We start from the raw sequence: 57,169 nt of genomic DNA, 5'->3' as shown, positions 1-57,169 counted from the left end.
CCAGGGTAATCAGGACAAAGGCCAGGAAGGGACTGCTGATGGTTTTCAGGGTCAACAGGATCGGCACCGTACACAGCGTACCCAGCGCACCAAACCAGAGCATGTTGTTACGCCGGCCGATCTTGTCCGCCAGCATGCCGAACAGCGGCTGCATGCACATATAAAGGAACAGCGCCCCGGTCATGATGTAACTGGCGGTCTTGGCGTGCATACCGGCGGTGTTGACCAGGTATTTCTGCATGTAGGTGGTAAAGGTGTAGAAAATCAGCGAGCCGCCTGCGGTGTAACCCAGCACGGTAATAAACGCCGCTTTATGGTCACGGAACAACGCCCTAACACTACCGGCGTCCTTGTCCTGGCGGGTTTCGGCGCTGGTGGTTTCTTTCAGGGTGCGACGCAGCAACAACGAAATCAGCGCCGCAATGGCACCGATCACAAAGGGGATGCGCCAGCCCCAGGCCCGCAGTTCGTCTTCTGACAGAAACTGCTGAAGAATCACCACCACCAGCACCGCCAGCAGTTGCCCGCCGATCAGCGTTACATACTGGAAGGAAGCAAAGAAGCCGCGCTGGCCCTTGAGTGCCACTTCACTCATATAGGTCGCAGTGGTGCCGTATTCACCCCCTACCGACAGGCCCTGGAACAGCCGTGCCATCAGCAACAAGGCCGGGGCCCAGGCGCCGATCGAGGCATAGGTCGGCAAGAAGGCAATAACCAGTGAGCCGGCGCACATCATCAGCACCGAGATCATCATGGAATTCTTTCGCCCGTGCTTGTCAGCCACCCGGCCAAACAGCCAGCCACCTATGGGGCGCATCAAAAAACCCGCCGCAAACACACCGGCCGTGTTCAGCAACTGCACCGTAGGGTCATCGGAGGGGAAGAAAGCGGGAGCGAAGTAGATCGCACAGAAGGCGTAAACGTAAAAGTCGAACCATTCGACCAGGTTGCCGGAGGATGCACCGACAATCGCAAAAATCCTTTTTTTGCGCTCCTCTCCTGTGTAGTGAGTTGCTGTTGTCATCTTTATTTACTCATCAGGTTTTAGTTGCAATCAGACACACATTGCAACATCTCGCGCCATCACCGCAATAAGCCGAACGACTGAGGCCGTGGGAGCGAGCGGGCTCGCTCCCACAGAGGCAGTATTGAGCGCTATCAGACCCGTTCAATAGCCAATGCCAGACCCTGCCCAACGCCCACGCACATGGTCGCCAGGCCTTTCTTGCCACCGGTTTTTTCCAGCTGATGCAAGGCGGTCATGACGATGCGAGCACCGCTCATGCCCAGGGGGTGACCCAGGGCAATTGCCCCGCCATTGGGGTTTACCTGCGGCGCATCGTCAGCCAGGCCCAGCTCGCGTAAAACGGCCAGGCCCTGGCTGGCGAAGGCTTCGTTGAGTTCGATCACGTCAAAATCACTCACCGCCAACCCCAGGCGCTCCACCAGCTTACGCACCGCCGGTACCGGGCCAATGCCCATTACACGGGGCGCAACACCGGCGCTGGCCATGCCCAGAACCCGACCGCGAGCGGTCAGGCCATGGCGTTTGACCGCCTCGGCCGATGCCAGGATCATCGCCGCGGCGCCATCGTTGACCCCCGAGGCATTGCCCGCAGTGACGGTCTTGTCCGGGCCGTTGACCGGCTTGAGTTTGCCCAGGGTTTCCAGGCTGGTATCGGCACGCGGATGCTCGTCGTGCTCAACCACCGTCTCACCTTTTTTATGGGCAATACGCACCGGCACGATTTCTTCGGCAAAGTAGCCTGCGGCCTGGGCAGCAGCAGTCCGTTGCTGGCTGCGCAGGGCGAAAGCGTCCTGATCGGCACGGGAAATCTTGTACTCGTCGGCCACGTTGTCCGCCGTCTGTGGCATCGGGTCGACACCGTATTGGGCTTTCATCAGCGGGTTGATAAAGCGCCAGCCAATGGTGGTGTCCTCCAGTTTCATGTTGCGCGAGAACGCGGCATCGGCCTTGCCCATCACAAACGGCGCCCGCGACATGGACTCGACGCCCCCGGCAATCGCCAGCTCCATCTCGCCGCTGGCAATGGCGCGGAACGCCGTGCCGATGGCATCCATACCCGAGGCACACAGGCGGTTGAGGGTCACGCCTGGAATGCTGTCCGACAGCCCGGCCAGCAACGCGGCCATGCGCGCCACGTTGCGGTTGTCTTCACCGGCCTGGTTGGCGCAGCCGAAAAATACTTCGTCGACTTCGTTCCAGTTCACATTCGGGTTGCGTTCGATCAGCGCCTTGATCGGCGCTGCCGCCAGATCATCGGCGCGCATGCCTGCCAGGCCACCGCCAAAACGGCCGATAGGGGTACGAATCGCGTCACAGATAAAGACTTCGCGCATCATGCTTCTCCCGGAGCCTGACCGTGGGCCAGTGCGGTGCGCGCTTCCAGGTCACGCAAGGCGCTGAGTTCGACGTCGGTCGGGGCCGCTGTTTGCGCCACATTATCGGCAAAGCGAATGGCCCAGCCGGTGGCAGCAATGACTTGCTCGCGGGTCACGCCCGGATGCAGGGCAGTGACTACAAATTCGTTGGTCTGTTCTTCAGGTTCCATGGTGCACAGATCGGTAATGATGCCCACCGGCCCGGCACCCGGAAGGCCCAGACGCTTGCGCGAGTCGCCGCCTTCACCGTGGCCCACCGAGGTGATGAAGTCCAGTTTGTCGACAAAAGAGCGGGCCGACTGCTTGAGGATGATCAGCACGCTTTTCGCCGAACCGGCGATTTCCGGCGCGCCACCGGCACCTGGCAGGCGCACTTTTGGCTGGTGGTAGTCACCGACCACTGTGGTGTTGATATTGCCGAAACGGTCGACCTGGGCTGCGCCCAAAAAGCCGACATCGACCCGACCGCCCTGCAGCCAGTAACGGAAGATTTCACTGGTGGAGACTACGGTGTCAGCCGTTTCGGCCAGTTCACCGTCACCAATCGACAGCGGCAACACATCAGGCTTGGCCCCAATCGGGCCGGACTCGTAGATCAGCACCACATCCGGAGACGAGGTCAGACGCGCCAGGTTAGCCGCCTTGGAAGGCAAGCCAATGCCGACAAAACACACCGAACCGTTTTTCAAACGGCGGGCCGCCGCAACGGTCATCATTTCATTGGTGGTGTAGGTCATTATTTAGCCTCCGAAGCGCGGGCCAGCTTGGCCTGGAACTCACTGAAATTCGCAGTGCCGTGGATGTATTCATTGATCCAGGCAGTAAAGGTCTCACGGTCGCGGGCAATCGGGTCCCACGCCTGATAGAAACGGTTATCGCGCTCGGTATAACCATGAGCGTAGGAAGGGTGCGCCCCACCCGGCACATGACACACTGCGCTCAAGGCCCAGGTTGGCAGGACGCAGGCATTCATTGGCGCTTGCAGGTCGTCGACGATTTCTTCAACGGTGACGATGCAGCGCTTGGCCGCCAGGGCCGCTTCTTTCTGCACCCCCAGGATGCCCCACAGCAGCACGTTGCCCTTGCGGTCGGCCTTTTGCGCGTGAATCACCGTGACATCCGGGCGCACCGCCGGTACTGCGGCCAGTACTTCGCCAGTAAACGGGCAAGTGACGGTCTTGATCAGCGGGTTGACCTTGGGTAAATCAGACCCTGCGTATGCACGCAGCACCGCAAATGGCAGGCCCGAGGCACCCGCAACGTAGGCATTGGCCAGGTCGGCGTGGCTGTGCTCTTCGATTTCCAGCGGCTGTGGCCACTGTTTCTCGACGGCATCGCGCAAACGGTGCAGGGAACCAACGCCAGGGTTGCCACCCCAGGAAAAGATCAACTTTCGTGCACAACCGGCACCGATCAACTGGTCGTACACCAGATCAGGCGTCATCCGCACCAGAGTCAGGTCTTTCTTGCCCTGACGGATGATTTCATGACCCGCTGCAGTCGGGATCAGGTGGGTGAAACCTTCAAGGGCAACGGTGTCACCATCGCTCACAAATTGTTTCACCGCGTCGTGTAACGAAATGATGTCTGCCATCTGGGGTAGCTCCCGTTTTTTGTAGGCCACTGCGGTTGAAGAAGGTGCGCCAGGGCGACACCGGATGCTCAGCAGATTAAGCCGCGGCTTTGGCCCAAACAATCCGATAATCGACTATGTGTTCGCTAATCGAACACATAGTTAGCAGGCTGCCTATCAGGTTGCATCAGCGTGGCTGACCATGCCTTTGATAAGCACTGCCGTGGTTGCCAGGGCAGCCGGAATCACCAGCGCGGTCAGCACCTGCTCGAAGTTCCAGCCCAGACCCAGCAGGGTCGCGCCCATCCACGCCCCCAGAATGGCGCCGAAGCGGCCGATGCCGAGCATCCATGACACACCGGTGGCCCGCCCCTGGGTCGGATAAAAACGTGCGGCCAGCGACGGCATCGCCGATTGCGCACCGTTGACGCACATACCGGCCACCAGCACCAGAGTTGCCAGCACGGTGATATTGCCCAGGCTCTGACCAACCGCGTAGGCAAACACCCCGGCCAGCAGGTAGAAAATGCCGATCACTTTGTGCGGGTTGAACCGGTCCATCGCCCAACCCACCCCCACTGCACTCAACACTCCGCCGAACTGGAACAGAGCGCCAATAAATGCCGCCTGTTCCATGCTTGCGCCGCTGTCACGCATCAGCGTCGGCAGCCAACTGGTCAACAGATAAACGATCACCAGCCCCATAAAGTAGGTGAGCCACAGCAACAGGGTGCCGGTGCTGTAAGTACCGGAAAAGATCACTGCAAAGACGTTGCGCGCCTTGACGGTATTCTGCTCCGGCACGCTGAAGCTTGACGCCTGGGCCACCTGGGCAGGGTCGATCGGGGCAAGGGTCTTGCGAATACGCTCAACACTGCGGTTGCGCACCACCAGGTAGCGCGCCGACTCCGGTAACCAGAACAGCAATACCACGGCAAGAATCAGCGGCAGCACGCCGCCAATCAACAACAGGCTGTGCCAGCCATACATCGGGATCAACTTGGCAGAGACAAACCCGCCGCCCGCCATGCCAAGGTTAAAGCCGCAAAACATGCTGGTTACCAGCAAAGACTTGTGGCGTTCGGGGGTGTATTCCGAAAGCAAGGTGGTGGCATTAGGCATGCCGGCCCCCAGGCCAAGCCCGGTTAAAAAGCGCAGTACCAGCAGTTGGTCAACGTTGCTGGCGTAGGCCGAGGCCAGACTGAAGCCACCAAACACCAGCACCGCCGACACCAGCACCACCTTGCGGCCAAAGCGGTCCGCCAAGGGTCCAGAGCCCAGGGCACCAAACACCATACCGATCAGCGCGGCGCTCATCACGGGACCAAGGCTGGCGCGGTCAATCCCCCAGTCCTGGGACAGGGCAGGCGCAATAAAGCCCATGGCCGCTGTGTCCAGGCCATCCAGGAAGACAATCAGAAAACACAGGATCACCACGCGCCACTGGTAGCGCGACAGGGGTTGGGCGTTGATAAAGGACTGCACATCGAGGCAGTTGCCGACAGAAGACTGGGGTGAATTCATTATTTTTATACCGGTCAAAAACCAGGGCGAACGAAAACCGGCCAGGGGCCAGCGGCTCACATTAATAGTTATCGGGGGATCAGAAGGGCAGCGGGCGACTGCGCAGTGGCAGCGTAAGGGGGAGTGTCATGGCGTTTGGCCTCTTCTCATTATTATTTAGCCTGCCCGGCAAGGCAGTGCTGAGCCGACATTAATCAGCCCACTGCCGCCATGCAATTCGATAAACGCTTAACTGTGCGTTTATCGAACGCTTAGTTTTCACCCATCAACTAAACAACTGGGTGCTCAGCTCGCGGCTGGCGTTGAGCATGATCGGCAAAAAGCGCTGCTCCAGCTCCGTGCGTGTGACCCTTCCTGCGTGGGTGCTGACATTCAGGGCGGCAAGCACTTGCCCGGAAGCGTCGTAGACCGGCACGGCAATCGAACGCAGGCCTTGCTCCAGTTCCTGATCGACCACACACCAGCCCTGCTCACGCACCAGTTGCAAACACTCCAGCAGTGCTTCGCGGGTGTGCAGGGTACGGCTGGTCTTGGCCTGGAACTCACCGTGGGCCAGGTATTCGTGCAGGGTCACGTCGTCCAGCGCCGCCAACAGAATGCGCCCCATCGAAGTGCAGTAGGCGGGCAGGCGGCCGCCAACCGACAGATCAACCGAAATCAGCCGCTGCGTAGTAGCCGAACGGGCGATGTAGAGGATGTCATCGCCTTCGAGCGTCGCCATGTTGCACGCCTCGTGCAATTGCTCGCTCATGCGGTCCAGATAAGGCTGAGCCGACACGGCCAGCGGCGTGGACGACAGATAGGCATGGCCCAGCGTCAACACTTTGGGCAACAGGGAGTAGGTACGCCCGTCAGTGGTCGCATAGCCCAGCTTGATCAGGGTGTACAAACAACGGCGCACCGCCGCCCGGGGAATTTCCGTGCGGTGGCTGATCTGCGCGATGGTCAGATGCCGCTTGCGTTCCTGAAACGCCTGCACCACCGCCAGGCCACGGGCCAACGACGACATGAAGTCAGGATCACCGGTAAACGCCTGAATACGCTTGGCCGGCGACGCCACAATCGGTGGCGCGATACTGGCAACGGCATTGTGCAGTCGATCATTCATTCCCAACCCCCAGCTTCAGCTATTTATAGTTATGACATGCCGGGCGATTATCGAACCGCTAGTCGATAATCGCAATCAGTGCTGCAGCGAGGTAATGTTCACATGATTTTGTACGATCTTGAATCATTTTAGTTGGATGACATTTTTTTAACCTGGGCTTTATTACAATCAGGCGCATCCGCTCAATGATAGAAAACGTCTGATTAATATGTATTCAGGTCAAGTTCAGCTCTGGCCTTAAACAACTTGATGGCCAACTACCCGGCAGCGAATCAAATAGAGTCACGCGTGCAAAGCGCAGGCTAATTCACAAATATTCATAACACATGTCACGACAGGAAGTTGACGCGCAGGAAGTTATTCAGCGATAGTAGAGGCACTTCTCAGCTATTGAGAACGCGCAAGTTATTGAGAGTACAAGGTCAAGCCCGTACAGCCGATTGGATCCAACCAGAGCGTTGCGTTCGATTGCTACGCGCAGCTTGCCGGCAATTGCATCGTGTGTAGTTTCACCCGGGGGTGAACACTTGAGACGGCGACGCTCATGTTTCTGTAAATGACGTGGCCGAGTGCATAGCGTGGTGTATGTAAGCATGACGTTATTTATAGGCCTTTGTCTTATTGCCTGTCATTCGTCATATGAATCAACCTCCCTGCACGGTGATTCACCAGGTTCAAACTCAACTCAATTAGGTAAGACAGTGACAAAAGACGAACTGCGCGCAGAACTTGAGCGACAGGAACAACGATTCAAGGATCTTTACGGTGGTGAAGTGACCACCTACGCGGCCAAACCCGAGCCCGGACGCAAACCCTGGCGCAAACGGGCCAGCCTGCTCGACCAGGCGTTCACTCAAGAAATCCAGAAGATCGAAAAAGAGCTCAAGGCCGAAGAGCCCTGACCCGCACCTGAAAACGTACCAGAACAGCCCCTGCTGCCTCTTGCGTGCTCGCCATTTGCATGAGCGGGTATGGCTGTTTGCTATATCAGAACCTGAACCAGCAGCGTCGGCCCCTCTGATTTAAGAAATTTCATCTATCCAAATCAGACCTGCGCCACAGCGTGCGTATGCCCCTGGAAAAGCCCTATAGCCTTTGGTATCAGTGGCTTGAAGGGAATTGCCTACGCCAGCTCGCGATGGATTCTTACAGGTTTTTTCATTTATAGATGTTACCAACGGGCAGCTAGTGCATTGATTAGCGGGGTTTTCTGGCATAATCCGCCCCCCTTTATGACCGTGTCAGAAAACCTTCATGATCGATCTATTAAGCGGATTGGACGCCTGGGTTCTTATCAGCCTCTTCTTCGCCCTAGCCTTTGTTCTCGCGTTTGAGTTCATCAACGGCTTTCATGACACCGCAAACGCGGTAGCGACTGTCATCTACACCAAAGCCATGCCGCCTCACCTGGCGGTGTTCTTTTCCGGTGTGTTCAATTTCCTCGGCGTGTTGCTGGGCGGGGTTGGCGTGGCCTATGCCATCGTCCACCTGCTGCCGGTTGAGCTGCTGGTCAACGTAAACACCGGACATGGCCTGGCCATGGTGTTCTCGTTGCTCGCTGCGGCCATCACCTGGAACCTTGGCACCTGGTATTTCGGCATTCCTGCCTCAAGCTCACACACCCTGATCGGTTCGATCCTCGGTGTCGGCCTGGCCAACGCCCTGATCAGCGGCATCCCGGTGAGTGACGGGGTTAACTGGCAGAAGGCTATCGATATTGGTGCCTCGCTGGTGTTCTCGCCAATCGCCGGTTTCGTGGTAGCGGGCCTGGTACTGGTCGGCCTGAAGTGGTGGCGTCCGGGGTCCAAGATGCACAAGACCCCTGAGCAGCGCCGCAAGCTGGATGACAAGAAGCACCCGCCGTTCTGGAACCGACTGGTGCTGGTGATTTCGGCCATGGCAGTCAGTTTCGTGCACGGCTCCAACGATGGCCAGAAAGGCATCGGCCTGATCATGCTGGTATTGATCGGCATCGTGCCAAGCGCTTTCGTTCTGGATCTGAACAGCACCACCTATCAGATCGAACGCACCCGCGACGCCACCTTGCACCTGAGCCAGTTCTACGAGCGCAACAACGCTTCGCTGACCGAATTCCTGGCCCTGGGCAAAAGCGTCAAGGGCGACCTGCCGGATCAGTTCAGCTGCAATCCGCAGCAGACCGAACCGACCATCGCAGCCCTGTTGAGCTCGCTCAAAGGTGTAGCGGACTACCACTCGATCCCGGCTGAAAAGCGTATCGAGATCCGCCGCTACCTGCTTTGCCTGGATGACACCGCGAAGAAAGTCAGCAAATTGCCAGTGCTTGATTCCCGCGAAAAAGCGGACCTCGAGAAACTGCGCAAAGACCTGACCGCCACCACCGAATACGCACCGTTCTGGGTGATCCTGGCTGTAGCCCTGGCCCTGGGCCTGGGCACCATGGTTGGCTGGAAGCGTGTGGTTAAAACCATCGGCGAGAAGATCGGCAAGCAGGGCATGACCTATGCTCAGGGCATGGCCGCTCAAATCACCACGGCTTTCGCCATCGGCATGGCCAATATCTTCTCCCTCCCGGTATCGACGACGCACATTCTGTCGTCGGGCGTGGCAGGTACCATGGTCGCCAACAAAAGCGGCCTGCAGGGCGGTACGATCAAAACCATCCTGATGGCCTGGGTGCTGACCTTGCCGGCTACCATTGCACTGTCTGCAACGCTGTTCTGGCTGGCTTCCAAAGTCCTCGCCTGATAGCGCGCCGCACAAAAAAGGTACGACCCGCACGGGTCGTACCTTTTTTTATGCCCGGTCATTATGCAGACCCTGTGGGAGCGGGCTTGCCCGCGATGGCATCGACTCAGTTTGCCTGACAGACCGCGTTGCCTGCATCGCGAGCAAGCCCGCTCCCACCGCATTCGGGCAAGTCCCATTTATTACAGGCAAAAAAATAGGCGACCGAAGTCGCCCAAAATGCCTTGCGTGCTCATGCCATGGAAAGACCCGGCGCTATTTGCGCTTCTGCGAGTCTTTCCAGATAAAAATGCCCAGACCGGCGAAAAACAAAACCATGAGGCCGACAGTAAGTACTCCGGCGATAACCACATTATCGAGAAACATGACGGCCTCCTGCGCTCTGTTTGTGTGTCTGTTGAAGCTAGATTAACCAGACATGCAGGCGCACAACTTGACCGGGATCAATAGTGACCCACGGCCAGCCGGCAGTTGAGGGGGTTAGTTGACGCAGATCATCGAAAACGCGGCAGTTCAGCGCTTTTTCGGTTTTTTCTTCGGCTTTTTCGCCGTTTTAGCCAACGGCATTGCCTGTTCGAACGCCTTGCGCACCTCGTTCAGGCGCTTTTCATTGAGGTCATGTACCCGTTTGGCGCGCTCGGCGCCCAGGTCAACCAGCTTGGTGTCTTGGCTCATAAGCAAATCAGACCACTGTCAGTATGTTTCAGTACGCCAATAATGCGATGCACATTCGGCCCTGACCAGAAAAAACCACCTAGACCTTGATATCAACCCACACACCCTGGCGCTGCATGCCATCGGCCAAGGGTTCAACCGGCACCTCGTCAACCACCTGCGGGAGCGTACTCCCCTGCTCCCGGGATTCGCGGCGGCGCTGTTCCTGCTGACGCCGTTGCTCCTCACGCAACAATAAAGTGGCCTGGTCGGCATCGCTGTGCTTGAGGTCAATGGCACTTTCGCTGGAGCTGGCCTGGGCCGGCACCACAGGCGGAATGTCCGGGCGCGGGCGAACCGGATCCTGCCCGGAGGTAACCGGTACTGCGCCAAGGGGCAAAATGGACGGCAGCATGGTGATTGTTCTCCTGTCTTCTGGCTATTTGCGCGAACCGGCAATCGTGAACCATTGGTCGATAACCGGGCTGACACCCTGGCAAACCGGACAGCTTTTTTTGAGAGTCCTTTGGACTGAGGCCCTTGATCCGTTAATATACTCGGCTTTTTCAAAGCGGGAGTCAGGCAGCATGGCGCAGCAGTATCAACCGGGGCAACGCTGGATTAGTGACAGCGAAGCAGAGCTAGGTTTGGGCACCGTTCTGGCACAGGACGGTCGCTTGCTGACCGTGCTCTATCCGGCCACTGGCGAAACCCGCCAATATTCGCTGCGCAACGCACCGCTCACGCGCGTACGGTTCTCGCCGGGTGACACCATCATCCACTTCGAAGGCTGGAAGATGACCGTGCGCGAAGTTGAGGACGTTGACGGCCTGATGGTCTACCACGGCCTCAACGAGCGAAACGAAGCCGTCACCCTGCCAGAGACCCAACTGTCGAACTTTATCCAGTTCCGTCTGGCCAGTGACCGTCTGTTTGCCGGGCAAATCGACCCGCTGTCCTGGTTCTCCCTGCGCTACCACACCCTCGAACACACCAGCCGCCAGCTGCAATCGCCGCTGTGGGGCCTGGGTGGCGTACGTGCGCAACCTATTGCGCACCAACTGCATATCGCCCGCGAAGTCGCTGACCGCATCGCCCCTCGGGTTTTGCTGGCCGACGAAGTGGGCCTGGGCAAAACCATCGAAGCCGGTCTGGTGATCCACCGCCAGCTGCTCAGTGGCCGCGCCAACCGTGTATTGATCGTAGTCCCGGAAAACCTGCAGCACCAATGGCTGGTCGAGATGCGTCGACGCTTCAATCTTGAAGTGGCGTTGTTCGACGAAGAGCGCTTTATCGAAAGCGACGCCAGCAACCCGTTCGAAGACTGCCAGCTGGCCCTGGTTGCCCTGGAATGGCTGGTGGACGATCCCAAGGCCCAGGCAGCGCTGTTTGATGCCGACTGGGACCTGCTGGTAGTCGACGAAGCTCACCACCTGGTGTGGCACGAAGACAACGTCAGCCCCGAGTACGGCCTGGTTGAACAACTCGCCGGCGTAATCCCGGGCGTGCTGCTGCTCACTGCAACCCCGGAACAACTGGGCCAGGACAGCCACTTTGCGCGCTTGCGCCTGCTGGACCCGAACCGCTTCCACGACCTGGCCGCCTTCCGCGCCGAAAGCGAAAACTACCGCCCGGTGGCTCAGGCCGTACAGGAACTGCTGGATAAAGGCAGCCTGTCCCCTGAAGCCCATAAAACCATCCACGGTTTCCTCGGCGCCGAAGGCGATACCCTGCTGGCCGCCGTCAATGCTGGCGATGCCGAGGCCAGCGCCCGCCTGGTGCGCGAACTGCTTGACCGCCACGGCACCGGCCGCGTGCTGTTCCGTAATACCCGCGCCGCGATCCAGGGCTTCCCGGAGCGCAAACTGCATGCCTACCCGCTGCCGTGCCCGGCCGAATACCTTGAGCTGCCGTTGGGCGAACACGCCGAGCTGTACCCTGAAGTCAGCTTCCAGGCCCAGCCGGACGCCAGCGATGAAGAGCGTTGGTGGAACTTCGACCCGCGGGTCGAATGGCTGATCGACACCCTGAAAATGCTCAAGCGCACCAAGGTGCTGGTGATCTGCGCCCACGCCGAAACCGCGATGGATCTGGAAGACGCCCTGCGCGTGCGTTCCGGTATTCCTGCAACGGTCTTCCACGAAGGCATGAACATTCTTGAGCGTGACCGCGCTGCGGCCTACTTCGCTGACGAAGAGTTCGGCGCTCAGGTGTTGATCTGTTCCGAAATCGGCAGTGAAGGCCGTAACTTCCAGTTTGCCCACCACCTGGTGCTGTTCGACCTGCCATCCCACCCGGATTTGCTGGAGCAGCGGATTGGCCGTCTGGACCGGATCGGCCAGAAGCACGTGATCGAGCTGCACGTACCGTACCTTGAGACCAGCCCGCAACAGCGCCTGTTCCAGTGGTACCACGAAGCGCTGAACGCGTTCCTCAACACCTGCCCGACCGGTAACGCCCTGCAACACCAGTTCGGTCCTCGTTTGCTGCCATTGCTGGAAGCTGCGGACGACCAAGAGTGGCAAGCACTGATCGACGAAGCCCGGGTTGAACGTGAGCGTCTGGAGCAAGAGCTGCACACCGGCCGCGACCGTTTGCTGGAGCTTAACTCCGGTGGTTCGGGTGAAGGTGAAGCACTGGTTGAGGCGATCCTTGAGCAAGACGATCAGTTCACCCTGCCGATCTACATGGAAACCCTGTTCAACGCCTTTGGCATCGACAGCGAAGACCACTCGGAAAACGCGCTGATCCTCAAGCCCAGCGAAAAAATGCTCGACGCCAGCTTCCCCCTGGGTGACGACGAAGGCGTGACCATCACCTACGATCGCGAGCAGGCCCTGTCGCGCGAAGACATGCAGTTCATCACCTGGGAGCACCCGATGGTGCAAGGCGGCATGGACCTGGTGCTGTCGGGTTCGATGGGCAACACCGCCGTCGCCCTGATCAAGAACAAGGCCCTCAAGCCCGGTACCGTACTGCTCGAGCTGATTTACGTCAGTGAAGTGGTTGCCCCCCGCTCCCTGCAACTGGGCCGCTACCTGCCGCCGGCCGCCCTGCGCTGCCTGCTCGATGCCAATGGCAACGACCTGTCGTCGCGCGTGGCCTTCGACACCTTGAACGAACAGCTGGAAAGCGTTCCCCGCGCCAGCGCCAACAAGTTCGTTCAGGCCCAGCGCGACCAACTGACGCCTAAAATCAACGCAGGCGAAGCCAAAATCGCGCCACGTCATGCGGAACGCGTGGCCGAAGCCCAGCGCCGTCTGGCAGCCGACACGGAAGAAGAACTGGCCCGCCTGACTGCCCTGCAGGCTGTCAACCCGAGCGTGCGCGAGAGCGAACTGATTGCCCTGCGCAAGCAGCGCGAACAAAGCCTGGCCATGCTTGAGAAAGCCGCCCTGCGCCTTGAAGCCATTCGGGTTCTGGTAGCGGGTTAAAACCCATGAGCTGTGGGAGCGGGCTTGCTCGCGATAGGATCAATGAGGTGAAACTGAATCACCGCGTTAATCCTATCGCGAGCAAGCCCGCTCCCACATTTCTGACAGTCCCGATCTAACTTAACTAACTATAAACCCCCGCCCTAATAACAAAATGATAACCATCATTTTGCCATCACCCCTGTCACAGCCAATCCAGCTTCTATACTCGATCTCAAGCTAGCACCCAACGACTAGCGCATCTGGATCGCCGAGGCGTGCAATGGAAAGTCCGGGGTTGCAACTTTTGGCCGAATCCGCAGAAAACGGGCAACTGCTGTTGATCGGCGGCTATAACCCCTATCTGCTGTTTCTCGCCTGGCTCGTTGCCTGTACTGCCTGCGTGGCCACGCTGAATCTGCTCGACCGCGCAGCCAATGCCGAAAAAACTGCGGCAAGAACCATTTGGCGATGGATAGCTGTCGCTTGCCTGACCATCGGCATCTGGGCGATGCACAGCATCTGCATCCTGGCCTTTGACTCCCCGCTCGAAGCTCGCTACGGCGTTGTTATCGCGCTTGGCTCATTGCTGATTGCCCTGATTATTGTGCAAACCCTCGACAACACTACAGCCTGGCGCCCAAACAGCCGCCTGCTCCATCAGTTATTCAAATATGCCCTGTGCATGCTTGCTGCTGGCGGCCTGCTCAGCACTCACTTGCTCATTGGCAATACACTGGCTGGCAATTCGGATGCAGGCAGCAATAACTGGCAGCCGGCCCTTGTGCTGGCCGTGATCACCCTGTTGCTGATTGGCAGTTGCATCAGCGCCACGATTGTCGACAAGAAACTGCAACTCAAGGAGCACGACCTGCGCCGCGTCAATGCCCTGCTCAGCCAGCTCGACCAGGCGCGCGCATCCTTGCAGCAAGTGGCCCACTACGACCCGCTGACCAATCTGATCAACCGTCGCGGCTTCAATCAGCTGTTTGCTGAAAAACTCATCGACTGCGCCACCAGGAACACCAGGCTTGCGGTAATGTTTCTCGACATTGACCACTTCAAACGCATCAACGACAGCCTGGGTCACGATGCCGGGGACGAATTGCTCAAGACAATCGCCACCCGCATCAAGCACGCTACCCGCAGCCACGATGACGTTGTTGCACGCTTTGGCGGAGACGAGTTCTGCATCCTGTTCAGCCTGAGCCAGCGCGATGAAGCACAAGGCATGGCCCAGCGCATCATGCTCAAGCTCAAAGAGCCCATTGAGCTGTCAGGTCGCCAAATGGTCATGACCACCAGTATTGGCATCAGCGTGTACCCGGATGATGGCACCACCAGTGCCGAATTGCTCAAGCATGCCGACCTGGCGCTCTACCAGTCCAAGGGCAGCGGGCGTAACAACCTCAATTTTTTCAGCCCGAGCCTGAAAACCCGAGCCTCGCTGGAGCTGCAAATCGAAGAGGAACTGCGCAACGCGCTTAACGAGGACAAGGGGCTGTCCCTGCATTACCAGCCCATCTTCGACCTCAAGAGTGGCCGGGTCGCCAAACTGGAGGCGCTGATACGCTGGCAGCATCCCGAACACGGGCTGCTCGGCCCTGATCGTTTTATCAGCATCGCCGAGGCCAACGGGCTGATCGCCAGGCTCGACCATTGGGTGTTGCGCAAAGCCTGTCATGACCTCGCCGCCCTCTCCCGCCTGGGCTGGCAGCACCTGGGCATAGCCGTTAACTGTTCGGCGCTGAATCTGGTACGGGTTGAGTTGGCCGACGAAATCGAAAACGCCCTGCGCACATCAGGCGTTGCTGCACACCGGCTGGAGCTGGAAGTCACAGAAAACGCCCTGATGTGCAACCTGAGCAGCACCTCGCAATTGTTACGACAGATCCGTGCACTGGGTGTATCCCTGTCCATTGACGATTTCGGTACCGGATATTCGTCCCTGGCCTACCTAAAGCGTCTGCCGCTTAACACCCTGAAAATTGATCGCACTTTTATTCAAGACATCCCGGCCTCCAGCCAGGACATGGAGATCGTTCAGGCCATTATCCTCATGGCCCATACCCTGCACCTGCAAGTAGTCACCGAGGGGGTTGAAACCATCCAACAGTTCGAATTTCTCAACCAGTTCGGCTGCGACTTTATCCAGGGCTATCTGCTCAGCCGGCCTGTGCCCTTTGAGGCGCTGCCAGAGATTCTTCAACAACTCGACAAGCGCCCTGTGCCCGCTCCCGATCACGCCACCTTCGTACTTACCAACCAATAGCGGTACAGCCAGATCCCAGGCACAAAAAAACGCCACAGTGGCGACTGTGGCGTTTCTCTACGGCATATTGCCACTACGTGAAGACGGGTTACTGAGCTACACACTCCGGGCTCTTCACAGCGGTGCAAATAAATGCGCCGGCTTGGTGCGCAGGTTTAATTTTGCGCCCTTTCCTGGACCATCACCCAAGGTGAAACCACCACTGCCCATAGCTGAGGGTCGCGCTCAAGAACGTCTAGCGCCTGCGCCTCAGTCATCCTGCCAAGCAGCCCGGATGCCATCCAGGCCGCGACTTTCTCTGCATCATCCTGAGTCACGGCCTGCGCCGCCTCGATCAAGTCCAGAGCGGGTTCGACCCACAGCAAATCCCCTTTGGCGAAGAAGGGTTGCAACGCTTTCCATTCAATTGTTGAGGTCTCGCCAAGCAGCTTGGCATAGAGGGTGCTAGGTTCTTGATTCATGGGTTTCACCGGGAAAAAAAATCGGCGTCATGATAACGCCGCATACCCGGTAGAAAAACCCGGCTTTACTGGTAATAAAACGTGGCAAGAGCTGAGGGCCAAGGTCAAACCGGTTGATATGGCAACATTCAGATAACTATCAACCGATGAATCCGCCGCCATTTTGTCTTTTTCTTACGTTTAAGCGACATTCTCTGTTTTTTCCCTCGCCAGCACGCTATTCAAGCGCTGAAGCGGCGCTCTACACTGTACCGGTACAGTTGCAAGGGGAATTGACCGGGAATTTCGCTACAAGAAGACCCGGTCCGGCTGCCTTGGCTTCCAGGACTATAAAAATTACAACAGAAGAGTGGAGCACCAATAAAGATGGCTACGAAGCAGATTACTAAACTGTTTGCCGCTATGGTTTTGGCCGGGTTCGCCAGCCATTCATTTGCCGCAGACACCATCAAGATCGGTATTGCCGGCCCTAAAACCGGGCCTCTGACTCAGTACGGCGACATGCAGTTTGCTGGTGCAAAAATGGCCATCGAACAAATCAACGCCAAGGGCGGCGTTGATGGCAAAAAACTAGAAGCGGTTGACTACGATGACGCCTGCGACCCGAAACAAGCGGTTGCCGTTGCCAACAAAGTGGTCAATGACGGTATCAAGTACGTAGTCGGTCACCTGTGCTCCAGCTCCACCCAGCCTGCTTCGGACATTTACGAAGACGAAGGCATCATCATGATTACCCCGGCCGCCACCGGCCCGGAAATCACCGCTCGTGGCTACAAGATGATCTTCCGCACCATCGGTCTGGACAGCGCCCAGGGCCCTGCCGCCGGTAACTACATCGCGGATCACGTCAAGCCCAAGGTCGTTGCGGTATTGCACGACAAACAACAATACGGTGAAGGCATCGCCAGCGCCGTTAAAAAGACCCTCGAAGACAAAGGCATCAAGGTTGCTGTCTTTGAAGGCGTCAACGCCGGTGAAAAAGACTATTCCTCGGTCATCGCCAAGCTCAAGCAAGCCAACGTCGACTTCGTCTACTACGGCGGCTACCACCCTGAGTTGGGTCTGATCCTGCGCCAGGCCAAAGAAAAAGGCCTGAACGCCAAGTTCATGGGCCCTGAAGGTGTGGGCAACGAGTCCATCTCGCAAATCGCCCAGGGCGCTTCCGAAGGCCTGCTGGTCACCCTGCCAAAAGCGTTCGACGCCGATCCGGAAAACAAGGCACTGGTTGATGCTTTCGCTGCCAAGAAGCAGGACCCAACCGGTCCATTCGTGTTCCCGGCCTACGCCGCAGTTGAAGTGATTGCCGGCGGTATCGAGCAGGCGAAAAGCGAAGATCCGGCCAAAGTCGCTGAAGCCATCCACAAAGGTACGTTCAAAACGCCTACCGGTAACCTGAAGTTTGACGCCAAGGGTGACGTGGAAGACTTCAAGTTCGTGGTCTACGAATGGCACTTCGGCAAGCCAAAAACTGAAGTAAGCCCTCAGTAAGGGTCGGTTCCTGACCTGAAAACCAAGCCCACTGCTCAAGCGGTGGGTTTTGTTTTACAGGCCCGCGGTTCATGGAAATGGGGCCGCGCTTTCGTGATCCGAAAGCCTGCCCACCTGAAAATCTTTAAAACCGTCACCAGCGGTTCGCTGGCAGAAGACCTGTGCTCCAAGTGGGTGAAAACCCATACGGCCCGGGCCGGAAAATGACTCCACCAGTGAAATGCGTCTCAGGTTTTTAGGAGCTTTGTAATGCCTGACATCTATCACTTCTTCCAAATGCTGGTTAACGGCCTCAACGTTGGCAGCACCTATGCCCTGATCGCCATCGGCTATACGATGGTTTACGGCATTATTGGAATGATCAACTTCGCCCATGGCGAGGTGTACATGATTGGTTCCTATATTGCGTTTATCGCCATCGCCGGCCTGACCATGATGGGTCTGGACAGCGTACCGCTACTGCTGACTGCCGCGTTTATCGCCAGCATCGTGGTCACCAGCGCCTACGGCTACAGCATTGAACGGGTTGCTTACCGTCCATTGCGTGGCAGTAACCGCCTGATCCCGCTGATTTCGGCCATCGGCATGTCGATCTTCCTGCAAAACACCGTGCTACTGGCACAAGACTCCAAAGACAAATCGATCCCCAACCTGATCCCCGGCGGCTTCACCTTTGGCCCTGGAGGTGCCAGCGAAGTTATCGTCTCCTACATGCAGATCGTGGTTTTCGTTGTCACTTTCCTCGCCATGCTCGGTCTGACCCTGTTTATCTCACGCTCCCGCATGGGTCGTGCCTGCCGCGCCTGCGCCGAAGACATGAAGATGGCCAACCTGTTGGGTATCAACACCAACAACGTTATTGCGCTGACCTTCGTGATCGGTGCTGCCCTGGCCGCTGTTGCTGCGGTGCTGATCAGCGTGCAATACGGCGTGATCAACCCCAACGCGGGTTTCCTGGTAGGTCTCAAAGCCTTTACCGCAGCGGTACTGGGTGGCATTGGCAGCATTCCTGGCGCGATGCTCGGTGGCCTGGTGCTGGGTGTGGCTGAAGCCTTCGGTGCCGATATTTTCGGCGACCAGTACAAAGACGTTGTGGCTTTTGGCTTGCTGGTACTGGTGCTGCTGTTCCGTCCGACCGGCATTCTGGGGCGTCCGGAGATTGAAAAAGTATGACTAGGAATCTTAAGTCGGCGCTCTTCAGCGCCCTGTTGGTCTGGGCCGTCGCCTACCCGGTACTCGGCCTGAAACTGACTATCGTCGGGATCAACATCGAAGTTCACAACACCAGCACCTTTACCCTGAGCGTGATCGCGATCTGCTCCTTGCTGATGTTTGTGCGCGTGTTGTTCAACCAGCAACTGACCACAGCCTGGAGAAACTCCCCCAGCCTGCCGAAAGTGCCCACCAAGGCCACCAACTTCCTGACCCTGCCCAGCACTCAACGCTGGATCATTCTCGGTCTGGTCGTTGTGGCATTGATCTGGCCGTTCTACGGTTCTCGTGGTGCAGTGGATATCGCCACACTGATCCTGATCTATGTGATGCTCGGCCTGGGCCTGAACATCGTGGTAGGCCTGGCTGGCCTGCTTGACCTCGGTTATGTCGGCTTTTATGCCGTAGGCGCCTATACCTATGCCCTGCTCGCGCATTACTTCGGGCTGAGCTTCTGGATCTGCCTGCCTTTGGCCGGATTGATGGCGGCTACCTTTGGCTTCCTGCTGGGTTTCCCGGTGTTGCGCTTGCGCGGTGACTATCTGGCCATCGTGACGCTGGGCTTCGGTGAAATCATCCGCCTGTTCCTGCGTAACCTGACGGACATCACCGGCGGGCCAAACGGTATCAGCAACATCCCGAAACCAACGTTGTTCGGCCTGAGCTTCGACAGAACCGCCGCCGAGGGCATGCAAACCTTTCACGAGTACTTCGGCATCGCCTACAACTCGATCAACAAGGTAATTTTCCTCTACCTGATCGCGCTGGTGCTGGTACTGCTGGTGTTGTTCGTCATTAACCGCCTGCTGCGCATGCCGATCGGCCGCGCTTGGGAAGCTCTGCGTGAAGACGAAATCGCCTGCCGTGCACTGGGCCTGAATCCGACCGTGATCAAGCTGTCGGCCTTCACCCTGGGCGCTACCTTTGCCGGTTTTGCTGGCAGTTTCTTTGCCGCACGTCAGGGCCTGGTAACGCCTGAGTCGTTCACCTTCCTTGAGTCGGCGATCATCCTGGCCATCGTGGTACTGGGCGGCATGGGCTCGCAACTGGGGGTCATCCTGGCCGCCGTGGTCATGATCCTGCTGCCCGAAATGATGCGTGAATTCAGCGAATACCGCATGTTGCTGTTCGGAGCCCTGATGGTGCTGATGATGATCTGGCGTCCACAAGGTCTGCTGCCTATGCAACGTCCTCACCTGGAGCTGCGAAAATGAGCCGCGAGTTACTGAAAGTCAGCGGCCTGAGCATGCGCTTTGGCGGCCTGTTGGCGGTAAACGGCGTAGCCTTGACCGTCAAGGAAAAACAGGTGGTGTCGATGATCGGCCCTAACGGTGCCGGCAAGACCACCGTATTCAACTGCCTGACCGGTTTTTACAAACCGTCTGCGGGCAGCATCGTCCTCGATGGCGAGTCGATCGAAGGCCTGCCGGGTCATGAGATCGCGCGCAAAGGCGTGGTCCGCACTTTCCAGAACGTGCGCCTGTTCAAGGACATGACCGCGGTTGAGAACCTGCTGATTGCCCAGCATCGCCACCTCAACACCAACTTCCTGTCGGGCCTGTTCAAGACCCCGTCATTTCGCAAAAGCGAACGTGATGCCATGGACTACGCCGCGTACTGGCTCGACAAGGTCAACCTGACCGAGTTCGCCAACCGCCCGGCGGGCACCCTGGCCTACGGGCAGCAGCGACGCCTGGAAATCGCCCGTTGCATGATGACGCGCCCGCGCATCCTGATGCTCGACGAACCGGCTGCAGGCCTGAACCCCAAGGAAACCGAAGACCTCAAGGCGCTGATCAGCGTATTGCGCAATGAGCACAACGCCACCGTGCTGTTGATCGAGCACGACATGAAACTGGTCATGAGCATTTCCGACCATATCGTGGTGATCAACCAGGGCACGCCTTTGGCTGACGGGACCCCGGAACAGATCCGCGACAACCCTGAAGTGATCAAAGCCTATTTGGGGGAAGCGTAAAATGCTGCAATTCGAAAACGTTTCGACCTTTTACGGCAAGATCCAGGCCCTGCACAGCGTCAATGTAGAGGTGCGCCAGGGTGAGATTGTGACCCTGATCGGCGCCAACGGTGCCGGCAAGTCGACCCTGATGATGACCCTGTGCGGCTCGCCTCAGGCTCATAGCGGCAGCATTCGCTACCTGGGTGAAGAACTGGTGGGGTTGAGCTCGGCCCAGATCATGCGCAAAAGCATCGCCGTTGTACCTGAAGGGCGTCGGGTGTTTGCTCGTTTGACCGTGGAAGAAAACCTGGCTATGGGCGGGTTCTTTACCGAAAAACGGGAATACGAGGAGCAAATGGACAAGGTTCTGCACCTGTTCCCGCGCTTGAAGGAACGCTTTACCCAACGCGGTGGCACCATGTCCGGTGGCGAACAGCAAATGCTTGCCATTGGCCGTGCGTTGATGAGCAAACCCAAGCTGTTGTTGCTTGATGAGCCATCACTGGGGTTGGCACCGATCATCATTCAGCAGATTTTCGATATCATCGAACAGCTGCGCAATGAGGGTGTAACGGTGTTTCTGGTGGAGCAGAACGCCAACCAGGCACTGAAAATTGCTGACCGTGCCTATGTGCTGGAAAACGGCCGGGTGGTGATGCAAGGCACTGGCGAGCAATTGCTCAACGATCCGAAAGTGCGTGACGCCTACCTGGGCGGCTAAACCTGCCTGCGACACACAACGGCCCTTCGGGGCCGTTTCTTGTTAAACGACGCATAAGCTGTCGAAACTCTGTTGTATATCTAGCCCTATTGTGGGAGCGAGCCTGCTCGCGAAGGTCGTTCGCGAGCAGGCTCGTTCCCACAGGTTTACGTTTTTCCTGTAGCCGCTGACGAGGAGCAAAGGCTGCGATCGGCTACATAAAAATAATTCAGATCAGTTGTAACAACGCCCCCCCTTGCCTCTCTAGTTGGGTAACCCGGCAGCAATCGCTACCGGAATTTCTGGAGAGTCACCATGAAAAACCAAACCACCCGCACCTTGTCTGCCGCAGCCCTGGCTCTTGCTCTGGGGTCGGCTCTGAGTATTGCCGCCCTGCCCGCTCAGGCTGCCGACGACATGGAAAAATGCTTCGGGGTTGCCATGAAAGGGCATAACGATTGCGCCGCCGGCGCTGGCACTACCTGTGCTGGCTCCGCCAAAACCGATCATCAGGCCAATGCCTGGAAACTCGTCCCAAAAGGGACCTGCGAAAAAACCGCCAGCAACACCTCACCAACCGGCTTTGGCCAACTGGCTGCCTACAAAGGCAAGTCCTGATCCGCGCCGCCGAGTGTTGATAATGCACAGCCCGCTTGCTTCGCTTATCGCGCCTCGTGCGCCCCGGCTCCCGCCTCGTGCGGGGCTGGGGCTCAAGGCCGATCACTTTGTGGATGTACTTGCGAGCCGCCCAGACATCGGGTTCTTTGAAGTGCATGCCGAGAACTTCATGGTAGCTGGCGGCCCTTTCCACCATTACCTGGGCTTGATCCGCGAACATTACCCGCTGTCAATTCATGGCGTTGGCCTGTCGATTGGCGGCGAAAGCCCGCTCAATACCGAACACTTGCGCCGCCTGAGCCTATTGCTCGAGCGTTACCAGCCGCAGATGTTTTCCGAACATCTGGCATGGTCCTCCCACGGGCCATTATTCCTCAATGATCTGCTGCCTTTGCGCTATGACACCGCCACGCTGCACCGGGTATGCGCGCATATGGACCAGGCACAGGATGTGTTGAAGCGCCAGATACTGCTGGAAAACCCCGCGACCTATATCGAGTTCGACGAGGCCCAATTCGACGAAGCCGGTTTTATTCAGGAAGTCATAAGCCGTACCGGCTGTGGCCTTTTGCTGGATGTAAACAATGTGTATGTGTCATGCATCAACCACGCCCGCGATCCTGTTGTCTATCTCGATGCCTTGCCCCTTCAGGCCGTAGGTGAGGTTCATCTGGCGGGTTTTGCTGAAGAAGCAGACAGCCTGGGTCAACGCTTGCTGATCGATAACCACGGCGCACCTGTCGATCAAGCGGTATGGGCGCTGTACCAGCAAGTACTGGACCGAATTGGCCCGATGGCCACCCTGATCGAACGCGACAATCATCTGCCCCCTCTCACCGAACTGCTTCAGGAAGCCCGCTTAGCTGACCGCTACCTGTTCAGCGCACAGGTGCAGCCATGAAACTACAAGAAACATTCAGTGCAGCATTGCTCAATCCACACACGCCCGCCCCCACAGGCATTGCCTGCTACAACGGCGACATTGACCGCCGTTTCGCGGTATATCGTAACAATGTGCAAAGCGGACTGATCAACGCGCTGGCCACCAGCTATCCCGTTGTTGCGCAATTGGTGGGTGAGGCCTTTTTTCAGGCCATGGCGCAGATATTTATTCAAAAACACCCACCCGACAGCCCGGTCATGAGCGCCTATGGCAGCCAGTTCGCCGGTTTTATCAATGCCTTTGCACCCGCCAGAAGCGTGCCCTACCTGGCGGACGTGGCTCGCCTTGAGCGTTTGTGTGTGCAGGCCTTTCACGCCGCAGACGTGTGCGCCGTAAACCCCGGGCTGCTGGCTCAGGCGTTCAACAGCCCCGAGGGGCTGCCCCATTTACACCTGCAACTGCACCCCGGTGTCGCATCGCTGCATTCACCCTACGCCATCGCGTCCTTGTGGGCGGCGCACCAACGCCAGGGACAGATACAGGGACTGGACACGCGCCAACCACAAAGCGTCCTGGTAATACGCAATGAATTGCGCGTGGAGGTATTCACGGTCAGCTCAGGGTGCGCAGTATTTGTGCACTTGCTCAAAGCGGGGAATGCCCTGGGGTTGGCCGCGGCCCATGCCCTGGAAGCCGACCCAGACTTTAACCTGGGCCAGGCCCTGGCACTGTTGATTAGCAATAACACCATCACCGGCTTACAACCCGCCCTCGAGGCCTCGCCATGAATACTCAAACAATAAGCCCCGGCCTGCTACAGCGCTGGATCGGAGGCGCAATCGGGCTGTTGCACTGCATACCCGACACACTGATCGCCTTTGTCGCACGCTTTTCCATTGCGGCGGTGTTCTGGAAATCAGGCCAGACCAAGGTTGAAGGTTTGGCAATCGATCTGGTTGAAGGCACCTTTCAACTCGGTATGCCGCATCTGTCTGACTCTGCGCTGTACTTGTTCAGTACGGAATACAAAGTCCCGCTACTCTCCCCCGAGGTGGCTGCTCACGCTGCCGCCTTCAGCGAGCATGTTTTCCCGGTGCTGATCCTGCTGGGCTTGGCCACCCGGTTCTCGGCGCTGGCACTGCTGGCCATGAGCATGACCATCCAGCTGTTCGTATACCCTGATGCCTACCCGACTCACGGCACCTGGATCGCGGTCTTGTTGTACTTGATGGCCAAGGGCCCGGGTGCGCTGTCGATTGATCATCTGATTGCACAGCGTTTTCGTTAAAGCAGGTCAATGGCCTCACCATTACTCTGGAACCAGCCCACCAGGAAATCCGCCAATACCTGAGTACGCCTGGGCAAACCGCCTTGATAAGGGTGAACCAGATACATGGGGTTGCTGCGCGTTTGATAGTCACGCAACAAGCCACGCAGGCGCCCATCAGCCAACTCGCAGCCAAGCATGTACGAGGGCAAGCGGGCGATGCCGGCACCGATCACGGCCGCTTTTTTCAGCAGACTGTAGTGATTGCTGGCAAACGACCCCGAGACCCGCACTCGTTGCAGTTCATGCTGGCGGTGGTAGTGCCACTCCTCACGACCGCTGTAGTGGCTGTTAAGCAGACAGCGGTGCTCGACCAGTTCTTGCGGCGTAACCGGCTCGCCGTATTGCTCAAGATAGGCAGGGCTGGCGCAGGTGATCTCGTGCCAGTTAAGCACCTGCTTGGCCACCAGCCGTTCATGGCTGGCAACCTGCGAGCGTATCGCCAGATCAAACCCTTCCCGCACCATATCGCGATAGCTGTTGTTGAGCTCCAGCTCGATCTGCACCTGCGGGTATTCGCGGGAAAACTCCAGCAACAGCGAATCAAAGAAGGTCTCGCCCAGGGATACGGGCACGGTCATGCGTACCGGGCCTGCAACATCATCCTTTAGCCGGGCAAGTGCCTGACGTGCCCGCTCCACTTGCACCACCAGCGCCTGGGCTTGTGGCAGTAGCGCCGCGCCAGCCGCCGTAAGGCTCAAGCGCCGGGTGGTGCGATGCAGCAACACCACCGAAAACTGCGCCTCAAGCTGGCTGATACGCTTGGACAGCTGCCCCTTGCTGCAGCCCAGTTGCTGGGCGGCCAAGGTAAAACTGCCAGCGTCGATCAAGACCGCGAACGCAGCCAGATCATCCATTTCACTCATGGATTGTTTCCATATGAAAACCAAAGGTTGCCTATTAGTGCGCTTATCCCACTTAAAAAGCACCACTAGACTGAGCACTCACGTCATCCACAAAGGCACACAACATGAAAATCCTCTTGATCGGCGCTCACGGCACCATCGGTTCAGCCATTCGCCGCGAGTTGTCACCGCGCCATGAGATCGTAGAAATTGGTCGAAAAAGCGGGGATTATCAGGTCGATATCAGCGACAGTGAATCAATCCGCCAACTCTTCGCGCAAACCGGGCGCTTCGATGCGCTGATCTGTGCCGCCGGTAACGTCACGTTCGCCGCACTGGCTGACATGAGCGAAAGCGACTTCGCCCTCGGTTTGCAGGACAAGTTGATGGGCCAGGTCAATCTGCTGCTGATTGGCCGCGAGTTTGCCAACGATGGGGCCTCGTTCACCTTCACCAGCGGCGTTATCAACCGCGAGCCGATCCGTACCGGCAGTTCGGCGGCGCTGGTCAACGCGGCACTTGACGGTTTTGTAAAAGCAGCCGCCATTGAGTTGCCACGGGGCCTGCGGGTCAACTCGGTGAGCCCTACGGTCCTGGAAGAAGCGATGGACAAATACGCCCCGTACTTTCGCGGCTTCAAGCCTGTATCGGGCGCCGATGTGGCCCTGGCTTACGCCAAAAGCGTGGAAGGCTTGCAAACCGGGCAGACATTCACCGTAGGTTGAATCACTTGTGATGCATCGCTAGGCTGAGTAACGTGGCGACACCCTTCAGGAGTGCCCATGATGCGTTTTGCCCGTTCCTTAGCTTTGTTCGCCTTGCTGCCCGTGTTTGCCGGTTGCCAGATGTTCAGCAGCACACCTGCCGACACCACCGCAGGTCAAACCCGCCTGCAGGGCGAGCTGGTATCGGCCAATGGTCAATTGGTGTTTCAACCCTGCGTCGGCCAACAGCGCTATGTAGTTCGTGACAGCGCCGACACCACGCTGGTGCAGGACGCGACCTACATGCCCAATAAACCGGGCAAGTTGTTCGCCGATATCCGCGGCCGTTTTAGCGCCAGCACAACAGCCGGTACAGACGGTGAAGTCGAGCTGCAGCAACTCTACCGCCTGGAGCGCAGCAACAGCGCCTGCCAGGATCCCAACTTCAAGCAGGTGACCGTGCACGCCAACGGCAATGGCCCGGCCTGGGAAGTGCAAGCCGGGGGCAAGGGCATGGTGCTCAAGCGCGAAGGCCAGCCCGACCTGGCGCTGCCCTACGTTGAAGAACAGGTCGGCGATGGCCGCTTCTCCCTGTCCACCGAGGCCAACAATCAGCGCATCGAGCTGTGGGTGGCCCCACAACGCTGCACCGACAGTGCCAATGGCAGCGTGCAACATCTGAGCGCCGAGCTACGGATCAACGGTCAAGTCCAGCGCGGCTGCGGCTATTTTGGTGGCGCCCGTAACGACTAACCGATAACTGTTGCCGCATATTGCCCCGAAGCAGCTTACAATTAGCGGTTCTGCCAGGGTTTACCTGGCCCCCGATACTGGACACTGTCAATGTTACGAATCACCGAACTCAAGCTGCCGATCGACCATCCCGATGAAGACCTGCGCCCTGCCATCCTGCAGCGCCTGGGCATCGAAAGTGATGACCTGGTCGATTTCACCTTGTTCAAGCGCAGCTACGATGCGCGTAAAAAATCGTCCGAACTGTGCTTCATCTACACCATCGATGTGAGTGTGCGCGATGAAGCGCCGCTGCTGCTCAAGTTCGCCGACGATCGTAACGTCAATCCAGCGCCGGACGTCAGTTACAAGGTCGTCGGCCAGGCTCCCCAGGACTTGACCGAGCGTCCGATTGTGGTCGGCTTCGGCCCCTGCGGTATTTTCGCCGGGCTGCTGCTGGCACAAATGGGTTTCAAGCCGATCATTCTTGAACGTGGTACCGAAGTGCGCCAGCGCACCAAGGACACCTGGGGCCTGTGGCGTAAAAACGTACTCAACCCCGAGTCCAATGTGCAGTTTGGCGAAGGCGGTGCCGGTACGTTCTCGGACGGCAAGCTCTACAGCCAGATCAAGGACCCGAAACACCACGGCCGCAAGGTGCTGCACGAGTTCGTCAAGGCCGGCGCGCCGGACGAGATCCTCTATGTCAGCAAGCCGCATATCGGTACGTTCCGCCTGACCGGTGTGGTCGAAAATATGCGCCAGCAGATCATCGCGCTGGGCGGCGAAGTGCGTTTTCAACAACGCGTGACTGATGTGCTGATCGACAACGGTCAACTGACCGGTGTGATCCTGGCAGATGGCGAGCAACTGAATGCTCGCCACGTGATCATGGCGCTGGGCCATAGCGCCCGGGACACCTTCCGCATGCTCCACGATCGTGGCGTGTATATGGAAGCCAAGCCGTTCTCGGTAGGTTTCCGTATCGAGCACCCGCAGTCGCTGATCGACAGTGCGCGCCTGGGCAAGTATGCCGGCCACCCGAAGCTGGGCGCTGCCGATTACAAACTGGTGCACCACGCCAAAAACGGTCGCTCGGTGTACAGCTTCTGCATGTGCCCGGGTGGCACCGTGGTTGCGGCAACCAGCGAACCGGGCCGTGTTGTGACCAACGGCATGAGCCAGTATTCGCGTAACGAACGCAATGCCAACTCGGGCATCGTGGTCGGCATTACGCCTGAAGACTACCCGGGTGGTCCGTTGGCCGGCATCGAGCTGCAAGAACGTCTCGAATCCCACGCCTATGTGCTGGGCGGCAGCAACTACGAAGCTCCGGCGCAACTGGTGGGTGACTTTATTGCGGGCAAACCGTCCACGGCCCTGGGCAGCGTCGAGCCATCCTATAAGCCGGGTGTGTCTTTGGGTGACTTGGCCCTGGCCCTGCCGGACTTCGCCATTGAAGCCATCCGTGAAGCACTGCCGGCGTTCGAGAAGCAGATCAAGGGCTTCTCGATGCATGATGCCATTCTCACCGGCATCGAAACCCGTACCTCGTCGCCGCTGCGCATGACCCGTGATGCGTCGATGCAGAGCCTTAACGTCAAGGGCTTGTTCCCGGCAGGCGAAGGCGCTGGCTACGCTGGCGGGATTCTGTCGGCAGGTGTCGACGGTATCCGTATTGCCGAAGCTGTAGCGCGCGACATTCTGGGTATCGAAGCCTAGGTTTTGACTCGGTAGGGGCTGCAGCCCTGACATGTAGGAGCGGGCTTGCTCGCGATGCATTCACCACGGTTTGCCAGGCAGACCGTAGCGCCTGTATCGCGAGCAAGCCCGCTCCCACACAGCCACCGCCTTCTCCTTCTTCAGGCGGGATCCTTGCTGAAAAACCAGCAAAGCTGGTCTATTTCCTACAGCCTTCACAGGCACAAATCAGACTCAATTTGACACACAACTGCTAGGCTCTTGAGCGGTGTGTGAGCACGCCGTTGCTTATAACAAAAAAGAATATAGTTTTTGTTTTAACCACTAACCCCACAGGTTAGGGTGTCGCACCTTATTACCTAATTGATGGAGAGCGACCTTGCCTCTGCGTAGCACTTTCACTCGGTTCTTTCAGTTGGAAGCTGCCAGCGGTCTGCTGTTGATTGCCGCGGCCGCTCTGGCTCTGATCGTCAATAACTCACCGCTTTCCCATTACTACACGGCCTTCCTGGACGTGCCGGTAGCGGTGCAAATCGGCGCCCTGCAAATTGCCAAACCGTCGCTGCTGTGGATCAACGATGGCCTGATGGCCTTGTTTTTTCTGCTGATCGGCCTTGAGGTTAAACGCGAACTGCTCGAAGGCCAGCTGTCCAAGCCCTCACAGGTGGTGCTGCCCGGCGCGGCGGCAATCGGCGGCATGGTGGTACCGGCGCTGATCTACTGGTTCATCAACAAAGATTACCCGGACGCTCTCGGCGGCTGGGCCATCCCCATGGCCACCGACATCGCCTTCGCCCTCGGCGTGCTGGCCCTGCTCGGCAAGCGTGTACCGGTGTCGCTGAAGCTGTTCCTGATGACCCTGGCGATCATCGATGACCTGGGGGCAATCATCGTGATTGCGGTGTTCTACTCCAGCGAGTTGTCGGGTGTGTCCCTGCTGCTGGCGGCGGCATGCCTGATCGCGCTGATTGCCATGAACCGCATGGGAGTGATCAAGGTCGCACCTTATATGATCGTCGGCCTGATCCTCTGGGTGTGCGTACTCAAAAGCGGTGTGCATGCCACATTGGCAGGTGTAACGCTGGCATTCTGTATTCCGCTGCGCACCAAGAACTCAGAAACTTCACCGCTGATGAGCATCGAGCATGCCCTGCATCCCTGGGTGGCTTACGCGATTCTGCCGTTGTTTGCCTTCGCCAATGCGGGTGTATCACTGGCGGGTGTCAGCCTGCACAGTTTTGTCAGCCATGTGCCTATGGGCATTGCCGCAGGCTTGCTGATTGGCAAAACCCTTGGCGTGTTCGGCCTGACCTGGATCGCCATCAAGACCGGCATGGCCGCGCTGCCGGCAGGCGCCAACTGGGGCCAGGTGTTTGGCGTGGCCATCCTGTGCGGCATCGGCTTCACCATGAGTCTGTTTGTGGGCTCACTGGCGTTCGTTGCAGGCAGCGATTATGTAGGCATGGACCGTATGGGCATCCTTACCGGCTCGATCCTCGCAGCACTGATCGGCTATGGTGTTACGCTGTTCTTTAGCCGTAAACAGCCGGTGGCGTAACCCTGATGTTGCTCACTCAGGCTGGCTCTCACAGAGACACAGCCCGCCTGAGTGAACAACCAAAAGAGAGAAACGTGGTCGATAAAATGCAGATTGTGCAATACGCCGGCATCACCGTGATGTTCCCGGCAGCGCTGGTGATTGCTGCCTGGTTATGGCTGGGCGCATCCAGAAAAATCGCTTTGCTGTGGTTGGGCGTGCTGGTGACTGCCTACCTGGTGGTGGGCGTCAGCAAGATCCTGTTCAAGGGCTGGGGCGTTGGCCTGCATGACCTGGGCATTGCCGTATTCAGCGGCCACGCCATGAATGCTTGCCTGGTCTTCACCGTGTTGCTCAACCTGCTGTGCCAACAGCTTGATCAGCGCTTGCGCTGGCCTGCACTCGGGGTCGGGTTGCTGGCGACCTGGTGGTTCGCCATCAATTACGTCGCCCTCACCATCCACCCTTTGCCGGAAGCCATCGCCGGAGCGCTGATAGGCTCTGTCGCCGCCTGCGTATTTGTGTTCAGCCTCAGGCAGTACAACGTCAGTCACGTCCCTCGACCTGCCCTGACACTGGGGCTGGCGGTGGTGATGGCCTTCAGCTGTATGCCCAAGTACACGGCAGAACGCTTGCTGGACCATATCGCCATAACGCTGTCTGGGGCCGAGCAGGCATTCAAGCACTCGTCCTGAGCTGCTTTACAGCCATAAAAAACCCCGGCCAGTTAGCACTGGCCGGGGTTTTGTTTTTACGCTGTCGCCTGTTTTACTGGGTAACGCGGCTGGTACCGTCAACGGTCATGATGCGCACGCGCTCACCGGTACGGAATACCTGGTTAGGCTCAACCTGCTGAACATAAGCACGGGTGCTGCCGTCGTCTTCACGCACGGTGATTTCCACACCCTGGGTCTTGGTCAGGCCCGACTCGGCTGCCGAGCCCAGCAAACCACCGGCCACGGCGCCGATCACTGCGGTGACGATGCTGCCACGACCGCCACCGATGGCGCTGCCGCCTACACCACCCACGATAGCGCCAGTCGCAGCGCCGATCGGGGTCTTGGTGCCTTCAATTTGCACAGGACGCAGGGCAACGATGGTGCCCATACGAACGGTCTGTACACGTCGGGCTTCGTCGCGCGAGTAGGTGTCGCCGGTCAAGCTCGATGTGCAGCCGCCCAACAAAACAGTCATGGTAGAGAATGCTGCAACCAACAGAACGGACTTACGCATGGGATCAACTCCAAAATAACAGGGATTCATTAAACTCCGCAGCCGGTAACCTGTCACGGCACAGGGCGGATAAAAGGGCTTTATTCAGCGTCTGTACAGTAACAATAGCGCTGTTTGCCCACACAAGACTTCGCAAAGAGTAGCGCGAAATAGCCGGTTTGCATTGCGCGCCTTGCTGTAGAGGGTGCCTTCAGGGTGCCAGGCGCTCACGCACCCAGTCTGCCCCCTCACGCCGATAGTTGAGGCGATCGTGCAGGCGACTCGGGCGCCCCTGCCAGAACTCGATGCGCTCGGGCAGCAAGCGATAACCGCCCCAGTGCTCGGGGCAATGGGGCTGGCTGTCACTGAAGCGCGCCTCGGTGGCTTTGAGCAGCTCGACCAGTTCATCGCGATCAGCAATCACCTGGCTTTGCGGCGAGGCCCAGGCCCCGATCCGGCTGCCCAGGGGGCGAACCTGATAGTAGGCATCGGACTCTTGCGCAGTGACCTTGACCACCTGACCCTCGATGCGTACCTGACGCTCAAGGGTTGGCCAGAAAAAGGTCATGGCCGCGAACGGGCGCTCGGCCAACTGCTGGCCCTTGGCACTGGTGTAGTTGGTGAAAAAGGTAAAACCCTGTTCATCCAGCCCCTTGAGCAACAACACCCGACAATGCGGCCGCCCGCGGGCGTCCACCGTGGCCAGGGTCATGGCATTGGCCTCGACCGGTGGCTGCTCGGTTTTCACCGCATCGCCGAACCACTGATGAAACAGCGCGAAAGGCTCGGCCGGGGCCTGAGCCTCGGCCAGCCCGTCACGGGTGTAGTCACGTCGCATATCCGCCAGTGCTTGAGTCATGCCCCCATCCTTCCTTGAATCAGTCAGTTCTTGGCCTGATCGTTGGCGGCAACTTTCTTGTCCGCAACAGCTTTGGCTTTAGCGACAACCGGCTTTTTGGCTGGCGCTGGCTTGGCCGCTTTTTTGGCCGGTGCAGACTTCTTGGCTACGACGCCTTTCTTGGCCGGTGCTGCATTCTTTTTGGCCACAGAAGGAGCAACAGCTGGCTGCACCGCAACCAGCTCGGCCGGGGTGAGGACTGGCTGGCTGTATTTGCTGACCAGGGCAACCATGGTGGCTTGCGGGGTCATCAGGATTTCAACCCGACGGTTCAGGGCGCGACCTTCGTTGCTGTCGTTGGCTGCGCGAGGCATCACCGAACCCATGCCACGCAAGGTCAGGCGGTTACCTTGCAAACCGCTCATACGGAAGATCGCTGCCACCGATTTGGCACGGTCCAGGCTCAGACGGGTATTGGCCGCCATTGCGCCCGAAGAGTCGGCATGCCCCAGCACCAGCACGGCGGTTTTTGGGTCGCCTTCAACCACTTTGGCCACTCGGGTAAACGGGCCAAGCATGGACGGCATCAGCAAGTCCGGGCGGGTGGCCTTGAACGAACTGTCAGCTGAAGCCACGATAATCAGCAGATTCTCGCGACGCTCCAGTTGCAGGTTGGTGTCCTTGATTGCAGTACGCAGACGAGGCTCATATTCGTCCAGCCAGGCCTGGGTAATTTTCGGATCCGGCATCGGGATCACGCCAACCGGCGAAGTTTTGGCGTCTTTGGCATCGCTATCAAACGGCCACCACCAGTTTTTCGAAGAGGCTGCTGCAGAGGCAGGCGCGGCGGTGACGGCTACTTTTTTGTCCTTTTCAACCGGGGTGTCTTTTTTCGCCGAGTCAGAGCCAAAAGGCCACCAGCTGGAACCGCTGTCTTTGGCTGCGACCGCTGGGGCGGTGGCAGTTTTGGTTACCGGTGGCGTTGTTTTGCTGTCTGCTGGCTTGGCCGCAACAGTTGCAGTTTTATCCGCAGGAGTCGACGCCTGGTCGGACGAGCCCAACTGCCACCATTTGTGGCCACCTTCGGCGTCATTCTGTGGAGTTTGTGCGCAACCGGTAATAGCCAGGCAAAGAGCCAGAGCGAGGGTCTTATTAGATGACATTGAATATCCACACAATGAATTAAGAATTAAAGAGGCACTAAGCCCACTATAAAAAACGTATTGAAAACAGAAAAGCTACCGAGTTCCGACCTGTGGCCTACAAATCCTGCTTACAGGCACTCAGCCAGTACTCTAACCAGTTTTTGCGCCCTGGGATCCATCAATATATTGGGCCCAAGGGTATTGGTCACAAATCCAAAGGCCACCTCACGATCCGGGTCGGCAAAGCCGGTCGACCCCCCAGCCCCGGGATGACCGAAAGCTTTTGGCCCAAGGCCAAACGTCGCGTTGGGCACGGTTGGCTGATCCAGCATGCACCCCAGCCCAAATCGGGTTTGCGTGCGCAAGGTTTTATCCTCGCCGACGCTGTGCTCGCGGGTCAGTTGCTCCAGCATTTCGGCTTCAAGCAGGCTGCCGTCCAGCAAACCGCTATAAAAACCGGCCAGGCTACGGGCATTACCATGCCCATTGGCCGCTGGCTGCTCCATTCGGCGCCATTCGGGTTTGTTGGTACTTGTCATAATAGACGGTGGATTGGTGAATGCCCGCGTACTCATGGATGAAGGCTCATTCATCATGGCCTTCAACAGGCGCTGCGCAGCCGCATCCCCCATATTGCCCTTGCTGCGGGCAACATGAGCCACCCGGTAAAACTCTTCGTCACCCAGCCCGACATGGAAGTCCAGCCCCAGCGGCCTGGCCGTCCGCGCCATGATTGACTGGCCCGCACTGCGGCCATCGGCGCGGCGAATCAGCTCGCCCACCAGCCAGCCATAGGTGATCGCGGCATAGCCGTGCCCTTCGCCCGGCGTCCACCAGGGGGTTTCGGCGGCCAGTGCATCGACCATGGTTTGCCATTCATACAGCGCCTCGGCCGGCATCAATTCGCGCAAGGCCGGCAAACCCGCGCGATGGCTCAGGAGCTGACGCAACGTGATGGACTCTTTGCCGGCAGCAGCGAACTCGGGCCAATAGCGGGCCACTGGCACATCCAGCTCCAGCTTGCCCTCTTCGACCAGTTGCAACGCCGTGACAGCGGTAAAAGGTTTAGTGCACGAAAACAGATTGGCAATGGTGTCTGTGTGCCACGGCTGCTCGCCGTCCTTGTCAGCGGTACCGGCCCACAGGTCGAGAACGGTTTCGCCACCGATCTGGATGCACAACGCCGCGCCGCGCTCTTGCGGATCATTGAAAAGATCGGCAAACGCCTCGCGTACTGCTTCGAAGTTAAGGTCGTGAAAACCCTGAATCTGCACCCGGACCTCCTGGATCAAGCATGGCTCTACAAGGCGTGCATTGTTCCAGCACCAGTAAGATTTTGAAACAGAGCAAAGCGCTCTGAGCACACAATTTTTGTGCGCTGTTGAGTCGGCGGGCAAAGTATCAGCAAGGGCGTGTTTTTTTTGTGAAAAAAGGCAAAACACCCATGGCAAAAATCTCGTAGCAGCTGACTCGCGGAGCGAGGCTGCGTCCGGCGGCGCAGCCGTCGTAAAACCTGACTTGCGGGTATAACTGACATACCGCAGGGTCTGATTTCGCGACGGCTTTGCCGCCGAACGCAGCCTCGTTCCTTCGGCAGCTGCTACTTAGGGTGTGTCTACAGCGCGGCGTAGACCAAAGGCGCAAGCTTCTGCACCCGCGGGTCCATCAGCACATGGCTGCCCATGGTGGTGGTGACAAAGCCGAAGCTCACCTCCCGCTCAGGGTCGGCAAAGGAGATTGGCCCGCCCAGCCCCACATGCCCGAATGCCTTTGGCCCCATCCGATGGGAGGCTCCCGGGTCCGCCGGCTGCTCCATCATGCAACCCAGGCCATAACGCATGGGCCGCAGCAGCGTGCGGTCCATATCGTTACTGTGCTCGCGGGTGAACTCTGCGAGCAGCTCAGGCCCCACCAGGCGCCCGCCCAGCAGCGCACTGTAAAACCCGGCCAGGCCATGGGCGGTACCGTGGGCATTTACGCCGGGATGGCGATAGGCCCACCAGCGCGGGTCAGCCGTTTGCCGTGATCCCATGGCGGGATTGGTAAATGCAAGGGTCGCGACATGCTCAGGCTCACTGACCATCACGGCACGCAAGTCCTGGGCGTAGTTATCACCCGTTCGCCCTTCAGCGCGCTCGAAAAAGGCAATGCGGTGAAAGTGCTCGGCATCAACGCCCATATGGACTTCAAGGTCGTTGGGCTCGCAGATTCGCTCGTGGATAAAGGTACAGGGGTCGCGACCATCGGCCCGTCGAACCAGCTCGCCAAGGATCCAGCCATAGGTGGTGGCGCCATAACCGACACTGGTTCCCGGTTCCCACCACAAGGGTTCTGCCGCGACGACTTCGGCCATTGCATCCCAGTCGTACATAATGGGCGTGCGGCTGGGCAAACGCAGCGCCGGGATACCTGAGGTATGGCACAACACCTGGCGCAAGGTGATGCGCTCCTTGCCGCCCTGGGAAAACTCCGGCCAATAGTGGGCAACCGTCTGATCCAGCTCGAGCTTGCCCTCTTCCACCAGCATCAGTGCCGCGATGGCGGTGAAGGGTTTGATACAACAATAGGTGTTGACCAATGTGTCGTGGTTCCAGGGCTGGTCGCCCTCCAGATCCGCCACACCCGCCCATAAGTCGACAACGGTTTCGCCGCCCACCTGCACACAAACACCGGCTCCTCGCTCCTGAGGATCATCGAAGATCGCCTCAAAGGCTTCCTGAACGGCTTCGAACCCACTTGCACACTTCCCTTTCGCTTCCATTTCGAAGTCTCCATTCAGTTGGAATGCAAGACCTTAGTTTTAAAGTGGGAATTGAAAAGGAAGAAACCCCTACTGGGCGACGAAATACATCGCCGCCCATCGGGCAGGGAAAATCAGTGCCCCTTGCCCGAGTGCCCACCTGCATGCCCCGCGCCAGAGCGCCCGCCGCTACCATCATCGGTTGCATGCACAGGCGCCTTGACGGCTTTTTCGGCTTCGGCCTGGGCCTTGGCGGCCTCCTGGCCCAACTGGCCAAGGGCCTGCAGATTGGCCTTGCGCACGCTGTCGACAAAACCGGTAAACGGCAAATCGGTGATACCGATCATGCCAAAGTGGCCGTTTTCGCCGTCGAGCAACCGGCCTGTGACCGGCTGGTCCAGGTACTGGAACCAGTGCACGCCAACAATCGACGGTTCTGCCACCGCCTGTTTGAGGAACTTGCTGTAAGCCGGGCCACGGACTTCTTCGTTGGCCACTTCAGTGACGCCGCCCCAGAACGGGCCACGGTCACGGGAGCCGAAGTTGAACTCGGTGATCATTACCGGCTTGTCCAGTTCGCGCAGTTTGCCGAAGTCATAGCCGTCTTGCGGTTGCAGGGTGTAGAAGTTGAAGCTCAGTACATCGCAGTATTTGGCACAGGACGCCACGGCCTCTGGCGTACTGACGGCAAACCGTCCGCCAAGCAGCAAGTGGTTTGGAGCATGCCATTTGAGCGAGTCGGAAATGGTCTTGAAGTAGGTATCAGCAAAGACTTTCTGGAAATACTGATAATCCGCCTCGATTTGCGGGTGCTCGGTGTTGGGCAAAGGCCCTTCAAAACCGGGATCTTCCATCAGCTCCCAGGCCGGAATTTCAATACCCCAGGCCTTGGAAAGACCCTGCTGGTTGCGGTATTTGTCACGCAGCTGCTTGAGAAAGGCCCGCTTGGCGGGTACATCCGTGGTCATGCGCAAAGTGCCCAGGGCCAATGCATAACGGGATTTCGGGTCATTACCCGGACCAGCCCAGGCCAGTTCGTTGTCGGCAAAGTAACCGATCAACCAGGGATCATCGCGATGATCGCGAGCGGCAATGGCCACGGCGCGCTCGGTGGCCATGGCAAAGCGCGGGTCAAACGGGTCGGGCATGCCGCCCCACCAGTCGGTGCCGGTACTGATGCTGGTGTAGTCCCCCACAACCGACAGCGGCAGGGTGTAGGGCACGCGATCGTTGAGGCCCAGTTCGGGGTCGCTCCAGTTGCCGATGGTGTTGAAGCCCCAGGCTTGCAGGCGATCCAGGGTGCGGGCCTGCCAACGCTTGGCATCGAAGGCTGGAGGTGCACAAGGGCTCACCGGTGCGCTATCCGGTTCAGTTTTAGCCGTTACGCAAGGTTCACCGTAGATACGCTGCAGGTTGGCGGCATAAAAGTTGTACCAGCGCCCGGCGTCAAAGCCCCTGCCCTGGGTCGAGGCGTTGCCGCTGTTGTTGTTCGCCTTGCCGTAAAAACTGGCCAGAGGAGTGCCATCATGGGGCAAATCGGTAAACATCCACTCACGGCCGGCAACATAGGTCTGGCTGTCGTTGGCCGTTACGGCATTTAGGCCCAGCGAGTAAAACGGGTGACCTTCAGGGGTGATCAGGTTCCAGCGGCCATTGCGCTTTTCTGTGCGGAAAAACCCGGTCGCCTCAAACCCCGCGCCCTTCAGCCAGCCGCCGTACTTGTCCTGATCGGCACGCCCGGCCAGCCAGCCTTTGAGTTGCTGCTGTTCTTTTGCGGCGGCGGCCTTGAGCTGTTCGTCATTGGCAACACGCTCCGGCCATTTGGCGCGGGTCGACTGGCCGTAGCCGTCGACGATCGCGCCGTACACGGCCTTGATTACGCCTGTGCCGTCCTGCACGCCGAAGCGCTCCAGCAGAATGCTCTGCGCGACGTTCGGTTGCGCAATCGACAGACTTACCGACACCACCTGGCTCAGATCGATTTCACCCTGGCTACTGGCCAGCAGAATGCGCTGGCCATCCAGCGTCATCGGCATCGGTGGGCCGGCGCGCATGCCCTGGCTGTGTGGAGAATTGGCTTTTAGCGGCAACAACAGGGTTTGCGCCGGGCCGGCAGGCAGGTCGACACGGCTGGTCAGGGTTTTGCCGTTGCTGCTTTGCACGGTCACGTCCAGCGTAAGTGCCCAGTTCATGGCGTTCTGGATGCGCAGGGTCATCATCCCCGACTGCGACCAGTCCCATACCCCGGTTTGCGGAGTCAAACGCAGGCTGGGCGCGACGGCCGGGTTGAAGGTGACGCGGCGCAGCACTTCGCCTTCGGCTGTTTGCTCCGCATTGTATTGCGGCAAGATCGCATCCGTAGTCGCCACTTGCACCACATCGGCAGGGCGAACGAAATTGAACAGGGTTTGTTGGCCAGCAGGCGCCGCCAACAGCGGAGTCGTGACCAGCAACGCAAAAACAGCAGACAGCGAACGGCGAATCATATGGATCTGGTTCTCCCAAACGGCCGAAAATCGGCCTGTGAGGTGGTGAAAGTCAAAGCATAGACAGCAAAGTCGACGATAACGCCGACCCGCGCTTAAGAAATTTCGCGCCTGAACGGCGGCAGTGCATTCAGAATCGCCTTGCCATAGCGCTGGGTGACCAGGCGCCGGTCCAGCAAGGTGATGGTGCCGCGATCCTGTTCGGTACGCAGCAAACGCCCGCAAGCCTGAACCAGCTTGAGCGAGGCATCAGGCACGGATATCTCCATGAAGGGGTTGCCACCCCGGGCCTCGATCCACTCGGCCAGGGCCGCTTCGACCGGATCATCGGGAACCGAAAACGGTATTTTGGCGATCACCACGTGCTCGCAGTAGGCACCAGGCAAATCCACGCCTTCGGCAAAACTGGCCAGGCCAAACAACACACTGGAGTCCCCGCCATCGACCCGCGCCTTGTGCTTGTTGAGGGTTTCCTGTTTGGACAGGTTACCCTGGATAAACACTTGCTTGCGCCAGTCGCGCTCCAGGCCGTCGAATACGTCCTGCATCTGCTTGCGTGATGAAAACAGCACCAGCGTGCCCCGCGAGCCTTCGACCAGCGCGGGCAAGTCACGAATGATCGCCGCCGTATGAGCCGTAGCGTCACGGGGGTCGGCTTTGAGGTCAGGCACTCGCAACACACCGGCATCAGCATGATGGAAAGGGCTGGGCACCACCGCCGTCACGGCTGTTTTGGGCAGGCCGGCACGCATGCGGAAACGGTCGAAGGTGCCCAGTGCTGTCAGGGTGGCGGAGGTCACGAGTACCCCATAGGCCACGTTCCACAGGTTGCGACGCAGCATCTCGGCGGCCAGGATGGGGCTGGCGTTGACCTCGATATCAAACAGCGAACCGCTTTCCGCCAGGGTCAGCCAGCGCGCCATGGGCGGGTTGTCTTCAGGGTCTTCGACAGTAAAGGCGGTCCACAGCTCCCAGTTGCCCTGGGCCCGGGACAGCAGGCTGCCAAACAGCGGGTACCATTCCTCGGCCTGGTTGCTGGTGATGCCGATATTGACCTCGCCATCCATACCGTCCTTGAGAATCTCGGTCAGACGAGTGAACAGGTCGGTCAGACGCGAGAATCCTTTTTTCAACTCGATGCCCATTTCACGCATGTGATCGGGAATCAGGCCGCCAATAAAGCGATGGCGCGGACGCTCGCGACCCTCGGGCTCTTCGCCGACTTTAAAGTCGGCGATCTGCTCGCAGGCAGTGAACATGAACTGTTGCTGGGCCTTGATTTCTTTGGCCAGCTCCGGCACTTGCTCCAGCAAACGCCCCAGGTCGCCGGGCAACGGGTGTTGGGCCAACAGTTTGGTAAGGTTCTTGGCGGTTTGCTCCAGCCAGTCGGCGGTGGAGCGCAAACGGGTGTAGTGGGCAAAATGGCCAATGGCCTTGTCCGGCAGGTGATGGCCTTCGTCAAACACATAGACCGTGTCACGGGGATCAGGCAATACCGCGCCACCCCCCAACGCGAGGTCGGCGAGCACCATGTCGTGGTTGGTGACGATCACGTCCACCTTGCTCATGCCTTCCCGGGCCTTATAGAAAGCGCACTGGCCGAAGTTGGGGCAATGACGATTGGTGCACTGGCTGTGATCGGTGGTCAGGCGCGCCCAGTCCTGGTCTTCAAGGGCCTGGGGCCAGCTGTCGCGGTCGCCGTCCCACTTATTGCCGGCCAGCTTTTCGATCATGCTGGTGAACAGCTTCTGGCTGGCCTCATCGACTTCGATCTTGAAGCCTTCTTCCTCGAACAGCTGCGCCGTCGCGGTTTGCGCGTGGCCCTCTTGCAGCAGCATGTCGAGCTTGGACAGGCACATATAGCGGCCACGACCCTTGGCCAGGGCAAAGCTGAAGTTCAGCCCGCTGTTGCGCATCAGGTCCGGGAGGTCCTTGTAGACGATCTGCTCCTGCAGGGCGACCGTTGCCGTGGCAACCACCAGGCGCTTGCCCGCGGCCTTGGCCACAGGAATGGCAGCCAGGCAGTAAGCCACGGTTTTGCCGGTACCGGTGCCCGCTTCTACGGCGACCACAGCCGGGTCGCCACTGCGGTGGTTTTCTTCGTCGGTGTCGATATCGCCCAGCACCTTGGCCACTTCAGCGATCATCAGACGCTGACCGTAACGCGGCTTGAGGCTCTTGGATTCGAGAAAACGCGAGTAAGCGCCCTGGATCTGAGTTTTGAGTTCGGTACTAATCATGGTTCTTCGGGCGCAAGAAACGCTGGATAAATTTTCAGTGGTTCGAATGACCGCTATCATACCCCGCTAATTCATCCCGCGCCGAACGGAGTACCCCAATGACCGCCTTTGCCCTCGCCTACAGCCTGCATGTACTGGCCGCCCTGATCTGGGTGGGCGGCATGTTTTTCGCCTGGATGATCCTGCGCCCGGCGGCTGTCACGGCCCTTGAAGGCCCGGTACGGTTAAAGCTGTGGGTAGAAGTGTTCCAACGTTTTTTTGTATGGGTGTGGATCGCAGTGGTGATTTTGCCGATAAGCGGTGTAGGTCTTCTGCAAATGCGCTTCAACGGTTTTGAAACGGCGCCGCGCTATGTGCAGATCATGATGGGCTTGTACATCGTGATGGTGGCGTTGTTTATCCGCATTCAATCGCTGCAGTTGCCTGAGTTGCGCAAGGCCGTCGAGGCCCAGGCTTGGGCTGACGGGGCAGCGGTAATGGGGAAAATTCGCCGGCTGGTGGGGTGCAATCTGATTGTGGGGCTGGTGTTGGTGGCAATTGCGGCGGCTCGGCCGACTTTTTAAAAGCCGGATGGGTGTAGCTGCCGAAGGAACGAGGCGGCGTCCGGCTGCGCAGCAGTCGTACAACCATTTAATTACGGGGTATCAGAGGGTTCGTGTTTGCAGTGTTTGCGACGACGACAGCAAGGCATTTGGCCTTTAATATCAGGCGTTTCGTACGACGTTTCGCTTTCGTTTCCGTGAAACTTCCTAGAAAATCCCGTTCGCTTGCGCCGCTTAAAATCGGGGAATAGTCTCGGCCCATCGCTGCAAAGCTGGCCAAGGGTTATGTCGACAAGTTGCTGGACACGCTGGTAACGCACTGAAGCAGCACGCGCCTGATTGGCGACAGGCACGTCGTTTATTTATACGTAGCTGTGCCGCAAATCAACTGATCCACCGGTTACATATCCGGCATTTGCGTCTAACTGAAATATTGGTTTCGCTCTTACAGCGAGTCACTTTGCAAAAGCGGCAAAGTAACCAAAGCGCTTGCGCCCCATCGCACGGCCTTCGCTGCGCTCAGGTTCACTCGCTCCGGTCCTGTTCCGTGGGCACGCCGCCACGGGCCATCCTGGCCCATCGCGACTCTCCCGGCATCCATGCCGGTCGACCCACTCCACAGAACCTCCACTCGCCCTCCCGGGAGGGCAGGCAGATCAAAAGCACAGCGCCCTCGAGGCGGCCGACCGGCCGGCCTGTTTGGAGTGAATGTGTTGCGCAATCTGCGCTTAGCGCCTCAGCGGATATTGCGTGCCGTGCACAGGTTACAACCGCTGGATAGTCACAACACCTGCCGTACCCGCTTCCCCCGGCTGCCCGGCCAGGCCCGGCTTGCCGGACTTGCCGCCATCGGTGCGATACACCACACAGCCCTTGGCTTTGCCGCCTGCGCCAGCCCGTCCGGCCTCGCCGGGCTTGCCGCCCGTACCGCCGTCAACCCGCACACGGACTTGTTCGGCCGGGTAGTCACGCGGCAGCTCAACCCGCACCTGCCCGCCGGCCGCACCCGGTTGCCCGTTACCTCCATTGTCGCCATTGGCTCCGGAGCCCGCCGCGCCCCAAGTACAGCCTGGCTCTTCGCCATTACCGCCATCAAGCCCGGCAAAACCCGGCGCTCCCGTACCGCCACGGGCATCAATGGACAGTTGCGGCGCTTGCAGTGACTCAATCCGCAGGCTCAGGTCCCGGGCTGGCCGCGCAGGCTTTTCAAAGGTACCGGTGGCGCCACGGGCATTGATCTGGCTGCCCTCGCCCAGTTCGGCACGCGCCACCCGCAGCGCGATGCCGTGCTCGGCAGGAACGATAGTGATGCGTGCTTCACGACCCAGCTGCAGTTGGTCGATATCGACCTGGGTGATCCCCGCTGGAATCAATAACGTCCCGTAGTCAGCAACATCAAGCTTTTCCAGGCGCAATACACTGACGTTAGCGGGCAGGCGCATCATCGAGTTGGCCTCGACCGAGACGACCTCGGCCTGAGCAAAAGGGCTGCACAAGGCAGCCAACAAACATAACTTACGCATGGCTGGCATCTCGTTCGCGGGAGGCAGGAAGGGTATGTGCGTGAAAAACTCCAAACACAAGAATCAACAGGCGATCACGCCAGGGATGGCGGCGGCCTTGCAGGCGACCTTTGAACAAGAGCACCTCAAGCCCATGGGTCAGCACCAACAGGCTGCCAACAAGGTTGATCAGCACATCGAACGGGTAGACCAAGGGCTGGTACAGATTACTCAGCACCAAGGCCCAAACTATCAGTGTCAATGCTTTACCCAGCCCCCAAAGCACCCTCATACATCCGCCTTTAGCATGTTCTTTGGCGCACATTAACGGCTTGTACAAGCAGGACGCCATAGACCGTCATAAAAAGATTCGCCGCAACTTCGACTGGCCCGGGCAAAACCGCGGCGATACCAAGGGTTAACGAATGATCAGAATCTCGGTACGTCTGTTTTGGGCGCGGCCCTCAGGGGTCTGATTGCTGGCCACAGGGTTCGACTCACCGGCTCCCTCCACGGAAACAAACTGACTGCGCGGTACACCGCTGTCGATCAAGTACTCAACCACCGACTGCGCCCGTGCCTTGGACAGTTTCAGGTTGTAGGCCTCATTGCCCACACTGTCGGTATACCCTGTGACCTTCAACTGGGCGTTGGCGGCGTCTTTTTTCAGGCGCGCGGCTATGATATTGAGCTTTTCCTTGTCCGCCGCAGTCAACCGGGCAGAGTTGAATTCGAAATTCACATCACGTACTACAATAGCCTCTTGCTTGACGACCACCACTTCTTCAACCACCACCACGGCCACAATCGGGCAGCCCGCAGCATCGACTTTCACGCCTTGGGGCGTATCAGGGCACTTGTCGCGACTGTCCGGAACACCGTCGCCATCCGCATCGCCGTCACCGTGTACCCAACAGTAAGCCGCGGCCATGCCCGCACCGAATACGGCACCACCCCCCGCCCAGGCCGAGCTTTTTATTGCACCCAAGGCCGCCCCGCCCACACCGCCGACTGCAGCACAGGTGGGCCAGTCAGTTTTTTGCAACCCGGCACAGCCCGTTAATACGCCGGTGAGAACAACCAGAGGTACTGCTGTTCTTATGATGCTCATAAAAGGGTCTCTCCTGAGGGTCGGCGTTTGGCCGATGCAAGGCAAAGTAAAGACTGCGCTCAGGGTATGCGCCAGCAAAGTGACAGTAGCAGCAACAGCCCACTAGGCCGCGCGGCTTGCGCAGGCTAGTCTTGGACGCTCTAAGTGAGGACCTTCGATGACGCCCGGTATTTCTACACGTACACCCCAGCAAGCGCTGGCGGCCTTGCTGGATCGTTATGCGCCACAACGCCTGCTCGTGGTCGGGGCCAGCAGTTTCCCGGCACTGGCCGCCTTCGAGGCTGCGCACCCCGGCGCACAGGTGGCCCGAGCAGCGCCTGGCCCGTTGCCCGAAGACCTGGCAGCGCAACGCTTTGACCTGGCACTGGTGATCGACTGCCTGGAGCACCTGCCCAAAAACAGCGGGCTGCAATTGCTGGGCGGCATTCGCAACCTCAATGCCAGTCGCATTGCCGTGCTGGCGGATCTCACAGCCTGCAATTGGAAAGAAACCGACTTTTACGCCCTTGCTTTACAAAGCAATGAGAGGTTTCAGCGTGACGAGCAAGTCCTGACGCTCTTTACTTACGACTTGCGCGAATACAAACAAGTACCCGACTGGCTAAACGCCAGGTTTTGGGCAAACCCGGAAAACTTTGGCAAGTATTGGTGGTAACCCGATGAGCACATCCATTTGCCCCTGCGGCAGCGGCAACCTGCTGGAAGCCTGCTGCGGGCACTATCATGACGGCCACCCGGCCCCGAGCGCCGAAACCCTGATGCGCTCACGCTACAGCGCCTATGTATTGGGGCTTGTCGACTACCTGGTCAGCACCACCCTGCCTGTGCAGCAAGCCGGGCTGGATCGCCAGTCCATTGCCGACTGGAGCGCGCAGAGCACCTGGCTGGGCTTGACCGTTGAAAGCAGCGAAGTGTTCGGCGGCCAACCGGAACACGCCTTTGTGACCTTTACTGCACGCTGGCACGACGCCAATGGTGAGCACAGCCACCGCGAGCGCTCATCCTTTGTGCAAAGCGCCGGGCGCTGGTACTTCATCGACCCCACCGTACCGCTCAAGGTCGGGCGCAACGACGCTTGCCCATGCGCCAGCGGGCTGAAGTTCAAAAAATGCTGTGCCGGTTTTTTCGGTCAATAGGCTGGACTCTGAGGGTTAAACAATGGACGTGCGGGCCCGAACAATAAAAACAATCGCCCTGGCCATGCTGCTGATGGTATCGGGATGCACCTCCTGGTTCGACTCAGGTGACAAGGACCCGGACGTGCATCTGGAAAAAGTCGAACTGGTGCAGGCCAAGCTGCTGGAGCAGCGCTTCAGGCTGCATTTTCGGGTCGACAACCCCAATGACTCGACACTGACCGTACGCGGCCTGAGCTATGCCGTGTATCTGGGCACCATCAAGCTGACCGAAGGTGAGAACGAACACTGGTTCAGCGTGCAACCCAACAGCAGCGCCATGTACGTGATACCGGTGCGTACCAACCTCTGGCCGCAGGTGCGCCCGCTGGTCAATTTGCTTGAAACACCCGACCAGCCCATCCCCTACCGACTCGAGGGCACACTGCAAACCGGGCTGTTCTACGGTTACGACGTGCACCTGACGCGCAAAGGCGAGATAATCCCCGGCGATTTTATTCCAGAGTGATTGAGCAATGACCCAACAACCCCACGTTCATGGCCCCGACTGCAACCACGATCATGATCATGGCCACACCCATGACCACGATCACGGTCATGTACATGGCCCGCATTGCGGCCATGCACCTCAAGAGCCTGTGCGCAACGAGCTGAAAGACGTTGGCCGCAACGATCCCTGCCCGTGCGGCAGCAGCAAGAAATTCAAGAAGTGCCACGGCGCCTGATCCCTCGGGACGCTTTGCAAACGCCGCACAGGATCCAGTGTCCTGTGCGGCGTTTGTGTTTTTGCTTTATGAAAAAGTGCGTCACAAACCATGACCTGCTTTCATCCGACGCGCTTTTGGGGGTAAAACTGACAGCCCACAGTCGATGACCGCCTCTGATGGTTGTCAGGTGCTGGGTGAACATTCCCTTCTGGAGCCCTTCATGATCGATCTTTATTACTGGACCACTCCCAACGGCCACAAAGTCTCATTGTTTCTTGAAGAAGCTGGCCTGCCCTACAAGGTTCATCCGATCAATATCGGCAAGAATGAACAGTTTGCTCCGGACTTTTTGAAGATAGCCCCGAATAACCGCATCCCGGCCATTGTTGATCAGGCACCGGCCGACGGTGGCGAGCCACTGTCCTTGTTCGAGTCCGGCGCGATCCTGCTGTACCTCGCGGAAAAAACCGGGCAATTTTTACCAAAGGACCTGCGCGGCCGGCAAATGGCCCTGCAATGGCTGTTCTGGCAAATGGGTGGCCTGGGGCCAATGGCCGGGCAAAATCATCACTTCAACCGCTTCGCACCGGAAAAAATCCCGTATGCGATCAAACGCTACACCGAAGAGACGGCCCGTTTGTATCGCGTATTGAACAAACAGCTGGAAGGCCGCGAGTTTGTTGCGGGTGACGAATACAGCATCGTCGACATGGCGATTTACCCGTGGATCGTGCCCCATGAATGGCAGGGGCAGAACCTGGATGATTTCCCGGCCCTGAAGGCCTGGTTCCAGCGAGTCAAGGCGCGCCCGGCTACAGAACGTGCCTACGCACTGGTGGATAAAATCAACCCGCCGAAGTAGTGCATATAGCGCTTGCACGGTGTCATCGGCCTCACTAACGTAGCGGCTTTCGATGACACCACCCCCGCAGGAGCTTTGCCATGGCCTCGCCAGCCTTTACTTCTTTACTACCCCGGTTCGGCGTTGCCGCGGCAATGGTCAGCCTGCTGGGCCTGGCCGGTTGCCAGATAAACAACCATGCCACTGAAAGCCTGGTGCCAGCCTCTGGCGTGCAACCGCTCAAGGGCCTTGCACAGAACGTGTCGGTACGCCGCAACATCCAGGGCATGCCGCTGATCGAAAGCAGCAGCTTCCATGACGCCCTGTTCACCCTGGGTTATGTGCATGCCGGTGACCGAATCAGCCAGATGGTGCGTTTGCGCTTGCTGGCCCAAGGCCGCTTGGCCGAGCTCAACGGCGTTGATGCACTGGAAAGCGACCGGTTGATGCGCACCGTCAATCTGAAAAAGAACGCTGACGAGCTTTATAAAAGCGCCTCACCGCGACTTAAAAAGTTTTTCGAAGTCTACGCTCGCGGAGTCAACGCCTACCTGTTCCGCTACCGCGACAAATTGCCGGCCGATCTGGCGCAGGCCAGCTACAAGGTCGAGTACTGGAAACCCGAGGACTCGGCGCTGATTTTCAGCCTGTTGAACTTCGGCATGTCGGTCAACCTGCAAGAAGAACTCAACGCCCTGGCCCTTACGCAAAAAGTCGGCACCGACAAACTGCCCTGGCTGATGCCAACCTATCCCAACGAAGCCCTGCCCAGCAGCGAAGCCGACAAGCTCAAGGGCCTGGCCCTGGGCAGCCAGTTGCAAGGCTTGAGCGGCGTGTCCCAGGCCCTTGAACAGGTGAAGCAACTGAGCCTGCCAGGTGTCACGGCATCCAGCGACTGGGCCATTGGCCCGCAGCGCAGCCGCAGTGGCAAGAGCCTGCTGGCCAACGATATCCATCAACCCATAGGCGTGCCTTCGGCCTGGAACTACGTGCAGATTCGCGCCCCCAAATACCAGGCTGCCGGGGCAACCATTGCGGGCTTGCCGACCCTGTTCGCCGGGTTCAACGGCAAGGTGGCATGGGGTATGAGCATGGCCATGGGCGACAACCAGGATGTGTTCCTGGAGAAGCTCAAACGCCAGGGCAGCAGCCTGTACTACATGGCGAACGGCAAGTGGCTACCGGCGACGGTGCGCAACGAAACCTTTTTCGTCAAAGGTCAGCGTCCGATTCGCGAAGTAATTTACGAAACCCGCCACGGGCCTTTGCTCAACAGCACCCTGGGCAGCCCCAATGCCCTGAACAGTAGCCTGGGCCTTGCCCTGCAAACCCCGGACTTGCAGGGCGACAAAACCCTCGACGCATTTTTTGACCTGTCCCGTGCCCAGAACAGCGAAAAAGCCTCGGATGCCAGCCGTGAAATCCGCGCTGTGGCGCTGAACCTGCTGTATGCCGACGCCAACCATATCGGCTGGCAAGTGACCGGGCTCTACCCCAACCGCCGTGAAGGGCTTGGCCTGTTCCCGTCGCCGGGCTGGGATGGCCGCTACGATTGGGAAGGTTACGCCGACCCGATGCTGCACCCCTACGACCAGGACCCGACCCAGGGCTGGCTGGGTACCGCCAACCAGCGTACGGCCGCCTATGGCTACGGCATGCAACTGTCCAACTCGTGGCTGTCACCTGAGCGCAGCGAACGCCTTGCGCAACTGGCAGGCAGTGGCAAACAGGACGCCCGCAGCATGATAGCCATGCAGTACGACCAGACCACGCTGTTCGCAGCCAAGCTGAAAACCATGTTCAGCGCCCCCGGCATGGCACAGCCTCTGAAACAGGCGATCGCGGCATTGCCCGCGCCAGAACAGGCCAAAGCCCGAGAAGCTCTTGGCCGGCTGATGGCATTTGACGGCAAGCTCGGCGCCAACTCGGCCGATGCGGCAGTGTACGAACTGTTTTTGCAGGAAAGCACCCGGCAGATCTTCCTGGATGAACTGGGCCCCGAGAACAGCGCCAGCTGGCAGGCATTTGTGGCCAACAGCAACCTGTCTTACCCGGCGGTAGCCGATCACTTGCTGGGCCGCGAAGACAGTCCTTTCTGGGACGATAGCCGCACCACGCAAAAAGAAGACAAACCGGCCATTCTGGCCCGCAGCCTGGCCGGGGCGATCAGCATCGGTGACAGCCTGATGGGCAACGATCACAAAGCATGGCAGTGGGGCAAGCTGCATCAGTACGTATGGCGCAATGCCAACGGCCAGACTGTTCGCGCCCCCGTTATGGCAGGCGGCGATCATACGACCCTCAATACGGCGGCCTACCACCTCGCGGGCGCAAACTTCGAGGTGACGCAGATACCGGCCATGCGCATGATCATCGACTTCGGCCAGGTCGAACCGATGATGGCGCAAAACAGCACCGGGCAATCGAGTAACCCGGCCAGCCCGCACTACACCGACGGTATCGATCCGTGGCTCAAAGGGCAGTACATCAGCTTCCCGATGCAGCCGCAGAACTTCGACAAGACCTACGGCAAGACCCGTCTGACCCTGGTTCCGGGCAAGTAACCGAGAGCCACAGCCTGCCCTCTCATGCACAAAGCCGGGAGAGGGCATATGCTGAGTAAAAGGTGCAATTTTTCATTTGTATGTCGCCCATAATATGCTTCGATTGGGGCGACTGGCACAGCGCTACTGTCTGGCCATCTGAACTTGGCTCACAAGGACGTCTCCATGCAGCGACATCAAATTCATCCTTTGCTGGCACCTGTCCCGGGCACTGAACGGCTTATTCACAGTTTTCATTACGGGCCTGCCCAGCCCCGAGGCAAGATCTATATCCAGGCCTCACTGCACGCGGATGAATTGCCCGGGATGCTGGTCGCCTGGCACCTCAAGCAGCGCCTTGCAGAGCTTGAGGTGGCGGGACGGTTGCTCTTTGAGATAGTCGTGGTACCAGTGGCCAACCCGGCTGGCCTTGAGCAGGTCTTGATGGATATCCCGCTGGGGCGTTACGAGCTGCAAAGCGGGCAGAACTTCAATCGTAACTTCCTGGACCTGAGCACGCAGATTGGTGATGAGCTTGAAGGCCAGCTCAGCGATGATCCCGCACAGAACCTGCAATTAATCCGCCGTCGCTTGCGCGAACTGCTGTCAGCGCAAGTGCCGACAACGCAGTTGCACTCCCAGCGCCTGACCCTGCAAACGCTGGCCTGCGATGCCGATATGGTGCTGGACCTGCACTGCGACTATGAGGCCGTACCCCACCTGTACACCACGCCTGAAGCCTGGCCGCAGGTCGAACCGCTGGCGCGCCACCTCGGCGCTCAAGCCAGCCTGCTGGCAACGGACTCCGGCGGGTTGTCGTTCGATGAGTGCTTCACCCTGCTGTGGTGGCAACTACAGCAGCGTTTCGGTCATTGCTATGCGATTCCCCAGGGCAGCTTTTCCGTAACCCTGGAATTACGCGGCCTGGCAGATGTGAACCACAGCCATGCAGGGCACGACTGCCAGGCGCTGATTGATTATCTGATCGATTTTGGCGCGATTGACGGAGAATCCGTGCCTTTGCCACCCCTTCTCTACCCCGCCACCCCTTTGGCCGGCGTAGAGCCCGTGGCAACACCGGCAGGCGGGCTGCTGGTGTTCAATGCCAGGCCGGGGGAGTATCTGTGCGCTGGCCAGTTGATTGCCGAGATCATTGACCCCATCAGCGACAAGCTCACACCGGTTTACTGCGCCAGCGCAGGTTTGCTGTATGCCCGCTCTCAGCGGCGAATGGCCACCGCAGGCATGGTGATTGCCCACGTGGCAGGCCGCGAAGCCTATCGTAGCGGTTATCTGCTATCGCCTTGAGCCACTACCGGATCAGGCAACCGGCGCAGGCGGAGGCTCGTCAGGCAGCGTTGGCACGCCCGGTTCGGGCTCGATCGGTTGCGGGCTGTCCGGGTCAGGCTGGCCGGGGATGCCACCTGCATGCAGCTGTGGAAAGGCCAGCAGAGACCAGGCCAGCAGCCCGACCTGATTGGGCTCGAGGTTTGCCAGTTGGGCGCGGATACTCGGATCAATCTTCATAAGGCACTCCTGAGCGATGATCCGGCTCGCTGGATGCGTAACCGGAAATACACTCAATAGAGTGCATTTGCGCTCAAGAATTCCCTCTGTTCGTCAGGTGCGAGGCAAGGTCACGCCGCGCTGGCCCTGATACTTGCCGCCACGGTCCTTGTACGACACTTCACACTCTTCGTCAGATTCGAAGAACAGCATTTGTGCCACGCCTTCATTGGCGTAGATCTTGGCCGGCAATGTCGTGGTGTTGGAAAACTCCAGGGTCACATGACCTTCCCACTCGGGCTCAAGTGGCGTCACGTTAACGATGATGCCGCAACGCGCGTAGGTACTTTTACCCAGGCAGATGGTCAGCACATTGCGCGGAATACGGAAGTACTCAACGGTGCGTGCCAGGGCGAAGGAGTTGGGCGGGATGATGCAAACGTCGCTGGTGACATCGACAAAGCTGCCCGCGTCGAAATTTTTTGGATCAACGGTCGCCGAGTTGATATTGGTGAAGACCTTGAACTCGTTTGCGCAACGAACGTCATAGCCGTAGCTCGAAACGCCGTAGGAGATCAGACGGTTCTCGCCTTCTTCACGCACCTGACGCTCGACGAAAGGTTCGATCATGCCGTGCTCTTGCGCCATGCGGCGAATCCACTTGTCTGGTTTGATGCTCATGGCGGGTGTCCTGAATAGCGAGGTAGAAAATTCTGTTGGGCATCTTACCGCCCCCCAAGGCCCTGTTCAAAAATCTGGGGAAAAAATATCGAAATTAGCTTGAGATCCCCTGAATACAGGGTGTGAGGGCAACCGTCAGTCACGTTTTTGGATAATCCTTCGCAAAGACCCTTTGCACGTTCGGAAAAAAGCGTTAAGGTGGCGCCACTGTGTTGCTTGTGTCACTGAGAATCTCTACACGATATGTTGAATTTCGATCCAACCATCTCCAAGAATTTTTCCTGCTCTTTGCACTCAGTCTCGGCCAGGGCTTTTCCTGCGTCGCAGTTATCTTTGTTCAAGGAGTTACACCATGTCTAATCGCCAAACTGGTACCGTTAAGTGGTTCAACGATGAAAAAGGCTTCGGCTTCATCACTCCACAATCCGGTGACGACCTGTTTGTTCACTTCAAAGCAATCCAATCCGACGGCTTCAAAAGCCTGAAAGAAGGCCAACAGGTTTCTTTCATCGCTACTCGCGGTCAGAAAGGCATGCAAGCTGAGGAAGTTCAAGTTATCTAACTTGTACTGATCCAGTAAAAAACCCCGCCCTTAAAAGCGGGGTTTTTTTATGCCCGTAATAAACCCAGGCACGATTTTGTAGTCGCTGAAGAGGCACGAGGCGGCGATGGGCTGCATAGCGGCCCCAATTTCTGAAGGCCCTGGGGGCCTTATCGCAGCCTCGTACCTCGTCAGCGACTACAGGTATTGCATCGCAATTCAGTCGTCAGTGGTCGTAATGGTCGGCATAGCCTGCGAAGCCGCTTCATGCAGGACAATACGCGCACCCACCTGTCGGGCCAGCTCCTGATAGATCAAGGCAACCGGGCTGTTGGGGTCAGCCACCGCTGTTGGCTTGCCATTGTCGGCCTGCTCGCGGATTTCCATCGACAGCGGCAGCGAGGCCAGCACCTCAACGCCATATTGCGTTGCCAGCTTCTCCCCCCCACCCTCACCGAACAGATGCTCTGCGTGACCACAGTTCGAGCAAATGTGTACCGCCATGTTCTCCACGACACCCAGCACCGGAATGTTGACCTTGCGGAACATCTCGACACCCTTGCGTGCATCCAGCAAAGCCAGATCCTGCGGCGTGGTCACAATCACCGACCCGGTCACCGGGACTTTCTGTGCCAGGGTCAGCTGGATATCGCCGGTACCCGGTGGCATATCAATGACCAGGTAATCAAGGTCATTCCAGGCCGTTTGTGTCACCAGCTGCAGCAACGCACCCGACACCATCGGACCGCGCCACACCATCGGCGTGTTGTCGTCAGTCAAAAAGGCCATCGACATGACTTCAACGCCATGGGCTTCGATGGGCACGAACCACTTCTGATCACGAATCTTCGGCCGCGTACCTTCAGCGATGCCAAACATCACGCCCTGGCTCGGACCATAAATATCCGCGTCCAGAATCCCCACCCGCGCACCTTCACGGGCCAGCGCCAGTGCCAGGTTGGCTGCGGTGGTGGACTTGCCGACACCGCCCTTGCCGGAAGCCACGGCCACAATGTTCTTCACATTGGCCAGGCCCGGGATTTGCGCCTGCGCCTTGTGCGCCGCAATCACGCAGTTGATCTCGACCTTGGCCGAGGTCACGCCATCCATGTTTTCGATGGCGGTTTGCAGGATCTGCGCCCAGCCACCCTTGAACAGACCGGCGGCATAACCCAGTTCAAGCTGAACACTGACGCGCTCACCCTGAACCTCTATGTTGCGGATGCATCCGGCACTGACCGGATCCTGATTCAGATAAGGGTCGGTGTATTGGCGAAGGACGGCCTCCACCGCTGCGCGATTAACTGCGCTCATGGGCAACTCCCGTAAAGACTGAGTAAAACAGGCCGCTATCGTACCTGTAATAAACCACCGGCAGCAGGCTTTTGAACCGCACAAAAACAGCACAAACGATCAGATACGCCAGCACGGGGTGAAATATATTGCCCGGCGCTTTATAGTGGCCGACCACCGTCTCATCAAGTAGCCGAGCCCCATGTCCGAGCCACGCAATATCTTAGTCACCAGCGCCCTGCCCTATGCCAATGGTTCAATTCACCTTGGCCATATGCTTGAGTACATCCAGACTGATATGTGGGTGCGCTTCCAGAAACTTCGCGGCAATCAGTGCACTTATGTCTGCGCAGACGATGCCCACGGCTCGGCCATCATGTTGCGCGCCGAGAAAGAAGGCATCACCCCCGAGCAACTGATCGCCAACGTCCAGGCTGAACACAGCGCCGACTTTGCCGAGTTCCTCGTCGATTTCGACAACTTCCACTCGACCCACGCCGAAGAAAACCGTGAGCTGTCGAGTGCGATCTACATCAAGCTGCGCGAAGCCGGGCATATCGCTACCCGCTCGATCACCCAGTACTTCGACCCGGAAAAGAAAATGTTCCTGGCCGACCGCTTCATCAAGGGCACCTGCCCTAAATGCGGCACTGACGATCAGTACGGCGACAACTGCGAAAAATGCGGCGCCACCTACGCGCCAACCGATCTGAAGAATCCCAAGTCCGCCATCTCCGGCGCCACTCCGGTGCTCAAGGATTCCGAGCACTTCTTCTTCAAGCTGCCCGACTTCGATGCCATGCTCAAAAGCTGGACCCGCAGCGGCGCCCTGCAGGATGCTGTAGCCAACAAGATCGCCGAATGGCTGGATACCGGCCTGCAACAGTGGGATATCTCCCGCGATGCGCCGTACTTCGGCTTCGAGATCCCGGACGCGCCAGGCAAGTACTTCTATGTATGGCTGGACGCACCAATCGGCTACATGGCCAGTTTCAAGAACCTCTGCGCCCGCCGTCCAGATCTGGACTTCGACGCGTACTGGGCCAAGGACTCCACCGCCGAGCTGTACCATTTTATCGGCAAGGACATCGTTAACTTCCACGCCCTGTTCTGGCCAGCCATGCTCGAAGGCGCAGGCTATCGCAAGCCTACTGCCATCAACGTTCACGGTTACCTGACCGTCAACGGCCAGAAGATGTCCAAATCCCGCGGCACCTTTATCAAGGCCCGCACCTACCTGGACCACCTGGCACCGGAATACCTGCGCTACTACTACGCCTCCAAGCTGGGTCGCGGGGTTGATGACCTGGACCTGAACCTGGAAGACTTCGTACAGAAGGTCAACTCGGACCTTGTCGGCAAAGTGGTCAATATCGCCAGTCGTTGTGCAGGCTTTATTCACAAGGGTAACGCCGGTGTGATGGTCGAGGGCAATGCTGCTCCCGAACTGACCGAAGCGTTCCTGGCCGCCGCACCAAGCATTGCCGAGGCCTATGAAGCCCGTGACTTCGCCCGTGCCATGCGTGAAATCATGGCGTTGGCCGACCGTGCCAACGCCTGGATCGCTGACAAGGCTCCTTGGGCAATGGCCAAAGTTGAAGGCAAGCAAGCTGAAGTTCAGGCGGTCTGCGCACTGGGCATCAACCTCTTCCGCCAGCTGATCATCTTCCTCAAGCCGGTCCTGCCAGTACTGGCTGCCGATGCAGAGGCATTCCTGAATGTCGACCCCCTGACCTGGAACGATCACCAGGTGTTGCTGGCCAACCACCAATTGAACGCATTCAAGCCATTGCTGACCCGTATCGACCCGGTCAAGGTCCAGGCCATGACCGATGCTTCGAAAGAAGACCTGGTCGCCAGCCAGACCGACACCGGCAGCGCTGCACCACAGGGCAACGGCGAACTGGTCAAGGAGCCGCTGGCCGCAGAAATCGAGTTCGATACCTTCGCTGCCGTGGACTTGCGCGTCGCGCTGATTCTCAAGGCCGAAGCGGTTGAAGGTGCCGACAAGCTGCTGCGCCTGACCCTGGATATTGGCGACGAGCAACGCAACGTGTTTTCGGGAATCAAGAGCGCCTACCCGAACCCGGCCGAGCTTGAAGGTCGTCTGACCATGATGATCGCCAACCTGAAGCCACGCAAAATGCGCTTTGGCATATCTGAAGGCATGGTGATGGCTGCCGGCCCTGGCGGTGAAGAAATTTACCTGCTCAGCCCGGACAGCGGCGCCAAGCCAGGTCAGCGCATCAAGTAACACTGCCCCTTTGCACCGTCTGGTGGCCTGCAGGCCACCAGACGCTGTTCATCAGTAGCCGCCCCTCCCGTCATGCCGGATAATCAGCCGTCTTTACCGAGCTGAACGATCTTGCACCCACGCTTGACCGTCACGCCCCTATTTATCTCTGCGCATGTTGAGCGTCGCCCAGATGCGACCCGCTGTAGCTGGACTGATCACACCATGAGCCTGATTCAACGTATTGATGCTTTACTGCCGCAAACTCAATGCGGGAAATGCGGCCATCCTGGCTGCAAACCTTATGCGCAAGGTATTGCTCAAGGCGAGGCAATCAACAAGTGCCCGCCTGGCGGTGCCGAAACCATTGCTGCACTGGCCAGCTTGCTCAGGGTTCCCGTACTGCAACTGGATACCGATCGCGGCCAGGCCCCACCGCAAGTGGCCTATATTCGCGAAGCCGAATGCATCGGCTGCACCAAATGCATTCAGGCCTGCCCGATCGATGCCATTCTTGGCGCCGCCAAACTGATGCACAGCGTGATTATCGATGAATGCACCGGTTGCGATCTCTGCGTTGCGCCATGCCCGGTGGACTGCATCGAAATGCACCCGCTGCCTGCCAATGTCATCCCGATTGTCGGCGGCCTCGCTCAGAATGAAGAGCAGTTCAACGCCCGTAACCAGAAACGCGAGCATGCCCGCAAGCGCTTCGAGTCGCGCGACGAACGCCTGCGCCACGAAGAGCTGCACAGGCAAGCTGAACGCCTTGCCCGTGCCCAGCGCCCGCCTGCAGCAACCCTCAGCGGCACGCAAACGGATTTCCCCGGGGCAGCATCAGGCAGCCTCAATGACGCCGCACTTAAAAAAGCCAAGGTCACTCTGGCCATGGCCCGCGCGCAATTGAACAAATCGTTGAAGGCCTTCGGGCATCCGCCAACCGCACAGCAGCAATCTCAGCTGGTTATTCTGCAACAGCAGTTTGAATCCGCGCAGCAGGCACTGGCTCAACTGGAGTCAATGCCCCTGGCCGCCACACCCGCACCGATAGCCAATACTGCCGAACTCAAACGGGCAAAAATCCAGCTGGCCATGCGCCGCGCCGAACTTAAAAAAGCCATGGGCCAAGAGGTGTCCGGCACCGAGCTGACACTTTTGGCTGACGCTGTCACTCAGGCAGAATCCGCACTCAATGCGCTGGATCCGGGCAAGACTTGAAAAAACCATATAAGCGCCCCACCGTTTATCGGACTGCTCTTCAGGAAAGTTTTTAACCATGAACGCCGTAAAGCGCCTTGAAATATTTCGCCGGTTTCACGAAGACAACCCTGAACCTAAAACCGAACTGGCCTATTCATCGCCTTTTGAACTGCTTATCGCCGTGATCCTGTCTGCACAGGCCACTGACGTCAGCGTTAACAAGGCAATGGCCAAACTGTTTCCGGTCGCCAACACACCAGAAGCCATCTACGCTCTGGGAGTGGAAGGACTGTCGCACTACATCAAGACCATTGGCCTGTATAACAGCAAGGCCAAGAACGTGATCGAAACCTGCCGTTTATTGATTGAGCGCCATGGCAGCCAGGTCCCACAGACCCGAGAAGAGCTTGAAGCACTGCCCGGGGTAGGTCGTAAAACGGCAAACGTTGTGCTCAATACAGCTTTCCGGCAACTGACAATGGCTGTAGACACCCATATTTTCAGGGTCAGCAACCGAACCGGTATTGCCCCTGGCAAAAACGTGGTGGAGGTCGAAAAAAACCTCATGAAGTACGTACCAAAACCCTACCTGCTGGACGCCCATCACTGGCTTATCCTGCACGGGCGCTACGTGTGCCAGGCGCGCAAGCCTCGGTGCGGCAGTTGTCGCATAGAAGACCTGTGCGATTTCAAGGAAAAAACCTCTGTAGTGGTCAACTCATCCCGGACACGGTTTTGAGTTTTTCTTCCGTTTTCGCTGGGGCCAATCCATCGTTAAATTGATGAGGTCGGATCCAGTTGTAGTGATGCATCAGGTACTGGCTAATATC

The 57,169-nt window shown here is 58.5% G+C and carries 54 protein-coding genes (1 of these 54 cut by a window edge); 30 read left to right on the top strand and 24 right to left on the bottom strand.

Going from position 1 to position 57,169, the window contains the following annotated elements; genetic code table 11:
- The 6 genes from HBN79_RS15730 to pcaR form a co-directional block, all read right to left on the bottom strand.
- Positions 1-1,024, bottom strand: partial view of an MFS family transporter gene (locus HBN79_RS15730; protein WP_016779752.1) — the 5' portion only. 269 nt of this gene lie to the left of the window's left edge; the window shows 1,024 of its 1,293 coding nt (coding positions 1-1,024); the start codon lies at positions 1,022-1,024; the stop codon falls past the left edge of the window.
- A gap of 134 nt (positions 1,025-1,158) precedes the next feature.
- Positions 1,159-2,364 (bottom strand): 3-oxoadipyl-CoA thiolase, encoded by a 1,206-nt coding sequence (pcaF, locus tag HBN79_RS15725; RefSeq protein WP_169916871.1) that lies wholly within the window; start codon positions 2,362-2,364, stop codon positions 1,159-1,161.
- Entirely contained in the window at positions 2,361-3,143 is a 783-nt protein-coding gene (locus HBN79_RS15720; protein ID WP_169916892.1) for a CoA-transferase subunit beta, read from the bottom strand. The genes pcaF and HBN79_RS15720 overlap by 4 nt, the downstream gene beginning before the upstream one ends.
- Positions 3,140-3,997 (bottom strand): CoA transferase subunit A, encoded by an 858-nt coding sequence (locus tag HBN79_RS15715; RefSeq protein WP_088379144.1) that lies wholly within the window; start codon positions 3,995-3,997, stop codon positions 3,140-3,142. The genes HBN79_RS15720 and HBN79_RS15715 overlap by 4 nt, the downstream gene beginning before the upstream one ends.
- A 156-nt stretch (positions 3,998-4,153) precedes the next feature.
- Positions 4,154-5,500, bottom strand: a complete 1,347-nt coding sequence (locus tag HBN79_RS15710; protein WP_095003004.1) for an MFS transporter — start codon at positions 5,498-5,500, stop codon at positions 4,154-4,156.
- A 265-nt stretch (positions 5,501-5,765) separates the two neighbouring features.
- Entirely contained in the window at positions 5,766-6,608 is an 843-nt protein-coding gene (gene pcaR / locus HBN79_RS15705) for a pca regulon transcriptional regulator PcaR (RefSeq protein WP_095003003.1), read from the bottom strand.
- Between the two features lie 701 nt (positions 6,609-7,309).
- Here pcaR and HBN79_RS15700 point away from each other — a divergent pair.
- Both HBN79_RS15700 and HBN79_RS15695 read left to right on the top strand, forming a co-directional pair.
- Positions 7,310-7,510 (top strand): hypothetical protein, encoded by a 201-nt coding sequence (locus HBN79_RS15700; protein WP_095003002.1) that lies wholly within the window; start codon positions 7,310-7,312, stop codon positions 7,508-7,510.
- 352 nt (positions 7,511-7,862) lie between these two features.
- Entirely contained in the window at positions 7,863-9,335 is a 1,473-nt protein-coding gene (locus HBN79_RS15695) for an inorganic phosphate transporter (RefSeq protein WP_095003001.1), read from the top strand.
- Positions 9,336-9,590: 255 nt separating this feature from the next.
- Here the strand turns inward: HBN79_RS15695 and ccoM are convergent, their stop codons facing one another.
- The 3 genes from ccoM to HBN79_RS15685 form a co-directional block, all read right to left on the bottom strand.
- Positions 9,591-9,701: a cytochrome c oxidase subunit CcoM gene (gene ccoM, locus HBN79_RS24075; RefSeq protein WP_016779744.1), complete on the bottom strand. Its 111-nt coding sequence runs from the start codon at positions 9,699-9,701 to the stop codon at positions 9,591-9,593.
- A gap of 147 nt (positions 9,702-9,848) precedes the next feature.
- Complete coding sequence (locus HBN79_RS15690; protein ID WP_095003000.1) at positions 9,849-10,010, bottom strand: hypothetical protein; 162 nt, start codon at positions 10,008-10,010, stop codon at positions 9,849-9,851.
- A gap of 79 nt (positions 10,011-10,089) precedes the next feature.
- A complete protein-coding gene (locus HBN79_RS15685; RefSeq protein ID WP_095002999.1) occupies positions 10,090-10,404 on the bottom strand; it encodes an aspartate-semialdehyde dehydrogenase in 315 nt (104 codons plus the stop codon).
- Between the two features lie 172 nt (positions 10,405-10,576).
- Here HBN79_RS15685 and rapA point away from each other — a divergent pair, with 172 nt between their 5' ends.
- Together rapA and HBN79_RS15675 are read left to right on the top strand one after the other, a co-directional pair.
- Positions 10,577-13,423, top strand: a complete 2,847-nt coding sequence (rapA, locus tag HBN79_RS15680; protein ID WP_095019444.1) for an RNA polymerase-associated protein RapA — start codon at positions 10,577-10,579, stop codon at positions 13,421-13,423.
- 262 nt (positions 13,424-13,685) lie between these two features.
- Positions 13,686-15,674 (top strand): EAL domain-containing protein, encoded by a 1,989-nt coding sequence (locus tag HBN79_RS15675; RefSeq protein WP_095027025.1) that lies wholly within the window; start codon positions 13,686-13,688, stop codon positions 15,672-15,674.
- Between the two features lie 155 nt (positions 15,675-15,829).
- Here the strand turns inward: HBN79_RS15675 and HBN79_RS15670 are convergent, their stop codons facing one another.
- On the bottom strand, positions 15,830-16,135 hold the full coding sequence (locus HBN79_RS15670) for a DUF2288 domain-containing protein (protein ID WP_095002996.1): 306 nt from the start codon (positions 16,133-16,135) through the stop codon (positions 15,830-15,832).
- Between the two features lie 360 nt (positions 16,136-16,495).
- Between HBN79_RS15670 and HBN79_RS15665 the strand changes: the two genes are divergently transcribed.
- The 9 genes from HBN79_RS15665 (at position 16,496) to HBN79_RS15625 (ending at position 24,284) form a co-directional block, all read left to right on the top strand.
- The gene (locus HBN79_RS15665; RefSeq protein ID WP_095002995.1) at positions 16,496-17,623 is read left to right on the top strand and encodes a branched-chain amino acid ABC transporter substrate-binding protein; all 1,128 of its coding nucleotides are present in this window, start codon (positions 16,496-16,498) and stop codon (positions 17,621-17,623) included.
- Between the two features lie 249 nt (positions 17,624-17,872).
- Complete coding sequence (livH, locus tag HBN79_RS15660) at positions 17,873-18,796, top strand: high-affinity branched-chain amino acid ABC transporter permease LivH (protein WP_016779736.1); 924 nt, start codon at positions 17,873-17,875, stop codon at positions 18,794-18,796.
- Complete coding sequence (locus HBN79_RS15655; RefSeq protein WP_095002994.1) at positions 18,793-20,049, top strand: high-affinity branched-chain amino acid ABC transporter permease LivM; 1,257 nt, start codon at positions 18,793-18,795, stop codon at positions 20,047-20,049. Before livH ends, HBN79_RS15655 begins: the two co-directional genes overlap by 4 nt.
- Positions 20,046-20,813, top strand: coding sequence for a high-affinity branched-chain amino acid ABC transporter ATP-binding protein LivG (gene livG, locus HBN79_RS15650; protein WP_095002993.1), 768 nt, complete (start codon positions 20,046-20,048; stop codon positions 20,811-20,813). Before HBN79_RS15655 ends, livG begins: the two co-directional genes overlap by 4 nt.
- 1 nt (position 20,814) lies before the next feature.
- On the top strand, positions 20,815-21,516 hold the full coding sequence (locus tag HBN79_RS15645; RefSeq protein ID WP_095002992.1) for an ABC transporter ATP-binding protein: 702 nt from the start codon (positions 20,815-20,817) through the stop codon (positions 21,514-21,516).
- A gap of 294 nt (positions 21,517-21,810) precedes the next feature.
- Positions 21,811-22,113 (top strand): DUF2282 domain-containing protein, encoded by a 303-nt coding sequence (locus HBN79_RS15640; protein ID WP_095002991.1) that lies wholly within the window; start codon positions 21,811-21,813, stop codon positions 22,111-22,113.
- Between the two features lie 22 nt (positions 22,114-22,135).
- Complete coding sequence (locus HBN79_RS15635; RefSeq protein WP_169916870.1) at positions 22,136-23,014, top strand: DUF692 domain-containing protein; 879 nt, start codon at positions 22,136-22,138, stop codon at positions 23,012-23,014.
- Entirely contained in the window at positions 23,011-23,784 is a 774-nt protein-coding gene (locus HBN79_RS15630; protein WP_169916869.1) for a DNA-binding domain-containing protein, read from the top strand. Before HBN79_RS15635 ends, HBN79_RS15630 begins: the two co-directional genes overlap by 4 nt.
- On the top strand, positions 23,781-24,284 hold the full coding sequence (locus HBN79_RS15625) for a DoxX family protein (RefSeq protein ID WP_095002988.1): 504 nt from the start codon (positions 23,781-23,783) through the stop codon (positions 24,282-24,284). The genes HBN79_RS15630 and HBN79_RS15625 overlap by 4 nt, the downstream gene beginning before the upstream one ends.
- Here the strand turns inward: HBN79_RS15625 and HBN79_RS15620 are convergent.
- Complete coding sequence (locus tag HBN79_RS15620; RefSeq protein WP_095002987.1) at positions 24,281-25,189, bottom strand: LysR family transcriptional regulator; 909 nt, start codon at positions 25,187-25,189, stop codon at positions 24,281-24,283. The genes HBN79_RS15625 and HBN79_RS15620 overlap by 4 nt on opposite strands.
- A gap of 104 nt (positions 25,190-25,293) precedes the next feature.
- On the opposite strand from HBN79_RS15620, the gene HBN79_RS15615 reads away from it, so the two are divergent.
- From HBN79_RS15615 to HBN79_RS15595, 5 genes are all read left to right on the top strand, one after another.
- Positions 25,294-25,893, top strand: a complete 600-nt coding sequence (locus tag HBN79_RS15615; protein ID WP_095002986.1) for a short chain dehydrogenase — start codon at positions 25,294-25,296, stop codon at positions 25,891-25,893.
- 60 nt (positions 25,894-25,953) lie between these two features.
- The gene (locus tag HBN79_RS15610) at positions 25,954-26,625 is read left to right on the top strand and encodes a hypothetical protein (protein ID WP_169916891.1); all 672 of its coding nucleotides are present in this window, start codon (positions 25,954-25,956) and stop codon (positions 26,623-26,625) included.
- Positions 26,626-26,715: 90 nt separating this feature from the next.
- A complete protein-coding gene (locus HBN79_RS15605) occupies positions 26,716-28,326 on the top strand; it encodes an NAD(P)/FAD-dependent oxidoreductase (protein WP_095002984.1) in 1,611 nt (536 codons plus the stop codon).
- 358 nt (positions 28,327-28,684) lie between these two features.
- Entirely contained in the window at positions 28,685-29,863 is a 1,179-nt protein-coding gene (gene nhaA, locus HBN79_RS15600) for a Na+/H+ antiporter NhaA (RefSeq protein WP_095002983.1), read from the top strand.
- 74 nt (positions 29,864-29,937) lie between these two features.
- Positions 29,938-30,537, top strand: a complete 600-nt coding sequence (locus HBN79_RS15595) for a hypothetical protein (protein WP_095002982.1) — start codon at positions 29,938-29,940, stop codon at positions 30,535-30,537.
- Between the two features lie 73 nt (positions 30,538-30,610).
- Here HBN79_RS15595 and HBN79_RS15590 read toward each other — a convergent pair whose 3' ends face one another.
- The 7 genes from HBN79_RS15590 to dinG form a co-directional block, all read right to left on the bottom strand.
- Positions 30,611-31,075, bottom strand: coding sequence for a glycine zipper 2TM domain-containing protein (locus HBN79_RS15590; protein WP_095002981.1), 465 nt, complete (start codon positions 31,073-31,075; stop codon positions 30,611-30,613).
- A 190-nt stretch (positions 31,076-31,265) separates the two neighbouring features.
- Positions 31,266-31,913 carry a pyridoxamine 5'-phosphate oxidase gene (gene pdxH, locus HBN79_RS15585; RefSeq protein WP_095002980.1) on the bottom strand — a complete coding sequence of 216 codons (648 nt, stop codon included), beginning with the start codon at positions 31,911-31,913 and terminating at the stop codon, positions 31,266-31,268.
- Positions 31,914-31,936: 23 nt separating this feature from the next.
- Positions 31,937-33,055, bottom strand: coding sequence for an OmpA family protein (locus HBN79_RS15580; RefSeq protein ID WP_095032386.1), 1,119 nt, complete (start codon positions 33,053-33,055; stop codon positions 31,937-31,939).
- A 110-nt stretch (positions 33,056-33,165) separates the two neighbouring features.
- Complete coding sequence (locus tag HBN79_RS15575) at positions 33,166-34,311, bottom strand: serine hydrolase domain-containing protein (RefSeq protein WP_095002978.1); 1,146 nt, start codon at positions 34,309-34,311, stop codon at positions 33,166-33,168.
- A 341-nt stretch (positions 34,312-34,652) separates the two neighbouring features.
- Positions 34,653-35,798 (bottom strand): serine hydrolase domain-containing protein, encoded by a 1,146-nt coding sequence (locus HBN79_RS15570; protein WP_095027022.1) that lies wholly within the window; start codon positions 35,796-35,798, stop codon positions 34,653-34,655.
- A gap of 113 nt (positions 35,799-35,911) precedes the next feature.
- A complete protein-coding gene (locus tag HBN79_RS15565; protein WP_169916868.1) occupies positions 35,912-38,263 on the bottom strand; it encodes a beta-galactosidase in 2,352 nt (783 codons plus the stop codon).
- Positions 38,264-38,358: 95 nt separating this feature from the next.
- Complete coding sequence (gene dinG, locus HBN79_RS15560; RefSeq protein ID WP_095002975.1) at positions 38,359-40,503, bottom strand: ATP-dependent DNA helicase DinG; 2,145 nt, start codon at positions 40,501-40,503, stop codon at positions 38,359-38,361.
- A gap of 98 nt (positions 40,504-40,601) precedes the next feature.
- Here dinG and HBN79_RS15555 point away from each other — a divergent pair, with 98 nt between their 5' ends.
- Positions 40,602-41,066 carry a CopD family protein gene (locus HBN79_RS15555; RefSeq protein WP_095019454.1) on the top strand — a complete coding sequence of 155 codons (465 nt, stop codon included), beginning with the start codon at positions 40,602-40,604 and terminating at the stop codon, positions 41,064-41,066.
- 743 nt (positions 41,067-41,809) lie between these two features.
- On the opposite strand, the gene HBN79_RS15550 is transcribed toward HBN79_RS15555, so the two are convergent.
- From HBN79_RS15550 to HBN79_RS15540, 3 genes are all read right to left on the bottom strand, one after another.
- Positions 41,810-42,568, bottom strand: a complete 759-nt coding sequence (locus HBN79_RS15550; protein WP_169916867.1) for a collagen-like protein — start codon at positions 42,566-42,568, stop codon at positions 41,810-41,812.
- Positions 42,561-42,839: a DUF1145 domain-containing protein gene (locus HBN79_RS15545; protein ID WP_169916866.1), complete on the bottom strand. Its 279-nt coding sequence runs from the start codon at positions 42,837-42,839 to the stop codon at positions 42,561-42,563. Before HBN79_RS15545 ends, HBN79_RS15550 begins: the two co-directional genes overlap by 8 nt.
- A gap of 126 nt (positions 42,840-42,965) precedes the next feature.
- On the bottom strand, positions 42,966-43,658 hold the full coding sequence (locus HBN79_RS15540) for an OmpA family protein (protein ID WP_095002971.1): 693 nt from the start codon (positions 43,656-43,658) through the stop codon (positions 42,966-42,968).
- A 157-nt stretch (positions 43,659-43,815) separates the two neighbouring features.
- Here HBN79_RS15540 and HBN79_RS15535 point away from each other — a divergent pair, with 157 nt between their 5' ends.
- The 7 genes from HBN79_RS15535 to HBN79_RS15505 all read left to right on the top strand — a co-directional run bounded on the left by HBN79_RS15535 (position 43,816) and on the right by HBN79_RS15505 (position 50,193).
- Positions 43,816-44,313 carry a DUF6231 family protein gene (locus tag HBN79_RS15535; RefSeq protein WP_095019457.1) on the top strand — a complete coding sequence of 166 codons (498 nt, stop codon included), beginning with the start codon at positions 43,816-43,818 and terminating at the stop codon, positions 44,311-44,313.
- A 4-nt stretch (positions 44,314-44,317) separates the two neighbouring features.
- Complete coding sequence (locus HBN79_RS15530) at positions 44,318-44,794, top strand: YchJ family protein (RefSeq protein ID WP_095002969.1); 477 nt, start codon at positions 44,318-44,320, stop codon at positions 44,792-44,794.
- 22 nt (positions 44,795-44,816) lie between these two features.
- Positions 44,817-45,302, top strand: coding sequence for an LEA type 2 family protein (locus HBN79_RS15525; RefSeq protein WP_095002968.1), 486 nt, complete (start codon positions 44,817-44,819; stop codon positions 45,300-45,302).
- 7 nt (positions 45,303-45,309) lie between these two features.
- Positions 45,310-45,519 (top strand): SEC-C metal-binding domain-containing protein, encoded by a 210-nt coding sequence (locus HBN79_RS15520; RefSeq protein WP_086795965.1) that lies wholly within the window; start codon positions 45,310-45,312, stop codon positions 45,517-45,519.
- 202 nt (positions 45,520-45,721) lie between these two features.
- Entirely contained in the window at positions 45,722-46,363 is a 642-nt protein-coding gene (locus HBN79_RS15515; protein ID WP_169916865.1) for a glutathione binding-like protein, read from the top strand.
- An 80-nt stretch (positions 46,364-46,443) separates the two neighbouring features.
- The gene (locus tag HBN79_RS15510) at positions 46,444-48,906 is read left to right on the top strand and encodes a penicillin acylase family protein (RefSeq protein ID WP_095019459.1); all 2,463 of its coding nucleotides are present in this window, start codon (positions 46,444-46,446) and stop codon (positions 48,904-48,906) included.
- A gap of 165 nt (positions 48,907-49,071) precedes the next feature.
- Positions 49,072-50,193 (top strand): succinylglutamate desuccinylase/aspartoacylase family protein, encoded by a 1,122-nt coding sequence (locus HBN79_RS15505; RefSeq protein WP_095002965.1) that lies wholly within the window; start codon positions 49,072-49,074, stop codon positions 50,191-50,193.
- Positions 50,194-50,205: 12 nt separating this feature from the next.
- Here HBN79_RS15505 and HBN79_RS15500 read toward each other — a convergent pair whose 3' ends face one another.
- Both HBN79_RS15500 and dcd read right to left on the bottom strand, forming a co-directional pair.
- Entirely contained in the window at positions 50,206-50,412 is a 207-nt protein-coding gene (locus tag HBN79_RS15500; RefSeq protein ID WP_095002964.1) for a hypothetical protein, read from the bottom strand.
- 93 nt (positions 50,413-50,505) lie between these two features.
- A complete protein-coding gene (gene dcd / locus HBN79_RS15495) occupies positions 50,506-51,072 on the bottom strand; it encodes a dCTP deaminase (protein ID WP_016779707.1) in 567 nt (188 codons plus the stop codon).
- Positions 51,073-51,424: 352 nt separating this feature from the next.
- Between dcd and HBN79_RS15490 the strand changes: the two genes are divergently transcribed.
- Positions 51,425-51,634, top strand: coding sequence for a cold-shock protein (locus HBN79_RS15490; RefSeq protein ID WP_002554837.1), 210 nt, complete (start codon positions 51,425-51,427; stop codon positions 51,632-51,634).
- Positions 51,635-51,832: 198 nt separating this feature from the next.
- Here HBN79_RS15490 and apbC read toward each other — a convergent pair whose 3' ends face one another.
- A complete protein-coding gene (gene apbC / locus HBN79_RS15485) occupies positions 51,833-52,927 on the bottom strand; it encodes an iron-sulfur cluster carrier protein ApbC (RefSeq protein WP_095002963.1) in 1,095 nt (364 codons plus the stop codon).
- A gap of 181 nt (positions 52,928-53,108) precedes the next feature.
- Here apbC and metG point away from each other — a divergent pair, with 181 nt between their 5' ends.
- From metG to nth, 3 genes are all read left to right on the top strand, one after another.
- Complete coding sequence (metG, locus tag HBN79_RS15480; protein WP_095019461.1) at positions 53,109-55,160, top strand: methionine--tRNA ligase; 2,052 nt, start codon at positions 53,109-53,111, stop codon at positions 55,158-55,160.
- 204 nt (positions 55,161-55,364) lie between these two features.
- Positions 55,365-56,357 (top strand): electron transport complex subunit RsxB, encoded by a 993-nt coding sequence (gene rsxB / locus HBN79_RS15475; protein ID WP_095020403.1) that lies wholly within the window; start codon positions 55,365-55,367, stop codon positions 56,355-56,357.
- Between the two features lie 58 nt (positions 56,358-56,415).
- Positions 56,416-57,078, top strand: a complete 663-nt coding sequence (nth, locus tag HBN79_RS15470; protein ID WP_169916864.1) for an endonuclease III — start codon at positions 56,416-56,418, stop codon at positions 57,076-57,078.
- Positions 57,079-57,169 lie beyond the last annotated feature (91 nt).

The sequence above is a fragment of the Pseudomonas sp. WS 5051 genome, assembly GCF_012985715.1.
GTDB classification, from domain to species: Bacteria; Pseudomonadota; Gammaproteobacteria; order Pseudomonadales; family Pseudomonadaceae; genus Aquipseudomonas; species Aquipseudomonas bubulae.
The sequence above is the reverse complement of the archived record's forward strand: the minus strand, read 5'-3'. Positions and strand labels throughout refer to the sequence as shown.

Bases quoted from the DNA above. Each gene is read 5' to 3' on its own strand.
- pcaR (WP_095003003.1), bottom strand. From the start codon at position 6,608: ATGAATGATCGACTGCACAATGCCGTTGCCAGTATCGCGCCACCGATT.
- HBN79_RS15530 (WP_095002969.1), top strand. From the start codon at position 44,318: ATGAGCACATCCATTTGCCCCTGCGGCAGCGGCAACCTGCTGGAAGCC.
- HBN79_RS15555 (WP_095019454.1), top strand. From the start codon at position 40,602: ATGACCGCCTTTGCCCTCGCCTACAGCCTGCATGTACTGGCCGCCCTG.
- ccoM (WP_016779744.1), bottom strand. From the start codon at position 9,701: ATGTTTCTCGATAATGTGGTTATCGCCGGAGTACTTACTGTCGGCCTC.
- HBN79_RS15630 (WP_169916869.1), top strand. From the start codon at position 23,011: ATGAAACTACAAGAAACATTCAGTGCAGCATTGCTCAATCCACACACG.
- HBN79_RS15565 (WP_169916868.1), bottom strand. From the start codon at position 38,263: ATGATTCGCCGTTCGCTGTCTGCTGTTTTTGCGTTGCTGGTCACGACT.
- HBN79_RS15640 (WP_095002991.1), top strand. From the start codon at position 21,811: ATGAAAAACCAAACCACCCGCACCTTGTCTGCCGCAGCCCTGGCTCTT.
- HBN79_RS15545 (WP_169916866.1), bottom strand. From the start codon at position 42,839: ATGAGGGTGCTTTGGGGGCTGGGTAAAGCATTGACACTGATAGTTTGG.
- HBN79_RS15520 (WP_086795965.1), top strand. From the start codon at position 45,310: ATGACCCAACAACCCCACGTTCATGGCCCCGACTGCAACCACGATCAT.
- livG (WP_095002993.1), top strand. From the start codon at position 20,046: ATGAGCCGCGAGTTACTGAAAGTCAGCGGCCTGAGCATGCGCTTTGGC.
- HBN79_RS15670 (WP_095002996.1), bottom strand. From the start codon at position 16,135: ATGAATCAAGAACCTAGCACCCTCTATGCCAAGCTGCTTGGCGAGACC.
- apbC (WP_095002963.1), bottom strand. From the start codon at position 52,927: ATGAGCGCAGTTAATCGCGCAGCGGTGGAGGCCGTCCTTCGCCAATAC.
- HBN79_RS15690 (WP_095003000.1), bottom strand. From the start codon at position 10,010: ATGAGCCAAGACACCAAGCTGGTTGACCTGGGCGCCGAGCGCGCCAAA.
- metG (WP_095019461.1), top strand. From the start codon at position 53,109: ATGTCCGAGCCACGCAATATCTTAGTCACCAGCGCCCTGCCCTATGCC.
- HBN79_RS15490 (WP_002554837.1), top strand. From the start codon at position 51,425: ATGTCTAATCGCCAAACTGGTACCGTTAAGTGGTTCAACGATGAAAAA.
- HBN79_RS15620 (WP_095002987.1), bottom strand. From the start codon at position 25,189: ATGAGTGAAATGGATGATCTGGCTGCGTTCGCGGTCTTGATCGACGCT.
- HBN79_RS15535 (WP_095019457.1), top strand. From the start codon at position 43,816: ATGACGCCCGGTATTTCTACACGTACACCCCAGCAAGCGCTGGCGGCC.
- HBN79_RS15645 (WP_095002992.1), top strand. From the start codon at position 20,815: ATGCTGCAATTCGAAAACGTTTCGACCTTTTACGGCAAGATCCAGGCC.
- HBN79_RS15685 (WP_095002999.1), bottom strand. From the start codon at position 10,404: ATGCTGCCGTCCATTTTGCCCCTTGGCGCAGTACCGGTTACCTCCGGG.
- HBN79_RS15510 (WP_095019459.1), top strand. From the start codon at position 46,444: ATGGCCTCGCCAGCCTTTACTTCTTTACTACCCCGGTTCGGCGTTGCC.
- HBN79_RS15500 (WP_095002964.1), bottom strand. From the start codon at position 50,412: ATGAAGATTGATCCGAGTATCCGCGCCCAACTGGCAAACCTCGAGCCC.
- HBN79_RS15695 (WP_095003001.1), top strand. From the start codon at position 7,863: ATGATCGATCTATTAAGCGGATTGGACGCCTGGGTTCTTATCAGCCTC.
- livH (WP_016779736.1), top strand. From the start codon at position 17,873: ATGCCTGACATCTATCACTTCTTCCAAATGCTGGTTAACGGCCTCAAC.
- HBN79_RS15580 (WP_095032386.1), bottom strand. From the start codon at position 33,055: ATGTCATCTAATAAGACCCTCGCTCTGGCTCTTTGCCTGGCTATTACC.
- dinG (WP_095002975.1), bottom strand. From the start codon at position 40,503: ATGATTAGTACCGAACTCAAAACTCAGATCCAGGGCGCTTACTCGCGT.
- nth (WP_169916864.1), top strand. From the start codon at position 56,416: ATGAACGCCGTAAAGCGCCTTGAAATATTTCGCCGGTTTCACGAAGAC.
- HBN79_RS15610 (WP_169916891.1), top strand. From the start codon at position 25,954: ATGCGTTTTGCCCGTTCCTTAGCTTTGTTCGCCTTGCTGCCCGTGTTT.
- HBN79_RS15505 (WP_095002965.1), top strand. From the start codon at position 49,072: ATGCAGCGACATCAAATTCATCCTTTGCTGGCACCTGTCCCGGGCACT.
- dcd (WP_016779707.1), bottom strand. From the start codon at position 51,072: ATGAGCATCAAACCAGACAAGTGGATTCGCCGCATGGCGCAAGAGCAC.
- HBN79_RS15675 (WP_095027025.1), top strand. From the start codon at position 13,686: ATGGAAAGTCCGGGGTTGCAACTTTTGGCCGAATCCGCAGAAAACGGG.
- rsxB (WP_095020403.1), top strand. From the start codon at position 55,365: ATGAGCCTGATTCAACGTATTGATGCTTTACTGCCGCAAACTCAATGC.
- HBN79_RS15715 (WP_088379144.1), bottom strand. From the start codon at position 3,997: ATGGCAGACATCATTTCGTTACACGACGCGGTGAAACAATTTGTGAGC.
- HBN79_RS15615 (WP_095002986.1), top strand. From the start codon at position 25,294: ATGAAAATCCTCTTGATCGGCGCTCACGGCACCATCGGTTCAGCCATT.
- HBN79_RS15590 (WP_095002981.1), bottom strand. From the start codon at position 31,075: ATGCGTAAGTCCGTTCTGTTGGTTGCAGCATTCTCTACCATGACTGTT.
- pdxH (WP_095002980.1), bottom strand. From the start codon at position 31,913: ATGACTCAAGCACTGGCGGATATGCGACGTGACTACACCCGTGACGGG.
- HBN79_RS15635 (WP_169916870.1), top strand. From the start codon at position 22,136: ATGCACAGCCCGCTTGCTTCGCTTATCGCGCCTCGTGCGCCCCGGCTC.
- HBN79_RS15625 (WP_095002988.1), top strand. From the start codon at position 23,781: ATGAATACTCAAACAATAAGCCCCGGCCTGCTACAGCGCTGGATCGGA.
- HBN79_RS15540 (WP_095002971.1), bottom strand. From the start codon at position 43,658: ATGAGCATCATAAGAACAGCAGTACCTCTGGTTGTTCTCACCGGCGTA.
- HBN79_RS15515 (WP_169916865.1), top strand. From the start codon at position 45,722: ATGATCGATCTTTATTACTGGACCACTCCCAACGGCCACAAAGTCTCA.
- rapA (WP_095019444.1), top strand. From the start codon at position 10,577: ATGGCGCAGCAGTATCAACCGGGGCAACGCTGGATTAGTGACAGCGAA.
- HBN79_RS15710 (WP_095003004.1), bottom strand. From the start codon at position 5,500: ATGAATTCACCCCAGTCTTCTGTCGGCAACTGCCTCGATGTGCAGTCC.
- pcaF (WP_169916871.1), bottom strand. From the start codon at position 2,364: ATGATGCGCGAAGTCTTTATCTGTGACGCGATTCGTACCCCTATCGGC.
- HBN79_RS15605 (WP_095002984.1), top strand. From the start codon at position 26,716: ATGTTACGAATCACCGAACTCAAGCTGCCGATCGACCATCCCGATGAA.
- HBN79_RS15655 (WP_095002994.1), top strand. From the start codon at position 18,793: ATGACTAGGAATCTTAAGTCGGCGCTCTTCAGCGCCCTGTTGGTCTGG.
- HBN79_RS15570 (WP_095027022.1), bottom strand. From the start codon at position 35,798: ATGGAAGCGAAAGGGAAGTGTGCAAGTGGGTTCGAAGCCGTTCAGGAA.
- HBN79_RS15525 (WP_095002968.1), top strand. From the start codon at position 44,817: ATGGACGTGCGGGCCCGAACAATAAAAACAATCGCCCTGGCCATGCTG.
- HBN79_RS15550 (WP_169916867.1), bottom strand. From the start codon at position 42,568: ATGCGTAAGTTATGTTTGTTGGCTGCCTTGTGCAGCCCTTTTGCTCAG.